This is a genomic window from Streptococcus ictaluri 707-05 (assembly GCF_000188015.2).
GTDB classification, from domain to species: domain Bacteria; phylum Bacillota; class Bacilli; order Lactobacillales; family Streptococcaceae; genus Streptococcus; species Streptococcus ictaluri.
Genome location: NZ_AEUX02000001.1, coordinates 230,687 through 288,357 on the forward strand (window position 1 = coordinate 230,687; position 57,671 = coordinate 288,357).

Here is a 57,671-nt window from a genome sequence, read left to right on the forward strand (position 1 = left end):
CAGTATTGGTCTACTTACATGGATGTTGGCAATCTATTTATGGATGATTTGAAAGGGCTCAATACTCTCTACGCTCACCAGGTAGATGAGAAGTATGAAAAGGCTTTTGTGGCTAAAGCAGAGTCTTTTAGGAAAGCGACCATGAATTTGCTGGGCTTTCAATTACAGGCTGTGGGCTATATGGATGCAGTCATGTATTTAGGAATAGGGGTATCAGGCTTCTTGGCAGTAAAGGCCTTGGCAAGTGGCCACTTATCCTATGCCAATCTGCTCTTTTTCATCCTTATTGCCACTGAGTTTTTCACTCCGATTCGTGAACAGGGTTATGGTATGCATTTGGTTATGATGAATACTAAAATGGCAGATCGTATTTTTGGCTTTCTAGATCGTGTTGAAGCTAGAAAGGACTCTAAGCAGAGCACTTTACCTGCTTTTGATCAGGTCAATATTCAAGAAGTTAGTTATTCTCATCAGGATAAGGGACTGTTAGAAGATATTTCTTTGACTTTGACAAAAGGTCAAATGACAGCTTTTGCAGGGATTTCCGGTCAAGGAAAAACAAGTTTAGCGCATTTATTACTGAAGACTTATAAGGCTCAAAAAGGGAGTATCCATTTGGGAGAGATGGCTATTGAGGACCTATCAAAGGAAGCCATTAGAGAACAAGTGCTTTATCTGTCTGACCAATCTAGTCTTTTAAATCGCTCTATATATGATAATTTACGCATGGCTAAAGACCTTTCTAAAAAAGACCTTTTAGCCTGGCTTGACAAGCATCAGCTCTTAACCTTTATTCATGATTTTGAAGAAGGAATTGACACCCTAGTCGGTGAAAATGGTAGTCGCTTATCACCGGGACAAAGACAACAAGTAATCTGTGCTAGAGCATTACTTAGTCAGCGCTCCCTTTACATTTTTGATGAAGTCACCTCAAGCTTAGACGCTGATAATGAGACCTTGATTTATGACATGATAAGATTATTAGCAGAACGTGCCATTGTTTTGGTGATTACCCATAAATTAAGACGATTAACAGACATGGACCAGATTCTCTTTTTAAGTTCTAAGCAAGTGGCTCAGGTTGGAACCTTTGAGGACTTATATCAAAGCCAGGAAGATTTTAAAGACTTGGTTGACACGCAAGACAGATTGGAGGCTAGTTTAAATGCTTGAAAAGACATACCAAACTCATGAGCTAGTTTGGCGATTGCTTGTGATGATGAAGAAACTCTTGCCTTGGATCAGCTTAGCGATCAGCTGTGCTGTATTAGGATTTTTGGTAACAATCACTATCCCAACAACCCTATCCGCTCTGGCCTTACAGGCTTTTGCTGGTAAACCCATTACGCTGACCTATTTATATGCCTTAATCGCATTGGCTTTTTTAAGAGGTATTTTTCGATATGGGGAACATTATTTTGGGCATTTTGTGGCTTTTCATAGTTTAGCCGTCTTTCGTCAATTGATTTTTAGCAAGTTACGTGCCTTGTCACCGGCACGATTAGATAGCCAAGATAGTGGTCACTTACTAAAAATGATTGGTGAGGACATCGAAGCCTTGGAAATCTTTTTTGCTCATACCATTGCCCCAGTTGGGACTGCTCTTTTCTCAGCCTCCTTGATTTTGACTTATTTTGGAAGCAGTAGTTGGCCCTTGGCGGCCCTAGCGGCCCTTACCTATGTTTTATTGGCAGTGATTATTCCAATAGCTTTTGCCAAAAAGCTAGAACCACTATTGAAAGAGCAAAATCACACGCGCCAAAGCTATGTGTCTCACTTTTTAGAAACGCTTAGAGCTGTCAGAGACTTATTGCAATTTCAGCAGATGGATCAAGAGCTTCAGTTCTTATCAAGTAAGAGTAAGGCAGTTAATGCCCTGGATCGCCAAGTCGCCAAGGCTCAGTGGTTACAAATGACGACCACCTTTTTAATCCTGGCTTTGTCTATTTTATCTTTTGCTCTCTTAGCCTTAGCTCAAATCAAAGAAGGACGGCTGGATTATGACAAAGGTCTCCTAGCTTTTGTGGCCTTTACGGCATCTTTTTCACCCTTTTTAGAATTAGGGCGCTTACCTTTAGGCTTCAAACGCGCGATGAATGCGGCTGCCAATATCTTTGCCTTATTAGATGAGGTAGTAGTTGAAGACCAGGGAGAAGCTGACTTAAGCTCTGTTGAAACGATTGCACTTGAAGCTGTGAGTTTTTCTTATCCAAAGAGCCATCAAGAGGTTTATCAGAACCTATCTATTGCTTTTAAAAACAAAGGGATTATTGGCATCAAAGGCCCATCGGGCTCAGGTAAATCCACCTTGGTGAAATTGCTGATGAAATGGTATAATTGGAGTTCAGGGGACATTTTTTTAAGTGGTCAAAATAGTAGAGAACTAAAGGCTACAAAATTGCAATCTCGCTTTGCTTACCTGCCACAAACACCCCAAATTTTCCAACAGACTTTGCGTGACAACTTGACCTTTGGACGAACAGATATCTCAGACCAAAAACTGCTAGATTTGGCAGATTCATGTGGTATGAAAGAGCGCTTGCTAGCTTGTGAAAAGGGTCTAGATACGCTGATTAGTCAGGTGGATATTTTTTCAGCCGGTGAAAAGCAGCGTTTAGAATTAATGCGCGCTTTATTGAAAGAGGCTGATGTTTATATCTTGGATGAGCCCACTTCTAATTTGGATTCTTTAAATGAGGCCTTGCTTATTAATCTCATCAAGGAGCACTGCAAAGGATTTGTTTTTCTGATTTCACACCGAACATCAACTCTAGCCTGCGCTGATCAGGTATTTGAGTTAGAAAATGGCATATTAAAAGAGGTAACCCCATATGAAACACTTAACAATTAAAGATTTGATGACAACTGGCGCATTTGCTGCTTTGTATTTTACCTGTGTTGGTTTAGGAACACTAATTGGTATTTTCTTTGATAAGTCTGGGAATATGCTTTATGCACCAGCCTTTGCCGCCCTATTAGCTGGAACAGTTTATTTTCTCTTAATGGCTAAATTACAAACTTTTGGTCCTATTACCTTACTAGGTTTGATGATGGGGATTTTCTTCTTTTTGACGGGACATTTTTTTGCAGCCTTACTTCCTGCAATTGTCTTTGGTCTTTTAGCTGATCTTGTAGCTGGGATTGGAAAATACAAATCAACCTTCGGGAACATGCTATCTTATCTGATTTTTGCTTTTGTGAATAGTGGTCCGATTCTGATGATGTGGTTTTTAAAGGACGCTTATATCAAGAGTCTTTTAGCGCGCGGTAAGGATATGGTGTATGTGAACCGTGTTATGTATGAGTTCACTTTTGGCCATGCCACATGGTTCATTGCAACTGTTCTTTTAGGAGCATTAGTTGGTGGTTTATTTGGTCAATATCTTTTGAAAAAACACTTTACTAAGACAGGAATCTTGTCATGACGCTTGATGTCCGTACCAAATTATGTCTGTTAATATTAGCCAATGCCTGCTTTTTCTTTCGTATTGAAGGCGGTTTATCTTATCTGGTTGTGGCTGTCTTTTTAGGTATTTTAGCGGCCTTAAGAAAGTACCAGTTAGCCCTTATTTTAGCGGCTAGTTACCTGGCCTTAGTTCTCTTAAGCTTATTAGGGCTTGATAGGATGCCTTATCATGCTTTTCGCTTAGTAGCTTTCGCAGCCTTAGCCGGTCAACTCATCTTCCCTTCTTTAGTGGCAGCCCTAATCTTAATTAAAACCACTACCGTTTATGAATTAGTACATGGTTTGCGAAAATGGCGGCTACCAGAAGTTATTTTATTAACCTTTGCGGTTATGATACGCTTTTTGCCTAGTATTAAAGAAGAAAGTCGTATTATTCAGCGTTCTTTAAAAGTCAGAGGCATTTTCATATCCAAGTGGCAAATACTGTCTCATCCGAGTCGTTATCTGGAATACCTATTGGTACCCTTGTTATTATCGTTGTTGAGAAACAGTCAGCAATTAACCATTGCCAGTTTGACTAAGGGACTAGCTATCCAAAAAGAGGCCAGTGAATGCTTCGTCTCAAACCTAACATGGAAAGATTGGGGGATACAGTTATGGGCTTTAATGACCATTCTTTACATGATGCTAGCCTAATCAGTGCTAAAGAACTACAGTTTACTTATCTTAATAGCCAAGCTCCTTCTTGTCAAATAGCGGATTGTCAGATTGAGGCCGGGCGTTTTATTGTGCTTTGTGGCAAATCAGGCTCAGGGAAGTCAAGCTTTTTGAAGTTGGTTAATGGTTTAATTCCTGATTATTATTCCGGCACTTTAAGAGGCAAACTACGAGTAGCTAATTATCAGGCAGGTCAAGAAAGTGTCGAAACTTTTTCGAATCAAGTGGCATCTGTTTTTCAAAACCCAGCTAGTCAGTTTTTCTACCGTGAGGTTAAGCATGAGCCGGTATTTCCTTGTGAAAATCAAGGTTTAGACCCTAAAGGCATTTTGGAAAGACTTGAGACTTTAGCCAATGACTTTCAGTTTCAAGACCTCTTAGAAGCGGACATGCACACCTTGTCTGGAGGCCAAAAGCAACGCGTCGCTATTGCGACAGCATTGATGCAAGGCAGCCCCATTATGGTCTTTGATGAACCAACTGCTAACCTGGATAAAAAAGGCATTGAAACAGTTAGAGCCTATTTAAAACAGCTGAAAGAGTCCGGAAAAACTATTGTGATTGCAGAGCATCGCTTGCATTACTTGCTGGATCTTGCAGATGACTTTTTCTATTTTGATAATGGCAGATTAGAAGCCACTTGGTCGCCAAAAGATATGCAGGCCTTGTCTAAGGAAGACCGTGAAAACTATGGTTTGCGGCGAATGGATAGCTGCCCTTTGTTTGAAAATCATAAAAAGGTTTTGTCTAGACAAGATTCACTTGCTGGTGGGCTATTTATCGACAAGTTAAAGATAAAAGCTGGAAGTAAGGATTTGCTATCGATTAGTGAGATGGGCTTTGAAAGAGGACAAATCACGGGTATTCTTGGAGCTAACGGTATCGGTAAATCGCAACTAGCAGCTTACTTGACAGGTGTTTTGGAAGACAAGGCATCAAGCATCTATCTAGACGGTAGCAAGCAAAGTGCTAAAGAACGCTTGGAAAAGACCAGTCTTGTCATGCAAGACGTGACCTTGCAATTATTTGCGGAGTCTGTGGCTAAAGAAATCAATTTAGGACATAAAGAAGCCCCTCAAACACAACAAGTGGTTAGTCAATTGTCCTTAGATGCCTTACTGAAGCGCCATCCAGCCAGTCTTTCGGGTGGTGAACAACAGCGTGTCATGATTGCGGCCGGCCTTTTATCTGATAAAGAAATCTTTATTTTTGATGAGCCAAGTAGTGGTTTGGACCTATTGCAAGTGAAGGCCCTAGCGGCTTTATTAAAAGAACTAAGACAAGAAGGAAAGGTAGTCATTCTTATTTCGCATGATGAGGAATTATTGGCAGAAACCTGTGACGCTTCTTATCAGTTGGAGCATTATCAGCTAACCCAAGCTTAGTTTAGGAAATTAACGAGCTTTTATCTGAAAATATGACTAAACTCTTGTATAATAGTTACAAGAGTTTTTTTGTGGAAAGGATAATAGAGATGAGATTAGAGGCACCCATTGCTGATTTGAAAGGGCTAGGACCCAAGTCGGCAGAGAAATTTCAAAAATTAGATATCTATCAGGTCAAAGATCTCTTGCTCTATTACCCTTTTCGTTATGAAGATTTCAAGAGCAAGTCAGTTTTTGAGTTGATGGATGGTGAAAAAGCTGTCATTACAGGTACCGTAGTGACACCGCCAAATGTGCAATATTACGGCTTTAAACGTAATCGTTTGAGTTTTAAACTCAAGCAAGGAGAGCTTGTCATTAGCGTCAGTTTCTTTAACCAACCTTACCTGCAAGACAAATTATCCTTAGATAGTCAAGTGGCTGTTTTTGGCAAATGGGATCAAAAAAAGGCAGCTTTAACGGGCATGAAGCTCTTGATGACTTTAGAAGATGAGCTGCAACCTGTTTATCATCTGGTCCAAGGCATTAGTCAATCTTCTTTATTGAAAGCCATTAAGTCAGCTTTTGATAGTGGGGCTCTTAACAGTTTGCCAGAGAATCTCCCTGATGCTTTGCTTCAAAAATACCGATTGATGCCAAGACAAGAGGCTGTGTATGCCATGCATTTCCCTAAAGATTTGAAAGACTATAAGTTAGCTTTACGTCGGATCAAGTTTGAAGAACTCTTTTATTTTCAAATGAGACTTCAGGTCTTAAAAGTTAATCGGAAGAAGTCTGATCAGGGAGTCCTTATTGCTTATGATGCTTCTCAGGTTGAAGCTAAGTTACAGAGCCTTCCTTTTGAGCTAACAGGAGCACAAAAGCTGTCTTTACAGGAGATCTTAGCGGACATGAGTTCAGAAGGTCACATGAATCGACTTTTACAAGGAGATGTGGGTTCTGGTAAGACAGTTGTCGCTGGGATGGCCATGTATGCTGCTTATACAGCAGGTTACCAGTCGGCCTTGATGGTTCCAACGGAAATTTTGGCTGAGCAGCATTACGACAGTCTTCACCAGCTTTTCCCAGATTTATCAATTGCGATTTTGACCTCAGGCATGAAAACAGCTGCTAAAAGAAGTGCCCTAGAAGCGATTGCGAGTGGCTCTGTTGATATGATTGTGGGAACACATGCTCTGATTCAAGGAGCTGTCCGCTACCATAAGCTAGGCTTAGTCATTACAGATGAGCAGCACCGTTTTGGGGTCAAGCAACGACGTGTTTTTCGAGAAAAAGGAGACAATCCTGACGTCTTAATGATGACTGCGACTCCCATTCCAAGGACTTTGGCTATTACGGCTTATGGTGAGATGGATGTGTCTATCATTAATGAATTGCCTGCAGGGCGTAAGCCAATTGTGACGCGGTGGGTCAAGCATAGCCAGTTTGAGACGGTTCTGACTTGGCTAAAAAAAGAACTGCAAGCAGGGGCACAAGTTTATGTCATTTCCCCTTTGATTGAAGAATCAGAGGCTTTGGATCTTAAAAATGCCGTGGCTTTAGAAGAAGAACTTACGGCTTATTTTAAGGGGCAAGCTAAGGTGGCTTTGATGCATGGTAAGATGAAAGCCGAAGATAAGGATGCTATTATGCAAGCCTTTAAAGCTAAAGAGATTGACCTTTTGGTATCTACAACCGTTATTGAAGTCGGAGTGAACGTTCCAAATGCCACAGTGATGCTGATTATGGATGCGGATCGATTTGGCTTGAGTCAATTACATCAGCTCAGAGGACGTGTGGGTCGTGGTCATAAGCAATCCTATGCTATCTTGGTAGCTGATCCTAAGACTGATTCAGGAAAAGAGCGTATGACGATAATGACAAAGACTAGTGATGGGTTTGTCCTAGCTGAAGCTGATTTGAAGATGCGGGGATCAGGTGATATCTTAGGGACACGTCAATCAGGACTTCCTGAATTTAAAACAGCTGATATTGTTGAAGATTATCCCATTTTAGAAGAGGCTAGACGGGTGGCCAGTTACATTGTTTCAGATCCTGATTGGGCACAAGACTCAGAATGGCAAAGGATTGTCAATCATCTTGAGCTGACAGAAGGCTTTGACTAGTTGACCGTTGAGGACAAGGAAAAACGGTATTAAAGGAGATAAACATGAAGCAACAAGCAATAGGACAAACAGATTTAATGGCTTCTTCCATTATTTTAGGTTGTATGCGAATGGCTGCATTAGACCATCAAGAAGCTAAAAAGTTACTAGCTAAGGTCTTGGATTTGGGCATTAATATGATTGACCATGCTGATATCTATGGCAAAGGCGAATCTGAAAGTCGTTACCAACAAGCGGCCAAAGAGCTTGGGGTAAGTCGTGATCAAGTGATCTTACAAAGCAAGTGTGGGATTCGCCAAGGATTTTTTGATTTTTCTAAAGACCATATTATAGCATCGGTCGAAGCAAGTTTAAGCCGTTTAGGGGCGGACTATTTAGACCTTTTATTGTTGCATCGCCCAGATGCCTTAGTGGAGCCAGAAGAAGTGGCTCAAGCTTTTGAACAGCTCAAAAAAGAAGGTAAGGTCAGACATTTTGGTTTAAGCAATCACAATCGCTTCCAGGTGGAACTGCTTCAATCCTATCTGGATGACCCATTAGTGGTTAATCAGATGCAATTGTCACCTGCTCATACACCCATGATTGATGCTGGTTTGAATGTTAACATGAAAACCGAGGCAGCTTTTGATAGGGATAATGGGATGATTGAGTATAGCCGTTTGAAAGGAATGACCCTACAAGCCTGGTCACCCTTTCAGATTGACTTAGCTAAAGGCCTTTTTGCAGGCCATCCTGATTACCAAGAATTAAACCAGACCATCTCTCGCTTAGCTAATCACTATGGGGTTTCTGATGAGGCAATTGTGATTGCTTGGATTCTACGGCATCCTGCTAAAATACAGATGGTCGTTGGTTCCATGAATCCTGAACGTTGGGAAAAAATGGTGAAAGCTGATCACATTACCTTATCTCGAGAAGAATGGTATGCTATCTATCGTAGCGCAGGAAACAGTCTACTGTAAAAAATATCCCTACTTACATATCATGCAAGTAGGGATATTTTTATCTCATTATCCTTCGATATAGGCTTTTAAATCGGCACCAGTTAGCCCTGCATTTAGAGCAATTAAGAGTTTGAGGCGAGCTTTGGAAGCATTTAATTCTTTAACAAACATGACGCCTAAATCTTGTAGCATGGCTCCTCCACCTTGGTAGCCATAAACTGGTTCGGCGATGCCGTTAAAACAACGAGAGACAAGGACAACAGGGATACCAGCAGTAACTAGTTTTTGAATTTCAGCGACTGCCATAGGAGGGACATTTCCAGCACCTAAAGCCTCTATGACTAATCCTTGGATGGTATCAGCAGTCAAGAGACTTAAGATACTCCCATCTCCCATACCAGCATAGGCTTTGATGATAGGGACGGTCCCTGCAACTGTTCGAATGTTGAAACGTACTCTTGGTTCGGCATTTTTAAAAAAGAGCAAATCATCTTTCATGATGACCCCGAGTGGTCCATGGGTAGGGGTTTGAAAGGTAGAAATATTTGTCGTGTGGGTTTTGGTCACATACTTGGCAGCATGGATTTCATCGTTCATAACGACCAATACCCCTTTGCCTTTAGCTTTATCGTGACTAGCCACTCTTAAGGCTGTTAGAAAGTTGTAGATACCGTCACTTCCAATCTCATTGGCTGATCGCATAGCCCCTGTGATGACAATTGGAACATCAAGAGGCAGGTCCATGGTATCTAAAAAATAGGCAGTCTCTTCTAAGGTGTCTGTTCCATGAGTGATGACAATACCATCGTAATGGTCAATTTCCTCTTGGATTTTGTGGTACAGAGCTAGTATATGATAAGGAGTGATGTGGGGACTTGGAAGATTTAAAAAATCCACAACGCTGAGGCGGATGTGGGTCAAATCAAGGCCAACTTGGTTCATAGGATTTATCTGATTGGGAAATACTTTGCCCGATTCATCTGATTGCATGGAGATGGTGCCACCGGTGTGCAAAACAAGGATTTCTTTCATTTAATTAGCATACTTCTTTCGATTTTGTGATATAATCTATTCTATCATAAATAGAAGTGAGAACAGAAGGTTTTGACCATAAAAGCAGTCTTTTTCGATATTGATGGGACTCTCCTCAATGATCGTAAAAACGTCCAAAAAACGACTCAAAAAGCGATTCAACAATTAAAAAAACAAGGTATCATGGTGGGTCTAGCAACTGGTCGTGGACCTGGTTTTGTGCAACCCTTTTTAGAAAATTTTGGCTTGGATTTTGCGGTCACTTATAATGGGCAATATATCTTAACCCGAGATAAGGTTCTTTATCAAAATCAATTGCCTAAATCTATGATTTATAAGATTATTCGTTATGCCAGTGAAAAGAAAAGAGAAGTCTCTTTAGGGACGGCTTCAGGACTTGCGGGCTCTCGAATTATTGATATGGGTACCAGTCAATTTGGACAGGTGGTTAGTAGCATTGTTCCTAAAAGCATGGTCAAAACAGTTGAAAGTAGTTTTAAGAATCTAATTCGTCGAGTCAAGCCTCAGAGCTTTGATAATTTAGTAACCATCATGAGAGAACCTATTTATCAAATTGTTCTGGTGGCTTCAGCTGCTGAGACAGCTAAGATTCAAGAGAAGTTTCCTCATATCAAGATTACTAGAAGTAGCCCCTATTCTCTTGACTTGATTTCTATGGGGCAATCCAAAATCAAGGGTATCGAACGCTTAGGTGAGATGTACGATTTTGACTTGTCCGAGGTCATGGCTTTTGGTGACTCAGATAATGATTTAGAAATGCTTGCAGGTGTAGGTGTTGGCGTTGCTATGGGAAATGCCGTTGATGGGGTCAAGCTTGGTGCCCATTTTACGACAGATTCAAACAATAATGATGGGATTTCCAAGGCTTTAGCCCACTACGGCTTGATTCACTTTGATGTGGAGAAAAGCTTTAAAAGTCGAGATGATAACTTTAACAAGGTTAAAGATTTCCATCGCTTGATGGATGGTGATACCATTGAGACACCAAGAAGTTATGCCTTGCAAGAAGCTAGCTATCGATCAGCTTTCAAAGTCGAAGAACTAGTTGAGTTTCTTTACGCTGCCAGTCGAGGGGATAAGAATCAATTTACCCAATCTTTGATGGATATGCACTCAGCGATTGATAAAGCAGCTAGCAAGATCCTCTCTAAAGAACATTCAGAGTCTCCCTTGGTTGGTCAAGTGGATGCCTTAACGGACTTGCTCTATTTCACTTATGGATCTTTTGTCTTGATGGGAGTGGATCCACAGCCGATTTTTGAGACAGTTCATGAAGCCAATATGGGAAAAATTTTTCCTGATGGCAAAGCTCATTTTGATCCGGTTACCCATAAAATTCAAAAACCTGATGATTGGGAAGAACGTTATGCTCCTGAATCAGCTATCAAAAAAGAATTAGATAAGCAATTGCAGAAATCACTGCTACGCTTAGAAAAATAACCTTGTCATTTGACAAGGTTATCAGATTGAAGACAAAGCCCTAGAAAAATGAATTTCTAGAGCTTTTTTGTTCGCTAAGAGTTATAATAAAGACAAGAATCTCTAGGAGGTCTCTCTATGTTCCACAAAGAAAATCCGAACTAAAATCGTAATCAAGTTGGCTTTTATAGCTTAGATGAGTTGGTCCCTAAAGACCATCTCTTACGTCAAATTGACCAAACCATTGATTTCTCATTTATTTATGACTTAGTTGAAGATAGTTATTGTGCTGATAATGGTCGTCCTAGTTTGGATCCCGTTATGTTGATTAAGATTCCTATGATTCAATGTCTGTTTGGCATTCGTTCTATGCGTCAAACTATCAAAGAAATTGAAGTCAATTTAGCTTACCGCTGGTTTCTTGGCTTGACTCTAGAAGATAAGGCGCCTCATTTCACAACATACGGCAAGAACTACAGCCGTCGTTTCCAAGATAAACAAGTCATTGAAGCCATCTTTTCTCATATTCTAGGTCTCTGCCTCAATGCTGGTTTGATTGATCCTACCGAAATCTTTGTGGATGGGACTCATATCAAGGCAGCTGCTAATCATTACAAATACATCAACCAGGAAGTTGAGGCACAAGCTAAATTTATGAGTGACCAATTGGAGAAGGAAATTGCCAAAGATAGGGAGAAACACGGAAAAAAGTCCTTAAGGCTCGCCAAAGAAAAAGAGCCCGCAAGTAAGAAAATGTCTACAACAGACCCTGATAGTGGTTGGTTTCATAAAGGAGAGCATAAATAAGTCTTCGCTTATAACGCTCAAGTTGCTTGTGATAAACATGGTTGGGCATTGGGGTATAGTATTCACGCTGGAGATGTCCATGATAGTCAGGCATTTCCTGAACTCTTTGACAAGATTAAAGCATTGAACTCTCATTATCTCATTGCTGATTCTGGTTATAAAACCCCAAGCATCGCTCATTACTTATTAACTCTAGGTGTCATACCAGTTTTTCCCTATACAAGACCTCATAGTAAAAAGGACCTGCTTCGGCCAAAAGAATTTATCTATGATGAGTATTATGATGTCTATCTTTGTCCAGAAAACCAACCTTTGCACTATTCAACGACTAATCGAGACGGTTACCGTGAGTATAAAAACGGTCCAGCTATTTGTCAGACTTGTGCTCTTTTATCAGTTTGTACCCAGTCGAAGAACCACCAAAAAGTCATCACACGTCATTTATGGAAAGATGACTTAGAAGTCTGCGAAGACATCCGACACCAACTAGGGATGAAAGAGCGTTATCAACAGCGTAAAGAGACTATTGAACGCTTGTTTGGGACAGCTAAAGAATACCATAACTTACGCTATACGAGATTAAAAGGAAAGTCCAAAATGGGGGCAACCCTTGGGCTTACTTTAGCGTGTTTAAATCTGAAAAAATACAGCAAATGGATGGCTGGAATAGCCTTATTTCTTTGCCTGAAAGTTGCCAAAATGAGGCAAATCATCATAATGATAGTAAAAGAAAAAGTCATTTATTGCTACTTTCCTTAGGTGCTGTCGGAGGTAGGTTAAACAGTCAGGGGAGTGACTGTTTAAGAAAAGCAAAGAATTCCATACCTAACTGTCGAGCCTAAGGTCTCGTCAGTTCTGAGTGTCTAAAATCTTGTTATTAAAGGGATTTTAGACACTTTCAGCACGGCGGAAGTAGCATCAACCAGCTCGCTATCGCTCGCAGAAATAGGATATTTAGTAAATCCCTTGCAAAGCTGCTTACCCTATTGGTAACAGGGACATGGGGTTTGTCTACAGCCTGAAATAACCTTGTCATTTGACAAGGTTATTTTGTGCTTTATAAGGTTTTGTTTTGGTCACGAACTACTAACAAATCAACTTTGGCATTACGTAAAATGTATTCAGAAGAAGAACCGATTAGCAAGCGTTCAAAAGTGTTGAGTCCGGTCGCTCCAACCATAATCAGATCAACTTTTTCGCGATCTGGAATATCGTGAGCGAGAAGGGTTTTAGGATTACCAAATTCAATGATTTGGGTGACATCAAGAAGTCCGGCAGCACGAGCTTGTTTTTCATAATCAGCTAGGACACCCTTAGCTTCTTCTTCTAGTTTTTCATAGATGTAAGTATCAAAGGTTGCTACACTTTGAAGAGCACGTGTGTCAATGACATGAGCTAAAAGTAAGGCTGCGCCGTTTCGAAGAGCCACATTGACCCCTTTGTTAAAGGCGAGTTCGGACTCATAAGACCCATCAATGGCGACGAGGATACGTTCATATTTTTGTGACATAAGATTGCCCTCCTTAACAGATTCAGTTGAAGCACTTCTTTTATGATAAGTCTATTATACTCCTTTTTTAAGAATTATGAAAGCGTTTTAATATCTTTTCTGAAATAAAATGACCACACGTCTTAGTATGGGAAAATTCTTTCTATTTTAAATTATTTGGTTTATAATATGGTTTACGAGGTAAAAATTGACTATGAAAATTATTGAAAAATCATCCAAGTTAGACCATGTGGCCTATGATATACGAGGTCCTGTTTTAGATGAAGCCAATCGCATGATTGCAAATGGCGAAAAGATTTTGCGACTGAATACTGGAAACCCCGCAGCCTTTGGATTTGAGGCGCCTGATGAAGTGATTCGTGATTTGATTATGAATGCACGTTCGAGTGAAGGTTATTCAGATAGTAAAGGTATTTTCTCGGCTCGTAAAGCCATCATGCAATATTGTCAGTTGAAAGGCTTTCCTGATGTTGATATTGAAGACATCTATCTCGGTAACGGCGTTTCGGAATTAATCTCTATGTCACTTCAGGCCCTCTTGGATAATGGGGATGAGGTCTTAGTTCCCATGCCTGATTATCCCTTGTGGACCGCTTGTGTCAGTCTAGGGGGAGGTCATGCGGTTCATTACATGTGTGATGAGGAGGCTGACTGGTACCCTGATATAGCAGATATCAAATCTAAAATTACAGATCGTACCAAGGCGATTGTGGTGATTAACCCTAATAACCCAACGGGTGCTCTTTATCCTAAAGAAATTTTGGAAGAAATTGTGGCCATTGCTCGGGAGCATGGGTTGATTATTTTCGCAGATGAAATTTATGATCGCTTGGTTATGGATGGCGGAGAGCATATTGCCATTGCCAGTCTTGCGCCAGATGTCTTTTGTGTGTCTATGAATGGTCTTTCCAAATCTCACCGCATTGCTGGTTTTCGTGTAGGTTGGATGGTTTTATCAGGACCAAAAGAACCTGTTAAGGGCTACATTGAAGGCTTAAACATGCTAGCTAATATGCGTCTTTGCTCAAATGTCTTGGCACAACAAGTGGTTCAGACCTCTCTAGGAGGACGTCAGTCTGTAGATGACTTGCTTTTGCCTGGTGGTCGCATCTTTGAGCAACGTAACTTTATTCATAAGGCCATTAACGATATTCCAGGATTATCAGCAGTAAAACCTAAGGCGGGACTCTATTTATTCCCTAAAATTGATCGCCAAATGTATCGCATTGATGATGATGAAGAATTTGTCTTGCAACTCTTGAAGCAAGAGAAAATTATGCTGGTCCATGGTCGTGGCTTTAACTGGAAGGATCCAGACCATTTCCGTATCGTTTATTTACCAACGGTTGAGGAATTGGAAGACATTCAAGAAAAAATCACACGTGTCCTTCAGCAGTACAAACGTTAATGTTTTACTCATTAAATGATTAAATGATTGAAATCTAGATTATTTTCTAGATTTTTTTGCTGAAATTATAGTGAAAAAGCTAGTAAAATTGGGAATTGTTGAAATAATAGACAATTTTCTGATAATTCCTTGCCAAGTCAATAAGCATTTGATATAATTGTAACGCAAATAAGTCAAAGGAAAAGGAAGACATGGCAAATTTATTAGAGAAAACGCGTAAAATAACATCTATCTTACAACGTTCTGTGGACAGTTTAGAAGCAGAATTACCATATAACACAATGGCTTCTCGTCTAGCAGATATTATTGATTGTAACGCATGTATCATCGATGGAGGTGGTACATTACTTGGATATGCTATGAAGTATAAAACCAACACGGATCGCGTGGAAGAGTTTTTTGAAGCCAAGCAATTTCCAGATAGCTATGTGAAAGCAGCAAGTCGTGTTTATGATACCGAAGCCAATCTTTCGGTAGAAAGTGAGCTGACTATTTTCCCTGTTGAATCAAAAGATGATTACCCTGACGGTTTGACAACAATCGCTCCTATCTATGGTGGAGGTATGCGCCTAGGTTCTTTGATTATCTGGCGTAATGATAATGAGTTTAGTGATGACGACCTCATCCTTGTTGAGATTTCAAGTACGGTTGAGGGTATTCAATTGCTTAACCTCCAAACAGAAAACTTAGAAGAAACCATTCGTAAACAAACAGCTGTCAATATGGCTATTAACACCCTTTCTTACTCAGAAATGAAAGCAGTAGCAGCTATTCTTGGTGAATTAGATGGCAATGAAGGCCGTCTAACGGCTTCTGTAATTGCAGACCGTATTGGAATTACTCGCTCGGTTATTGTGAATGCCCTTCGCAAGCTTGAGAGTGCAGGTATTATTGAAAGTCGTTCATTAGGGATGAAAGGAACTTACCTCAAAGTTATTAACGAAGGTATTTTTGATAAGCTTAAAGAATTTTAAGAGGACTTATAAGAGCATCTCCATTACTTGGAGATGTTTTTTTGAAGGAAAAGTAACTTTTTGCTACTCTCCTTAGGTGCTGTCGGACGGTAGCGATTTCCTAGAAGAATTCCATACCTAACTGTCGAGCCTAAGGTCTCGCCAGTTCCGAGTGTCTAAAATCTTGCTATTAAAAGGATTTTAGACACTTTCAGCACGGCGGAAGTAGCCTTAATAAGCTCGCTATCGCTCGCAGAAATAGGATATTTAATAAATCCCCAGCAAAGCTCCTCATCCTAGTGGTACGGGGACATGGGGTTTATCTACAGTTTGACATCTCCATTACTTGGAGATGTTTTTTGTGTTAGGGAAGTGTTTTTTAGCAAGAATCTATAAGAAGACAGATGTCTTGACACCTGAAAGTTTTATTGATAAAATTAATTAAATTCGGAGATAATTTAAAACTCTAGTCTAAAGGTAAAGGAATTGCTTGATGAAAGCCTTAATTTCAATTGATTACACCTATGATTTTGTCGCTGACCAAGGAAAGTTGACAGCGGGAAAACCAGCGCAAGCTATTTCAGAAAGTATAGCCAAAGTTACCAAAGAAGCCTACAAAGCTGGCTATTTTATTTTTTTTTTGCGATTGATTGCCATGATGAAGGGGATTCTTTTCATCCAGAGACAAAGCTTTTTCCAGCGCATAATATCAAAGGAACCAAAGGTCGAGATTTGTTTGGAGAACTGGCTTGTGTTTATCAAAACATTCAAAAGGATGAAAAGGTATTTTGGATGGATAAACGTCATTATTCTGCCTTTTCAGGAACTGATCTTGATATTCGCTTACGAGAACGTGGGGTTAAGACCCTTGTCTTGACTGGCGTTTTAACGGATATCTGTGTCCTGCATACTGCTATTGATGCTTATAATTTAGGGTATCATATCGAAATCATGACGAATGCCGTTGCTAGCCTTTCTGAGGAGAATCATCAATGGGCCTTGAACCATTTTAAAACTGTTCTGGGTGCCCGCTTAGTCACCGAATTGACAGACTAAAAAACAGAAATCGTTTGGATTTCTGTTTTTTGTTTGCGTAAAGCTTTACTTCTTGATAATGAGTTGAATGGCTTGGTTAATACGCTCTTCTTGAAGATTGGGATCCGCTTCAGGTTCTTCAATGACTTGGGTAATTTTTTGAGCAATGACCAAACCCATAGTGCTATTGATACTAGAGCGAATAGCTGTTAGTTGGGTCATGATATCAAAACATTCCTGATTTTCTTCAATCATTTTCTGGACCCCACGTAGCTGCCCTTCGGCTCTTTTTAAACGATTAATAATATCTTTTTTATCTTTTTTCATAGGTTACCTCATTTGTGCTGGCTTCATTATACTGAGCGAGCTCATCTTTGTCAAACGAAGTCAATCTTTCTTGTTGACAGTTGATAAGTCGCATGGTATTCTTTAGATACCCATAGGGGTATAAAAGAAAAAGGAAAACTGACTATGTTGAAACAATTATTAGCCTTGTTTGCTGCTAAGCAAGAGACTATCTCAACTCAAGAATTACAGGCATTAGTGAAAACGAAACAGATCCAACTTTTAGATGTTCGCAGTAAGACAGAATATCAGGCAGGACATATTAAGCAGGCTAGACATTTTCCGCTTAATCAGATAGAGACCTATAAAGGTCCAAAGGGAAATCCCCTTTATCTGATTTGCCAATCGGGCATGAGAAGTCAAAAAGCTAGCCGAATTTTAACCAAGTTAGGTTACCAGACTATTAATGTCAAAGGTGGGATGGCTGCTTGGACGGGTCCAGTCAGTCAGGCTAAATTTTAGGAGGATGATGACAATGACAAGAATTATGATTATCGGTGGAGTAGCTGGGGGAATGTCGGCTGCGACACGTTTGAGACGATTGATGGAAGATGCTCATATTATTGTAGTGGATAAAGGGCCGTATGTTTCTTTTGCCAATTGCGGGCTACCTTTTCACTTGTCTGGAGAGATTAGCAGTCGTGATAAGCTCTTGGTTCAAAGTGCAGAAGGCTTGACCAACCGATTTGGCTTAGATGTCCGTCCTGAAACGGAGGCGTTAGCGATTGATACTAAGAGCAAGCAAGTCACCCTAAAGCATGATGGCAAAGTCTATCAAGAAAGCTATGATCAGCTAATTCTATCACCAGGGGCTAAGCCTTTTGTTCCTAAAATGGAGGGATTAGCGCAGGCTAAAAATGTTTGTACTTTGCGTAATATTCCTGACTTAGATCGTATTATGGCAGCCTTAGCAGATAAGGATCAGGGGATGGCGACTGTCATTGGAGCAGGATTCATCGGGCTTGAAATGGCAGAGGCCTTGACAAAGAGAGGTTTTCAAGTTACTTTAGTGGAAAAAGCACCTCACGTGTTGCCCTTTAGATCAAGAAATGGCAAGTTTCATCCAAGAAGAATTGCGTCGCAATGGCGTTAAAGTTGTGACAGGACAGTCGGCCAAAGCTTTTGAAGATCAAGGAAAATGGATTATATTAGAGGATGGTAGTCGGCTTCAGTCTGATTTGACCATCTTATCGGTTGGTGTGGAGCCGGAAACTACTTTAGCTAAAGAAGCGGGATTGGAATTGGGACTAAGAGGTGGCATAGTCGTAGACCACAATTACCAAACCAGTCACAAAGACATTTATGCGGTGGGAGATGCGATTATCGTTAAGCAGGAATTAACTGGTCAAGATGCTTTGATTTCTTTAGCCAGCCCAGCTAACCGACAGGGGCGACAAGTGGCAGATGTGATTGCTGGTTTAGCAAGAAAAAACAGAGGTAGTATGGGTACAGCTATTGTTCGTGTCTTTGACTTAGCTGCTGCTTCAACTGGTCTGAGTGAGCGACTGGCTAAGCAGCATTTTGAGGACGTAGCTGTAGTTCATGTTCGTGGAAATGATCATGCCAGCTACTTTCCAGGTGCAAGTCCCATTACTCTAAAGCTGATTTTCAATTCAAAAACAGGTGCTCTTTATGGGGCACAAGCAGTTGGGGCTAAAGGGATTGATAAACGCATTGACGTCTTAGCAACAGCAATTAAAGCAGGCTTAACGGTTGCTGATTTACCAGAACTAGAGCTGACTTATGCCCCACCATTTGGATCTGCCAAAGACCCTGTCAATATGGTAGGCTATGCTGCCATGAATGTGATGGAAGGTCTTAGCCGTTCCATTCAATGGTATCAGCTTCAAGAGGAATTAGCTTCTGGTAAGGTCTTGTTAGATGTCAGAACAGCTCAAGAAGTGGCACAAGCTCCTTTGGAGGGAGCCCTAAGCATTCCCCTAGACGACTTAAGACAAAGAATGGGTGAGCTTGATCAGAGCAAATCTTACATTGTCAGTTGTTATAGTGGATTGAGATCTTATTTGGCAGAGCGACTCCTAAGACAGGCAGGATTTGATGTTATGAATTTAGATGGGGCTTATGCCCTATATCGCAGTGTTTATCCAGAAAGGTTTAACTAATATGAAGACGATTAAAATGGCAGCTTTTGAAAAGAGCTTTGAGAAAGAAAAGCTATCGATTATTGATGTGAGAGAAAGAGATGAGTATGTCTTAGGTCATGTTCCAGGTGCTATTAATATGCCCTTATCTACTTTTTTACAAGAGTATCAATCTTTGGATAGAGCGGTTAAGCATTATTTGATTTGTCAATCTGGAGCACGTTCAAGTCAAGCAGCAGTCTTCTTAAATGAAAAAGGCTATCAGGTTATCAATGTTGAAGGTGGAACCTCTGCTTGGACTAAAGAATTGGAAAAATAATTTTAGAAAGCTTGCTTTTAGCAGGCTTTTTTATATAGGATCAAAAAAATAATTAGTTGTCATTTATAGCTTGAAAGTTTTATTTTGACAGTATATAATATATCACATATAATATATAGTATATCACAATAAGAAAGTGGGTGATCTTATTCAACTTAGTAAAAGGCAAGAAGCCATTATTGCTATTGTGAAACAAGAAGAGCCGATTACTGGAGAGCACATTGCCGATTTGTTAGAGGTGACTAGAGCTGCCTTGCGCTCAGATTTAGTAGTTTTAACCATGTTGGGAATTTTGGATGCCAAACCTAAAGTGGGTTACTTCTATCAAGGACAAGGTATTCTTGGTCAGCAAGAGTCCTCTATTAGGGAAACGAAAGTCTCTGATGTGATGGGAATTCCTCTAACAGCTAAGCAAGATGATTCGGTTTATGATGTTATCGTGAGTATCTTTATGGAGGATAGTGGTGGAGTCTTTATTTTGGACCAAGATAATAATCTATGTGGGCTTGTCTCTCGAAAAGATTTACTCAAAGCGTCGCTTGGTGGTGGAGATTTGAGTAAAATGCCTATTGGAATGATCATGACACGTATGCCTAATCTGACAACAGTCATAGAAGATGATTCAGTACTCTACGCCGCTAATCAATTGGTGACAAAGGCTATTGATAGTTTACCAGTTGTGAGAGTGATGGAAGACAATCCGTCGAAAATGAAGGTGGTCGGTAAATTGTCCAAAACAATCATCACGCGCCTCTTTTTAGAATTGTAAGACGGGCAAAGGAGTTTGTATGCAAGATCAATTAACGATTTTTATTATCTCGGATTCCTTGGGTGAAACAGCTAGAGCACTTGCTAAAGCCTGTATTTACCAGTTTCCTAACCATGACAATTGGGAGTTTCGATGTTTTTCCTATATTAATAGTCCAGAGCTTTTAGACAAGGTTTTTGAAGAGGCTAGCCAACAAACCGCTTTTCTTATGTTTAGCTTAGTCAATGAAGAATTGGCTAGTTACGCGGAAATGCGTTTTCGAAAAGAGGGGTTTGCATATGTGGATTTATTGACCAATATGATTAAATCCATGGCTAACCCGTGGTGCTAGTTAATCTCAAAATACAATAAAAAGCCCAAAAGGACTATACTGTAAGTGCCTACACAAACAGGAGGTTAGTCCAAATGAGCCACTTACAGTATACAGCTAAATCCCATCACTTACAATGAAATATGCGTCAATTATCAAAAATTTGTTCTCAGTTTTATCAAGATTATTGTCCGGAAGACTTCAAACACCGTCGTAACGTCTGTCTGTCCAAAGTTTCAGACCAATCTCTTCTAGTTTTACTGCTATTACAAGCTGAACTAGGTATTAAATCACAACGTCACTTTTATAGGATTTGTCAGCTATTTCCCTGCGGTACATTACTAGAAAGAAGTCGCTTTAATAGGCGTGCAAGACAGTTGATTTGGCTGGTTCAAGTGATTCGTCAGGCAATGAACACTCAAATTTCTCCCAATACCATTGTTATTATAGACAGCTTTCCTTTGCCACTTTGTCAATCTATTCGTAACCACAGGTTCAGACTTTTCAATGGGATAGCTAATATTGGTTACACCGCCTCTAAACATATGTGGTTTTACGGTTTTAAGGTTCACATGCTAGTGACCTTATCAGGCTACATTCTGAATTATGTTGTCAGCCCAGCCTCTGTTCATGATATTAAGGCAGTTTACGAGTTGCTAGAAAGGTGTGAACAATCCGTCATTTTAGCAGACTTAGGTTACCTTAACCGTGAGCTGAAAGATGAGTTGAAGCAAAATGGCTATCACCTCTGGACTCCCTTGCGTCAAAATATGGAAGGGGCTAAACAGCATAATCATTGGAAACTAATGGCTATGAGACGAACCATTGAGACTAGATTTTCAGAACTTTGTTCCCTTTTTGATATGGAACGAACACTGGCTAGGGGCATGACAGGGCTGCAATTGAGGATTGAACAAATCATACTAGCTTACAATTTGAGATATTTTGAAATTAACTAGCACCATGGGTATGGCTAATATTTCAGGAGCTAAGCCCTTAGGGCAACCCGGTATGCTTCGCCAATTGGATAATCATTATTTCAAGCGAGTGGATGCCATTGAATTTGCCGTCAAATATGATGATGGCAAAGATCCTAGAGGTATTCTAAAAGCAGATTTGGTTATTTTAGGTGTCTCTAGAACTTCTAAAACACCACTCAGTATGTATTTAGCCGATAAGCAGCTAAAAGTTCTGAACATTCCACTGGTTCCTGAAATTCCAATTCCAAAGGAGCTAAAAGAAATTCCTAGTCAGAGGATTATTGGCTTAACCAATACTCCAGAAAAATTGAATTCCATTCGCAGTGAGCGCTTGAAAGCTTTAGGGGTTTCAGGAAGTGCGAATTATGCTAAGATGGATCGTATTTTAGAGGAACTGGACTATGCCGATCGCGTTATGAAGGAGCTAAGGTGTCCTGTGATTAATGTGGCTAACAAAGCTATTGAAGAAACAGCAGCGATTATTTTGGATATTCTAAAGACGAGCGGTGTTAGCATCGCTAAGGATTACGATATGTAGATTGGAGATAAATCATGACAAGACAGTGGGTTTATGCTTTTGACCAAGGCGACAAAGACATGCGTACTTTGCTAGGTGGTAAAGGCGCTAATTTAGCAGAGATGACAGCCATTGGTTTGCCTGTACCGCAGGGATTCACCATAACAACAGAAGCTTGTAACGCCTATTACAAGAATCAAAGGCAGTTGCCAGAGGCGGTTTTAGAACAACTGAATTATGCCTTGGCTAATTTGGAGAAAGCGCAAGGCAAGAGCTTAGGTAGTGACAGTAATCCTCTTTTAGTATCAGTGCGTTCAGGGGCTGTTTTCTCCATGCCAGGTATGATGGATACTATTTTGAATCTTGGTTTAAATGATCAGAGTGTTCTTGGTTTAGCAAAGGTCACTCAAAATAGCCGATTTGCTTATGATAGTTACCGACGCTTTATTCAAATGTTTTCGGACGTTGCTATGGAAATTCCAAAGTACAAATTTGAGGCGGTTTTAGATCGTATCAAGGAAGCAAAAGGTTATCAACTTGATACGGACTTAAGCACAGACGATTTGATGGCTATTGTGACAGAATATAAAGCTATTTACCAAAGTGAGCTAGGAAGAGCTTTTCCTCAAGACCCTAAGGAACAGTTGTTACTAGCTATTGAAGCTGTTTTTCGTTCTTGGAACAATCCTAGAGCAAAGGTTTATCGCCAGTTACATGATATCTCAGATCAGCTAGGGACAGCTGTTAATATTCAATCAATGGTCTTTGGGAATATGGGTGAAGACAGCGGAACAGGGGTTGCCTTCACTCGTCACCCAGCCACAGGAGACAACCAACTTTTTGGAGAATATTTGATTAATGCCTAAGGAGAAGATGTGGTAGCCGGTGTTCGGACACCTCAAAGCATCACTAAGCTTCAAGAAGATATGCCGAGCGTTTACCAAGAGCTAGTCAAAATTACTGACTTACTGGAAAAGCATTACCAGGATATGCAGGATGTAGAGTTTACAGTTGAAAAAGGAAAGCTCTACATGCTTCAAACACGTAGTGGTAAACGAACTGCCAAAGCTGCCATTAAGATAGCGGTTGATTTAGTAAAAGCGGGACTTATTAGTCAAGAAGAGGCAATCCAACGGATTGAACCAAGCCAGTTGGACCAGTTACTTCACCCTACTTTTTCACCTAAAGCTTTAGACAAATCCCCCGTCTTAGCTAAGGGATTACCAGCATCTCCTGGAGCAGCTTCAGGACGTGTTTACTTTAATGCTGAAGATGTGGTAGCGAATAGCAAAGGAGGGGCTCAAGCCATCCTAGTCAGACAAGAAACCTCTCCCGAAGATATTGAAGGCATGATTAGTGCAGTTGGTATTTTAACAGCAAGAGGTGGAATGACCTCACATGCTGCTGTGGTAGCACGAGGTATGGGAAAACCTTGTGTGGCAGGTTGTAGCCAACTTAGGGTGAATGAGTTGACCAAAACCATAGAGATTGGTGATTTAAGTATTAAAGAAGGAGATTACCTTTCTTTTGATGGGGCAACAGGTGCTGTCTATCTAGGGCAGTTGGAGATGACTGGTGCCCAAGCGGATACGGATTATCAAGAATTGATGACATGGGTAGATCAGAAACGTCAATTGATGGTTAGAGCTAATGCAGATAATCCAAGAGATGCCCAAAAAGCCATTGATTTTGGAGCTCAAGGTATTGGCCTGTGTCGTACAGAGCATATGTTCTTTGAGGAAGAGCGTATCCCTGCCGTGCGGAAAATGATTTTGGCTGATAATCTTGAAGATCGCATGGAGGCCTTGGCGCAATTATTGCCTTTCCAACGAGATGATTTTTACCAACTCTTTAAAGTCTTGGATGGTAAGTCTTGTAACATCCGTCTTTTAGATCCACCTTTACATGAGTTTTTACCTCATGAGGAACAAGCTGTTGAACAGTTAGCCAATCAACTATCGGTCACAGTCGCTGCTCTAAAAAGACGCATTAGTGATCTGGCTGAATTTAACCCCATGTTAGGACACAGGGGTTGTCGTTTAGCCCTCACCTATCCTGAAATTTATCAAATGCAAGTCAGAGCCATCAAGGGTGCTATAATGGCTCAAAAAGAAGGTTACAGGGTAGCTCCTGAAATCATGGTACCACTAGTGAGTACCGTTCATGAATTAAGATTCCTTCGACAGTTAATTGATGAGTGTGTCAAAGAAGAGCTAACTAAAGAAGGCATAAAGATGGCTTATAGCGTTGGAACAATGATTGAAACACCAAGAGCTTGTGTGACAGCTGATTAGATTGCCCAATACGCTGATTTCTTTAGTTTTGGTACCAATGATTTGACGCAGATGGGCTTTGGTTTTTCACGTGATGATGCTGGAAAATTCTTAGGAGAATATGTGGAGCAGGGGATTTTAGAAAGAGATCCGTTCCAAGTTCTAGATCAAAAGGGAATCGGTAAGTTGATTGCTATGGCTGTCTCTTTAGGGCGCTCCGTTAAGCCGGATTTGAAAGTTGGCATTTGCGGTGAGCACGGTGGTGAGCCATCTTCTATTGCCTTTTGCCAAGAAATCGGTCTAAATTACGTTTCTTGTTCGCCTTTTAGAGTGCCAGTCGCTAAACTTGCTGCAGCTCAAGCAGGATTAAAGTCCTTAGGGCACTTAGCCAAAAGAGATAAATAGCATAACAAAACTTCTTAATCCTACTAAAAGGGTTGGGAAGTTTTTTAGTCAGAGTCTACGTTTGAAAGGCAAAAGTATACTATGGCAAATAAGGTCAAGTGTGATATAATAACTAAGACTATGTAAAAATGATGCTAAAGAAGAGAGATCGCCTTAGAAGCTGACATAAAACGCTTAAGGAAGCCTCTTTGATTAGTATCTTGGATGGGAGAATTCATGAAAATTTCTGAAGAAGAAGTTCGCCATGTAGCGAATTTATCAAAATTATCATTTTCAGAAAGTGAGACAACTGAATTTGCAACGACATTATCAAAAATCGTTGATATGGTTGAATTGCTAAACGAAGTCGATACTGAAGGTGTTGCGGTGACTAGTACTATGGCGGACAAAAAGAATATAATGCGCGCAGATGTCGCAGAAAAAGGAACTGACCGTGAGCAACTCTTTAAAAATGTACCAGAAAAAGAAAATAACTTTATTAAAGTTCCTGCAATATTTGAGGATGGAGGAGATGCCTAATGTCTTTCAAAGATAAATCAATTGAAGAATTACGCCAACTCCTAGTCTCTAAGGAGATTTCTGCTTTAGAGTTAACACAGGCAACCCTCGAGGATATTAAAGCGCGTGAAGAAGCCGTTGGGTCTTTTATTACAGTCGCTGAAGAAGAAGCGCTTAAGCAAGCAAAGGCTATTGATGATAAAGGCATTGATGCGGATAATTTGATGGCAGGTATTCCTCTTGCAGTGAAAGACAATATCTCAACAAAGGGCATCTTAACCACAGCAGCCTCTAAAATGCTTTACAATTACCAACCTATTTTTGATGCGACTTCTGTTAGCAATGCTTACGCCAAAGACATGGTTGTGATTGGAAAGACCAATATGGATGAGTTTGCTATGGGAGGCTCAACAGAGACTTCTTACTATAAGAAAACAAAGAATGCTTGGGATCACAGTAAAGTACCTGGTGGGTCATCTGGTGGATCAGCTACTGCTGTTGCTTCAGGACAAGTGCGTCTCTCACTTGGTTCAGACACTGGTGGATCTATCCGCCAACCAGCAGCTTTTAATGGGGTTGTAGGATTGAAACCGACTTATGGTGCGGTTTCTCGTTTTGGATTGATTACCTTTGGAAGTTCCCTTGACCAAATTGGGCCGTTTGCGCCAACCGTTAAAGAAAACGCGCAACTCCTTAACGTAATTGCAAGCAGTGACAGCAAGGATTCTACATCAGCGCCTGTTACCATTGCTGATTACACCTCAAAAATTGGGCAAGAGATTAAAGGCATGAAAATCGCCCTTCCTAAAGAGTACTTAGGTCAAGGGATTGACCCAGAAATCAAAGAGACTGTCCTAAAAGCAGCTAAGCATTTTGAATCCCTAGGGGCTATTGTTGAGGAAGTTAGCCTTCCGCATAGTAAGTATGGAGTTGCTGTTTATTATATTATTGCTTCTTCTGAGGCTTCATCAAATCTTCAGCGCTTTGATGGTATCCGTTACGGTTTCCGCGCAGAGGACGCTAAAAATCTTGATGAGATTTATGTCAGTACCCGTAGCCAAGGATTTGGAGATGAAGTCAAACGTCGTATTATGCTTGGAACCTTTAGTTTGTCATCAGGTTATTATGATGCTTACTTTAAGAAAGCAGGGCAAGTTCGTACCTTAATTATCGACGATTTTAATAAGGTCTTTGCGGATTATGATTTGATTTTAGGGCCAACAACTCCAAAGGTTGCTTTTGGCCTTGATACCCTTAACCATGATCCAGTAGCCATGTATTTGGCGGACTTGTTGACCATTCCAGTCAACTTAGCAGGTCTACCAGGTATTTCTATTCCTGCTGGTTTTGTTGAAGGGTTACCAGTCGGTCTGCAATTGATTGGTCCTAAGTATAGTGAAGAAACGATCTATCAAGCAGCTGCAGCATTTGAAGCGACAACGGACTACCATAAACAACAACCACTCATTTTCGGAGGTGACAAGTAATGAATTTTGAAACCATTATTGGCTTGGAAGCCCATGTTGAGTTGAATACCAATTCTAAAATTTTCTCGCCCTCATCGGCTCATTTTGGAGAAGACCCAAATGCCAACACCAATGTCATTGATTGGTCTTTCCCTGGTGTTTTGCCAGTAATCAACAAAGGGGTTATTGATGCAGGGATTAAAGCTTCTCTTGCTTTAAATATGGATATCCACCAAGATATGCACTTTGACCGCAAGAACTATTTTTACCCAGATAATCCTAAAGCTTATCAGATTTCACAGTTTGATGAGCCAATCGGTTACAATGGTTGGATTGATATCCAACTGGAAGATGGTTCAACCAAAAAAATCCGTATTGAACGTGCTCATCTAGAAGAAGATGCTGGTAAAAATACTCACGGGACTGATGGCTACTCCTATGTTGACTTAAACCGTCAGGGTGTCCCACTTATCGAAATCGTATCAGAAGCAGATATGAGATCACCTGAAGAAGCCTATGCCTATTTAACCGCTCTTAAAGAGATTATCCAGTATACGGGTATTTCAGATATTAAGATGGAAGAAGGCTCAATGCGCGTGGATGCCAATATTTCTCTTCGCCCTTACGGTCAAGAACAATTTGGTACCAAGACAGAGTTGAAAAACTTAAACTCCTTTAGCAATGTGAAAAAAGGGCTTGAGTTTGAAGTAGAGCGTCAAGCTAAGATTCTTCGTTCTGGTGGTGTCATTCGTCAAGAAACCCGTCGTTATGATGAAGCCAATAAAGGCACAATCCTGATGCGTGTCAAAGAAGGGGCAGCTGACTACCGTTACTTCCCAGAACCAGATCTTCCACTTTTTGAAATCGATCAAGCCTGGATTGATGAGATGCGTGCTGAACTGCCTGAGTTTCCAAAAGATCGCCGTGCCCGTTACGTGGCTGAACTTGGACTTTCAGATTATGATGCGGGACAGTTGACAGCAACTAAGGTGCTTTCTGATTTCTTTGAAAAAGCAGTCGCTCTTGGTGGCGATGCCAAACAAGTGTCTAACTGGTTGCAAGGTGAGGTCGCTCAGTTCTTAAACGCCGAGCAAAAAACATTGGATACCATTGCTTTAACACCTGAAAACTTGGTGGAAATGATTGCCATTATTGCTGATGGCACCATTTCATCTAAGATTGCTAAGAAAGTCTTTGTTCACTTAGCTAAAAATGGTGGTTCAGCAAGAGAATATGTTGAAAAAGCGGGTCTTGTTCAAATTTCAGATCCTGAGGTATTGATTCCGATTATTCATCAGGTCTTTGCTGATAATGAAGCTGCCGTAGCCGATTTCAAATCAGGCAAACGTAATACTGACAAAGCCTTTACAGGTTTCCTTATGAAAGCGACTAAAGGACAAGCAAATCCACAAGTAGCTCAACAATTATTAGCACAAGAGTTACAAAAACTACTTGATTAAGTCGTTATTACAAAAAAGAGGATCTTCCTCTTTTTTTGTGTCTAAATACCAAAAAGGCATGTTCAAGGAAAGTCTTTCTATGCTAAAATAAAAGCAAGAATCATCTAGGGGGTGAAGAGTTGGTTAAAAAAGGAAGTCTTATGGTTCTCTTGGCAGGTATAGCTTGGGGAATTTCAGGTGTCTCGGGTCAGTATTTATTGCATCATGGAGTTTCGGTTAATCTTTTGACCAGCCTTCGGTTACTGATTTCAGGAGCCTTTTTGACTTTATTAGCCTATGGACGCCAACCGCAACAGTTTGCTGGGTTACTAAAAGATAAAACCTTTCTCAAAGCAGTTTTGGCTTACAGTATATTAGGCTTAAGTTTTAATCAATATGCTTATCTATTAGCTATTCAATATTCTAATGCTGGTACGACAACGGTCTTGCAGTATTTGTCTCCAGTCTTGGTTTTGGTCTATACGACGACAAAAGCCAAAGTAGCCCCAAGCTTTATGGAATTGATAGCCATTGCTTTAGCCATTTCAGGAACGGTGATTATGTCTTGTCATGGTGATTTGAGTCATTTAGCTATTAGTCCTAAGGGATTGTTTTGGGGCTTGCTATCAGCGGTAACTTATTCCTACTGTATTATTAAGCCTGCCAAGCTGATTGAAGAGATTGGCAGCCTACCAGTTATTGGGATAGCCATGTTGATGGGTGGTTTTTTATTTGCTTTAGTGACTCATAGCTGGACCTATTCTCTTGAGTTGACAGCTTCCAATGGTCTAGCTTTGTTTGGCATTATCGGTATCGGTACCTTATTTGCTTACACCGTCTTTTTAAAAGGGGCTTCCTTAATTGGTCCTGTAAAGGCTAGCTTGTTAGCTTCGGTAGAACCTGTAGCTTCTGTTATCTTTGCCATTTTATTAATGAAAGAAGTCTTTTACCCAATTGATTTGATGGGGATGGCCTTAATTCTTTTAGCAGTACTTCTTATCTCCTTTAGAGACCTTCTTCTTTATCAACGTGAAAAACAAGTCGCACGGCTTTTAAAGAGAAGTCGAAAGATAAGGTATTTTAGAGGGAAGAAAAGAAAGAGTATGCTATAATAATAAAAAATATAGAGGAGCTAAAAAATGATTTGGTCTATGATTGTAGGTGCCTTTATCGGTATGATTGCTGGTAAAATCACAGAAAAAGGACATGCTATGGGATGTTTTACAAAGATTGCGGCTGGCTTAATTGGCTCAGTTGTTGGGCAAAAATTATTTGGTGACTGGGGACCTCAGTTGGCGGATATGGCTATTTTTCCTTCTATTTTAGGGGCGGCAATTGTTATTGTTGTTGTTTCAGCTATTTTTGGACGACGTTCTTAATCACTAAGGAAATTGCTTGTTACATCAAGCAGTTTTTTTATTCTCAAGAGCCCTTTTTGCCAGAGCTATAGTTACATGATATAATATCACTAATAGGAAGAGACTTAGGAGGTTGTGATGACAAAGACAAGATTATATATTGCTAGACATGGTAAAACCATGTTTAATACCATTGGTCGTGCACAAGGTTGGAGTGATACTCCCTTAACCAAAAAAGGAGAGGAAGGCATTCGCGAATTAGGTCTTGGTTTAAAAGATGCTGCTATTCCTTTTAAAGCAGCCTTCTCAAGTGATTCTGGACGTACCATGCAAACCATGGAAATTATTTTGAGGGAATCTGAAAATGAATTTATCCCTTATACTCGTGACACACGCATTAGGGAGTGGTGTTTTGGCAGCTTAGATGGTGCCTACGATTCAGAACTCTTTTTAGGAGTCTTACCACGTACCAAAGCATTTGAAGGAAAAGATAACCTGCGTGATGTTCCTTATTCAGAATTAGCAGAAAGTATTGTTGAAGTGGATACAGCAAACTGGGCAGAGCCATGGGAGGTCTTGCGCAAACGTATTTATGATGGTTTTGAAGCTATCGCACTCTCTATTCAAAACTCAGGTGGGGGCAATGCCATTGTGGTCAGCCACGGAATGACCATCGGAACCTTCATGTGGTTGATTGATCCGGATAGAGAAAAACAATATATTGATAATGGAAGTGTGACAGTAGTTGATTTTGAAGACGGTCAGTTTACCATCAAAACCATTGGAGATATGAGCTATCGTTACCATGGTCGTGAAATAATTGAGTCAATGTTAGATGAAGAATAAAAGTATCAAACTATTATGGCAACTATTGGTTGTGGTTCTCTTTTTATCAGGTATTTATCTATTCGTAAAACCTGAAAAAGAAGTCCTACCCACTCCTCCAAAAAAAGAAAATGCCCTTGAAGTAGTTGCTAAACCAAAAGAGACGGCACTCACCTTACCAAAGGTTTCTCCGGATGATTGGCAATTGGTGTTGGTTAATCGAGAGCATATCAAAGAAGAAATGAGTCCGGAATTAATGGATGTCAATGGCATTTCGGTGGACAAAAGGATTGAACAGGCTGTAGCTGATTTTCTAGCAGCAGCACAGGCTATTGATCCCCAAGAGCATCTCATTTCTGGCTATCGTTCGGTGGCTTATCAAGAGGAGCTCTATCAGTCCTACCTAGCCCAAGAAATGGCCAATGACCCTAATTTGACACAAAAAGCAGCAGAGGCTCTTGTTCAAACCTATTCGCAACCAGCAGGAGCTAGCGAGCACCTGACAGGCTTAGCCATTGATATGAGTACAGTAGATAGCTTAAATGCCAGTGATCCTGTCGTTGCTAAAGAGGTTCAAAAGATGGCACCTCAATTTGGTTTTGTGCTAAGGTTTCCAGAAGGAAAAGAAGACATCACTGGAGTAGGTTATGAGGATTGGCATTATCGTTTTGTCGGAAAACGCTCTGCTAACTATATGACTCAGCATAAGCTCACTCTAGAAGAATACATCGCACAATTGAAGGAGAACCAATGAGACGTCGACTGAAGTTGCCCTATTTTTTAGTACTACTTGGAACTTTTTTTGCTTTACTCATATTGCCTTTGTTGCTTAATGCTGGCACCCCATCTGCTAAAGAAGAGATTAAAACGACCTATTCTAAGCAGGTTTTTGTCAACACCTTAGCTAAAGAAGTAAGACCTATAGCTAAGGCCTATGGAATTCGTCCTTCTCTAGTAATCGGTCAAGCACTTTTAGAAAGTCATTACGGCCAAACACTTTTATCAGCTAAATACAATAACCTTTTTGCAAGACAAGCTTCAGTGGGTCAAGTTTTTGTGACTTTAACAACGGACTCTCCTAAAGAGGGAAAGATGTCTTTTGCGGTTTATAGAGATAGAGAGGCATCTATTAGGGATTACTTAGCCTTATTAAGTGAAGGCAAAGCGATTGATAAACACCTATATCGGATTTTGGCAACTGAAAAAGGTTACAAAGTACCAGCTAAAGCTTTAGAGGATTATTTATATCCTGAAGAACTTGGCTATGCTAATAAACTGATTCGATTGATTGAATCAGAGCAACTCACCAAATACGATTAAGGAAATTAGCACTCTAAAAAAAGAGTGCTAATTTTTTGGGTTTTTTACTTGACATGTTGTTTTGAAGGAGTATAATGGAATTATGAATTAGCAGTCTTCAATATAGAGTGCTAAAAGAAAGGGAGTGATTGGTTTGTGATTACCGAACGTCAAAATGATATTTTAAATCTCATTGTGGAGTTATTTACACAGACTCATGAACCTGTAGGCTCTAAAGCTCTACAGTCCCTGATTGACTCAAGTAGTGCTACAATTCGTAATGACATGGCAAAACTTGAAAAGATGGGCTTGCTTGAAAAGGCTCATACTTCTAGTGGAAGGATGCCAAGTCCAGCAGGTTTTAAGTATTTTGTTGAGCATTCCCTTAATTTGGATAGTATTGACGAACAAGATGTCTATCAAATGGTTAAGGCTTTCGATTTTGAAGCTTTCAAACTTGAGGATATCTTACAAAAAGCCAGTCAGATATTATCAGATATTACTGGTTATACGGCTCTTATCTTAGATGTGGAACCAGCTAGACAAAAGCTTACAGCCTTTGATATTGTTCAGTTATCCAGTCATGACGCTTTATCTGTCTTGACATTAGATGAATCCAAGCCTGTCACGGTTCAATTTGCTATTCCTAAGAACTTTATGAACCATAATCTTTTGGTTTTGAAAAGTATTGTTGATGAGCGCCTCATGAATCGACATGTCATGGATGTGCACTACAAGCTTCGGACGGAAATTCCGCAAATTGTCCAGAAATACTTCACAATAACTGATAATGTCCTAGATTTATTTGATTATATTTTTGAAGGACTTTTCCAAGAGACCGTTTTTGTGTCAGGAAAAGTGGCAGCTTTAGACTATGCTGGTTTGGATACTTATCAATTTCTTGATAACCCACAAGCTTTAGCCCTAACGATCAGACAGAGTATTTCTGAAGATGACATGGCTATGGTGCAGGTGGCAGATAGTCAAGAAGAAGCCTTAGCTAATGTCACCTTGTTAACTTACAAGTTTCTCATTCCTTATCGCGGATTTGGCATGCTTAGCTTAATTGGTCCTATTGATATGGATTATCGTCGCTGTGTAAGTCTACTAAATGTAATTGGTCGTATCTTAGCAGTCAAGTTAAGAGATTACTACCGTTACCTTAATAGTAATCATTACGAGGTCAATTGAGCTCATATTTAAGAAAGAAAGTAAAGAAAGAGGTAAGAAGCCTTGTCAAAAAAACACAAAAAAGAAAATCTCAAAGAACAAGAAGAGGTTCAAGAAGATGTTCTTGAAAAAGAGACCGATTCAACAGAGCTAGAGCAAGAAACTAGTGACGTTACTCCTGAAAAGACAGATTTAGAATTAGCCACTGAACGTGCTGAAGAGTTTGAAAACAAATACTTGCGTGCACACGCAGAGATGCAAAATATTCAGCGTCGTGCCAATGAGGAACGCCAAAGCTTGCAACGTTATCGTTCACAAGACCTAGCTAAAAAAATCTTACCTAGTTTAGATAACTTGGAGCGTGCCTTAGCTGTTGAAAGCTTAACAGATGACGTTAAAAAAGGTTTGGAAATGGTTCAAGAGAGTCTTGTCCAAGCCCTTAAAGAAGAAGGCATTGAAGAAGTATCAGTTGAAAGCTTTGACCACAACCTTCACATGGCTGTTCAAACTCTGCCAGCAGATGAAGAACATCCAGCAGATTCTATTGCTCAGGTCTTCCAAAAAGGCTACAAACTCCATGAGCGTCTTTTAAGACCAGTCATGGTTGTTGTTTACAACTAGGATGCAAAGGACGTAAGCAATCTATGTGAAAATAGAAAATCCTGATTTTCTAAAGGTTTATCTTATTCACTAAGCTTTTGGTCCGTGCTCAACTCATTAATAAAAACACTAAATTAAACATGCGACCGCCAAGTCGTTAAACTAGACTCTAAATAAATTAATAAACGAACTTAAAATTTTGAAAGGAATTGAACGTTTTCAATCGTTGATGTTAAAAGCTTCGCTTTTCTTATCTCCAGATTGAAATAGTCCACTGGACTATTTCAACGTTCTTGGTATCTTATATTATGTCTAAAATTATTGGTATTGACTTAGGTACAACAAACTCAGCTGTTGCAGTACTTGAAGGTACTGAATCAAAAATTATCGCAAACCCAGAAGGAAATCGTACAACACCTTCAGTAGTATCATTTAAAAATGGTGAAATCATCGTTGGTGATGCTGCAAAACGTCAAGCAGTGACAAATCCAGAAACAATCATTTCTATTAAATCAAAAATGGGAACTTCTGAAAAAGTAGCTGCAAATGGTAAAGAGTACACACCACAAGAAATTTCAGCAATGATTCTTCAATACCTTAAAGGTTATGCGGAAGACTACCTTGGTGAAAAAGTAGAAAAAGCAGTTATTACTGTTCCTGCTTACTTTAATGATGCACAACGTCAAGCTACTAAAGATGCTGGTAAAATTGCTGGTCTTGAAGTAGAACGTATTGTCAACGAACCAACTGCTGCAGCCCTTGCTTATGGTCTTGACAAAACAGATAAAGAAGAAAAAATCTTAGTATTTGACCTTGGTGGCGGTACCTTTGACGTATCTATCCTTGAGTTAGGTGATGGGGTCTTTGATGTTTTGGCTACTGCTGGTGACAACAAACTTGGTGGTGACGACTTTGACCAAAAAATTATTGATTTTTTAGTGGCTGAATTCAAGAAAGAAAATGGCATTGATCTTTCTCAAGATAAGATGGCGCTTCAACGTTTGAAAGATGCAGCTGAAAAAGCTAAAAAAGATCTTTCAGGTGTGACACAAACACAAATTAGCTTACCATTTATCACAGCTGGAGCAGCAGGTCCTCTTCACTTAGAAATGAGCTTGTCTCGTGCTAAATTTGATGACCTTACTCGTGATTTGGTGGAACGCACTAAAACACCAGTTCGTCAAGCTCTTTCTGATGCTGGTTTGTCATTGTCAGAAATCGATGAAGTTATCCTAGTTGGTGGCTCAACTCGTATCCCAGCTGTTGTTGAAGCTGTGAAAGCAGAAACTGGTAAGGAACCAAATAAATCAGTTAACCCTGATGAAGTTGTAGCTATGGGTGCGGCTATTCAAGGTGGTGTTATCACTGGTGATGTTAAAGACGTTGTCTTACTTGACGTAACGCCATTATCACTTGGTATCGAAACTATGGGTGGTGTCTTTACTAAATTAATCGACCGTAATACGACTATCCCAACATCTAAATCACAAGTCTTCTCAACAGCGGCAGATAACCAACCAGCTGTTGACATTCATGTGCTTCAAGGTGAACGCCCTATGGCAGCAGATAACAAGACTCTTGGTCGCTTCCAATTGACTGATATCCCAGCTGCACCTCGTGGTATCCCTCAAATTGAAGTGACATTTGATATCGATAAAAACGGTATTGTTTCTGTTAAAGCTAAAGACCTTGGTACTCAAAAAGAACAACATATCGTTATTAAATCAAATGATGGTCTTTCTGAAGAAGAAATCGATCGTATGATGAAAGATGCTGAAGCTAACGCTGAAGCAGATGCTAAACGCAAAGAAGAAGTTGATCTTAAAAACGAAGTTGACCAAGCTATCTTCGCAACTGAAAAAACCATCAAAGAAACTGAAGGCAAAGGCTTCGACACTGAACGTGACGCTGCTCAATCAGCTCTTGATGACTTGAAAGCTGCACAAGAGTCAGGTAATCTTGAAGACATGAAAGCTAAACTTGAAGCATTAAATGAAAAAGCACAAGGATTAGCTGTTAAAATGTACGAACAAGCAGCTGCAGCTCAACAAGCAGCTCAAGGTGAAGAAGGTGCTCAATCAACAGATGCATCAGCAAATGATGATGTTGTGGATGGCGAATTCACGGAAAAATAAAACAGTCCTGTGGACTGTTTTATCCCTCGAGTCTAGAAATAAGAAGCGAGCGGCAAAAAGAGTTCTCTTCAACTATAGTAGGATTCCAAAAAGGCGGGGCGCCTCGCCCCGTCTGTTTTGGCTATCTGCAGCTCAACTCAAAAAGAAATCTTTCTATCATTATTGGATTTCTTGGCAACCATAATAAAAAGACTATCAATTCTTCTACATTAAATTGAAATAGTCTATATTATAGAGAGGAAATGAACCTGCCTTAATGACTTTGTCAAAGAAGGGAGGAAACTAAATATATGAATAATACTGAATTTTATGAACGTCTTGGGGTATCAAAAGATGCTTCAGCAGATGATATCAAAAAGGCATATCGTAGAATGTCAAAAAAGTACCATCCAGACATCAATAAAGAGGCTGGAGCGGAACAAAAGTATAAGGATGTCCAAGAAGCTTATGAAACCTTAAGTGATTCACAAAAGCGTGCTGCTTATGATCAATACGGTGCTGCTGGTGCTCAAGGCGGCTTTGGTGGCGGCGGCTTCGGCGGCTTTGATGGTGGCGGCTTCGGCGGCTTTGAAGATATTTTTTCAAGCTTCTTCGGTGGCGGAGGTGGTATGCGCAATCCGAATGCCCCACGTCAAGGAGATGATTTGCAGTACCGCGTTAACCTTTCTTTTGAAGAGGCTGTTTTTGGTGCTGAAAAAGAAGTTACCTATAACCGTGAATCCACTTGTAGTACATGTGCTGGATCTGGAGCGAAACCAGGTACAAGCCCTGTGACCTGTCGCAAATGTCATGGTTCAGGTGTGATTAATGTAGATACCCAAACACCTCTTGGTATGATGCGTCGTCAAGTTACCTGTGACGTCTGCCATGGAAGTGGCCAAGAAATCAAAGAACCATGTCAAACCTGTCACGGTACTGGTCATGAGAAAAAAGCACACAAGGTATCTGTTAAGATTCCAGCAGGGGTAGAAACAGGTCAACAAATTCGCTTGCAAGGTCAAGGAGAAGCAGGCTTTAATGGTGGGCCTTATGGTGACTTGTTTGTCATTTTAAATGTCTTACCAAGTAAACAATTTGAACGAAATGGCTCAACTATTTATTACAACATGAATATTTCTTTTGTTCAAGCCGCTCTTGGAGATACTGTTGATATTCCAACTGTTCACGGGGATGTTGAAATGGCAATTCCAGCAGGAACCCAGACTGGAAAAACATTCCGATTGAAAGGAAAAGGGGCTCCAAAATTAAGAGGTGGAGGTCAAGGTGACCAACACGTTACGATTAATATAGTTACCCCAACCAAACTGAATGATGCTCAAAAAGAGGCTCTCAGAGCTTTTGCCCAAGCTAGCGGAGATAAAACAGTTAACCCTAAGAAAAAAGGCTTCTTTGATAAAGTGAAAGATGCCTTAGAAGACATTTAAATAAAGAAGACAGAAAATAAGCAAAAGCTCTTAGAATTATTTTTCTAAGGGCTTTTTGCTGTCCATAGATTTGAGTCACTCACTTTGGAGATTCATAGACTCTAAATTCCATAAAAACCTAAACATTTTGTCTATAAATCACCTTTTAACTCTTGTTAAAAGTTAAATAATTAGGTATGGTTATTATTATAATTAAGTTTGGTTAAATTTAAACAAAAAGGAGTTTTTTGATGTCTCAAAATAAAGAAATTTACGGTATTCGTAAACGAAAAGTTTGCGGTGCTTGTTCAGTTCTATTGGCAACAGCTTGCTTTGCTATTTCAATGGGTGCTTCAGTTAGTGCGGATGAATGGGCAACGTCCAATCCAAGTGAATTAAAAGTAGTAGCGCAGGAAGTTGATTACACTGATGAGATCTTGGGCAATAGCCCAGATATTCTATCTGAAAGTCAATTATATCAGGGTTATCAAGAAGGTCTAGTATTTTCCAAAGCAGGAATTTCTGATACTATGATACCTCATGATGGTAGTGGAATTGTGATTGCAACTGTAGACTCAGGGGTTGATGAAACCCATAAAATCATGCGTTTGGATCCGACTGCTAAGATTAAGTTAGCCCCTCAAAGTGCTGAATTTTCGGATAAAATCCCCTTCCGTTATGATTTTTTAAGTGGAGATACCGATTTAGCTGATGACTCAACGGAACATGGCATGCATATTGTCGGTGTTTTGGTGGGTAATGAAGAAAATGGATTTAAAGGAATGGCACCTAATGCACAGCTTTTAGCATATCGAACATGGAGTGAGGATAGCCGTGAAGGGTTCCAAGAGGATTATCAATTCTATGCCATTGAAGATGCCTTGGCTAAAGGTGCAGATATTATTAGTTTAAGTATTGGGGAAGTTGGTAGTGGTCGACAGGATGATGTTTGGTATGACATTGTCAAAAAAGCAAAAGAAAAAGACGTCATCATCACTGCTGCTATGGGTAATTATGGAACGGCTGCTACAACTAATTCTTTTGATAAATTTGTTAATCAAGCCTACTCACTTACAGATGATTCTACTATTGTATCTTTAGCTGCAAACCCAGATGTGTTAGCTGTTGGATCATATTATGACACTTATATGAAATTACCTCACTTTAAAGCCTGGGGCATGTCATTTGCTTATGAGGACTTAAACTGGCATAACTATGATTTATTTAAACGCAAAGAACAAGAAGAAATTACCTTTAATGATGCCGTTCTTTATTGGAATAAGACGACAAATGATAATATTAAAGATAAAATTGTCTTAATTGATCGTAATCAAGAAAAAGTCTTTGACCAAGTTTTAGAAGTCATGAAAAAAGATCCTAAAGGCATTATCATGATTAATGCAGCAACTCCAACAACCCTTGGAAATTATGAATCAATTCCAGAAATAAGAAGTGCGACATTAGATGATCAAGGGGACTATTTTGAGCGTATTTGGGCTGTTAGTGTCTCGTACAAAGATGGACAACTCTTGAAAAAATTGATTAATCAAGCTAATCCCCAAGGTATAAGCTTCGATAAGAAGGTTCAGAGTACTCGTGTTTTTGATTATCCTGGTATTTCTGGCTTTAGTTCTTGGGGAGCTAGCCCAGATTTAGGCTTGAAGCCTGACCTAGTTGCCCCAGGTGAAAATATTTGGTCAACGGCAAATAAAGATGTCTTTTTCAATATGAGTGGTACCTCTATGGCATCGCCTTATGTGGCTGGGGCCAGCACGCAGCTGTTACCAAAAGAAAAAGCCCTTTTGCAAAAAGAAAAAGCTCTCTTAAGCCATAACCGTATCATTGATTTAAATAAAATTATCTTGCAAAACACTGCAGATATTCTCAAGGACCACACAGTTCCTGCGGGTCAGCCTCTTTTAGATTACTCCCCAAGACGTCAAGGTGCTGGAGCTCTTAATATTGATAAGGCACTAAAAACTAAAGTTTTAGTCACTTATGAAGATACCAAGGGAGCTGTTGACTTAAAAGCTTTCATTGATAAACAGAAAGAATTTACGGTTGTCTTAAAGAATTTCTCTGATAAGACTCAAGGTTTTGAGATTGATCCTGGTCAGGTTTTAGGCAAGGTACTTTACAAGCAAGAGCGTAAAATGGGAGATGAGTCCTTCACCATTGATAGTATCCACTCACGTATCATTTCTCAAGCTTCTGTGGGAATGGACAAAGTCCTACAGCTTGCTCCTCATAGTAGCTTATCAGTCATAGTTAAACTTGATTTAGGACAAGCTAAGTTAGGAGAATTTGTTGAAGGATTTATAAGATTTAAATCAACAGATAAGAGTCAGCCAGACCTCAACATTCCTTATATGGGATTCTATGGGGATTGGAATGCGGAAGCTATTGTTGACCCACCAGGTTGGGATCCAGCAAGTAAAACTAAAATGACTGGTTTGATGAAAGAATACCCAACAGGTCTAGACGTCTTTGATATCTTACCATGGGGTGTGGACTACGACGAATGGAAAGCAACTAAAGATAAAACCAAGTTGATCCCTAATCAAGCATTTAATGTCATGCAATCTCACGGTGGTAGTGACAAACATGCTAAAATGAGAATTAGACTTAACTTTATGCGTCATGCTCAAGACTATCAAGTTGATGTCGTGACTTCTCAAAACAAAGAAGCAGATACCATTTTGAGAACATTGAAAAAAAGTCACTATCCGGTTAAATACATGGAAAGTGCTTATCGAGAGTATCCAGATTGGTATTATAAAATTTATAATAATTATGATCCCGATTTAGAATGGGATGGTGGTCTATATGATCCTAAAACACATGAATCAGTTCAAATCAAAGATGGTAACTACTATATTCGTGTGAAGGCAAGACTCACCAGTCAGTCTCCTTGGCAATATACCTATATGCCATTTAAAGTGGATAATAAAGCACCAGAAATTAAGATTGACCACAAGTCTGAAACAGAAATTCAATTAAAAGTGACGGACGAAAATTTACATTATGTGGCAGTCGTCACCAAAGATAGTGAGCCTGTTAAACTTATCGCAGAAAAAGATGGCTTATACAAGGTGAACCTAGAAGACTATAAAGATAGAGAATTAAGAATTCTAGCCATTGACTATGGTGAAAACAAAGGGTTGATTGATATTAATGGTGAAGAAATGGATGTTAAAAGCCATGAAGCACTAAAATTCCTCCATGTCGATAAGAAAATCATTGCTGCTAATGGACATAAGAAATTAGTTAAAAAAGGTGGTCACTCGATCTTTGGGTTCGATTTGAGTTCTTCGGAGGCTTTAGATGACTCGGATGATGAAGATGAAGATCTTGATGATTTAGAGGAGGACGACGAAGAAGAAACTGAGTCTGGCCGACAATCATCAACTAAAAAGGATACTTCAACTCCATCGACTGAGAAAAATGATGAAGATGATTTAGAGGATGAAGAAGACCAAGAGACAACTTCAGAAGACGACGAACAAGTCTCTGATGACTCTGATAAGGATGACAATGATCCTAAGCATTTTGAATCTGGTGGAGATATTGCTGATTCAGAAAACAAGATGCCTGGACTTATAGAAGCAAATAGCTCAGAAGTCGTAAAAATTGAAGAAGATGAGAAAGGGAATCATTTCAGAATTTTTAAGCTGCATGTTCGACCTGGGCAAAGAGTAGTCGTTACAGCAACTAATGCCATGCATAATCTTAAAACTGGACAACCAATTACAGAATCACATTGGTCACAGACATATACCGATCAAACAGCTAAAGGCCAATGGGATCAAGACGTGAGAGTGCCAATATTTGAAGGAAGTAATACTATTAATGTGTCTGTCTTCTATGAAGGTAAGAAAATTTTTGCGCGTGGCTATGGTGTGAAATTGGATACCAAGATTCCAGACCTAAAGATTGATAACAAAAATATCGATTTTATTGCTGATTGGAAAACAGCCGATTCCGATGATGGCGATGAGGTTGTTGGAACTATCAGAACGCGCGATGGTATGGTCAATTTAGCTGGAACTATTGAAGATTTACAAGATGGCTGGTTCCTCTACATCAATGATAATATGGTTGATAATGTCGTTCATTTAGGTGAATTTGGGCAGCAATACCATAACAATAAGCGGAATTGGACATACTCACAACAAATGGCTCATAATGATTATGTCAAACTAAAAGTTGAAGATAATATGAAAAATGCCAAAGAATATATTTTTAAAGTGATTGTTGATCCAGAAATAAAAGACGAGTTACCTTTGTCTCTCCCAATGAAGAAATCAGAAAGTAAAAAAGTCAAGCTCTAAGCTAAAATCCAGTCAGAGTCAAAGTGAAGATGAACTCATATGAGATAACAAGCACAAAGACCAATTAACCTAACTTGATGTTAGGTCTTCTAAATTTGAACAAAAGTTTAAAGTTTACTATTGCTCTAATAGTAGAGAGCCTAGCCAATAGTAAACAGGTTCAAGTGAGTTTGCTTATCTCAAATATTATCGACAAGCCTAATCATGATAACTTAGATGCAACAAGGCTTATTAAAACGTTACCAAAAACTGGTGAAAGTGCTAGCACTTTTGGCTTTCCTGACAGGGTCTTACCTTTTTTACAGGCAAAAATAAGAGAGTGAAGTAAAACAAAAAGAGAATCATTTGATTCTCTTTTTTGAAACCTGAATTCTCTACAATCATAGGTTTAAATGAAAATCAAACCAAGGACTCAATAGTATTGGCAATAGTGAGAGTAGAGTTAAACATAGCAATAAGTAGTAACTTTTAATAGCTTCAAGAGCTTTAAGTTGTAGAATAAAGTAATAAGATAGAGCAAAGCTAGAGAATATGAAAATATATAAAATCAGAAGGGAGAGCATAAAGTTTGTCTCAAACGATAAAGAATAGCCTAACATCATTCCTAAAGGAAAACTCGCTAAAATGAGGAAAAAAGGAAGGATAAATAACCATTTACGATATAAAATAGAGACCAAAATACCAATAAGTCCAATAATAGGATTAATGCACAATGAAACGATAGTAAACAAATGGTTTGGGAATAGCCATTTAATATCCAAGTAAAAGCAGATGGTAAATAGTATAAATCCCAGATTCAGCAGGTAGGTTAGACTAATAGATAGTGATTTTTGTGACATCTTTTTCCCCCTTTCTTTTTAGTATAACAAAATAAAACGGTTTCATAAATATGGATATCGATTTTAACTTGTCAAAATCAAAAAACTATTGTATGATATTCTAGTAATTAATTTGATACTCAAATAATTTTATTATGAAACAACTTTACTTTCAAATGAAAAGAGGATAGCAATGACTTTCGAGAATATTACCTTTGTGATTGAAGATGATCTTGCCACTTTAACCTTGAATCGGCCGGAAGTGTCTAATGGGTTTAATATTCCTACTTGTCAGGAAATTCTAGCGGCTATTGAGATGGTGGCCAAAAATGATACCATTCGTTTTTTGCTTATTAAATCAGAAGGAAAGGTTTTCTCTGTTGGTGGTGATTTGGTCGAAATGCAAGCTGCTGTTGAAAGAGATGATGTTCAGTCTTTGGTCAGGATTGCAGAATTGGTTCAAGAGATTTCTTTTGCCATTAAGCAATTACCAAAGCCCGTTATTCTTTGTGCCGATGGAGCAGCTGCAGGAGCAGCCTTTAATATCGCTTTAGCGGTAGATTTTTGTATTGCTAGTAGACAGACTAAATTTATTCAGGCTTTTGTGAATGTTGGGTTAGCTCCAGATGCAGGAGGGCTCTTCTTGCTCACTCGTGCAGTTGGTCTCAATCGTGCAACCCATTTGGTTATGACAGGTGAAGGCGTTACAGCTGAAAAAGGACAAGAGTATGGCTTTGTTTATCGGGTTGCAGAATCAGATAAACTAGAAAAAACTTATCTTCAGTTGCTTAAACGATTACGAAGAGGTTCTTCCAATTCCTATGCAGGAATGAAATCCTTAGTATGGCAAAGTTTCTTTGCAGGTTGGGAAGACTATGCACGTCTAGAATTGCAAATTCAGGAAGAATTAGCCTTTAAAGAAGACTTTAAAGAAGGTGTCAGAGCTTATGGAGAAAGAAGACGTCCGAATTTCCAAGGCAAGTAATCTCTTTTAGCTTGCTAAATAGTTTGAACTCTGATATACTTTGATTATCAAACTACATTGCTTGGGAGGTGTTAACTTGGAATACAATGAGATTAATCAATACTTGGTCGGGATATTCAATAGAATTTTAGTGATTGAAGAAATGAGCTTAAAGTCCAGTCAATTTAGCGATGTGTCGCTAAAAGAAATGCACACTATTGAAATTATCGGAAAATATGATCAAGTGACCCCTAGCGATATTGCTAGAGAGTTAATGGTTACCTTAGGCACCGTCACAACAAGCTTAAACAAACTAGAGGCAAAAGGTTACATTGAAAGAAGGCGCTCTAGTTCAGATAGAAGGGTTGTCTACTTATCGCTAATCAAACGCGGACGCCTCTTAGACCGTTTGCATGCCAAATTCCATAAAAACATGGTAGGTCATGTGATTGCGGACATGAATGAAGAAGAGATGCAGGCACTTTTAAGAGGATTGAAAAACTTGCATCACTTTTTGGAGGATTTGATTTAATGGCTTTTTCAAAAATAAGTCAGTCTGCTCACTATGTTCCTAAACAGGTTGTTACAAATAAGGACTTATCACTTATTATGGAGACAAGTCATGACTGGATTGTCAGCCGTACAGGGATTGAGGAGCGTCACATTTCAGAAGATGAAATGACCAGTGATTTAGCCAGTAGAGTAGCTGAGCAATTGTTGAAAAAAGCCAATCTATCTGCGCAGTCAATTGATTTTATTATTGTTGCGACCATTACCCCAGACGCTAGCATGCCTTCAACAGCAGCACTTGTTCAGGAAAAGATCGGAGCTGACAGAGCCTTTGCTTTTGATATGGCAGCGGCCTGTAGCGGTTTTGTCTTTGCTCTTGCTATGGCAGATAAGTTGATTACTTCTGGTAGCTATCAAAGAGGAATGGTCATTGGAGCTGAGACCCTTTCAAAAATATTGGATTGGAAGGATCGCAACACAGCTGTCTTGTTTGGTGATGGTGCAGGAGGTGTATTGCTTGAGGCGAGTCAAGACCGCCACTTTCTTGCAGAATCTTTGCATACGGACGGTTCCAGAGCTAGTCATTTGACTTCTGGTCAGACGGGACTTAGTTCCCCTTATACTAAGGCAATTGAGGTCAATCCTTTTTTACAAATGGATGGACGGGCTATATTTGACTTTGCTATCCGTGATGTCTCTAAAAGTATTAAGGACATCATTGCTCAGTCAGATTTAGCAAAAGAAGACTTGGATTACTTGCTCTTACACCAAGCCAATCGTCGTATTTTGGATAAAATGGCTCGCAAAGTAGAGCTGCCAAGAGACAAGTTTTTGGAAAATATGATGCACTATGGAAACACTAGTGCAGCTAGCATTCCTATTCTCTTGTCAGAGGCTGTCCAAAGTGGACATATTCGATTAGACGCTAGTCAACATATCCTCCTCTCGGGATTCGGTGGAGGTTTGACATGGGGTAGTCTAATTGTTAAAATCTAGTTATATCAGGTGCCTAGCACATTTATAAAAATAAATTCATATTTTTTAAGGAGACATAAAAATGGCAGTATTTGAAAAAGTACAAGAAATCATCGTTGAAGAACTTGGTAAAGAAGCAGAAGAAGTGACCTTAGAGACAACTTTTGATGATCTAGATGCAGATTCACTTGATGTTTTCCAAGTTATCTCAGAAATCGAAGATGCTTTTGATATCCAAATTGAAACAGAAGAAGGCTTAAACACTGTAGGTGACCTTGTTGCTTACGTTGAAGAAAAAACAAAATAATAAGGCAAGGTTGTGCTAACTGAAGTGGTTATTATTTGCTGCTGATAGTTGCAGCATCCATTAATTAGGCCTTATTTCATTAGTCAAACCGTTGGGGTGAGATTAGAACTTCTTTTAAGATCTAGCTCGCTCTTTCTTCTTATTATAATAGTTTGATTATCAAATTATTCTCCTTATTGTTATAGAAGGTTATTATGAAAACACGTATTACAGAATTACTGGATATTGAGTATCCCATTTTTCAAGGAGGAATGGCTTGGGTAGCTGATGGCGATCTTGCTGGTGCTGTTTCAAATGCTGGGGGACTTGGTATCATAGGTGGTGGCAATGCGCCTAAAGAAGTGGTTAAAGCCAACATCGATCGCGTCAAAGCCATCACAGATAAACCCTTTGGTGTTAACATCATGTTACTATCACCATTTGCAGATGATATTGTTGACTTGGTGATTGAAGAAGGGGTCAAGGTCGTTACTACTGGTGCTGGAAATCCCGGGAAATACATGGATAGACTGCATGCAGCCGGCATAACGGTTATTCCAGTTATCCCTAGTGTGGCTTTAGCAAAGCGTATGGAAAAGCTTGGTGTGGATGCTGTTATTGCTGAGGGAATGGAAGCTGGTGGCCATATTGGTAAATTGACCACAATGACTTTAGTTAGACAAGTGGTGGATGCTGTTTCCATTCCTGTTATTGCAGCGGGTGGTATTGCAGATGGACGCGGAGCAGCAGCTGCCTTTATGCTGGGGGCACAAGCCGTTCAAGTAGGAACCCGCTTTGTTGTCGCTAAAGAATCTAATGCTCATCAAAATTTTAAGGATAAGATTTTAAAAGCAAAAGATATCGATACGGTGGTTTCGGCTCAAGTGGTAGGACATCCAGTACGTTCTATTAAAAATAAATTAACCTCAGCTTATGCCAAGGCCGAAAAAGAATATCTGACAGATCAAAAATCAGCAGCAGATATCGAAGAAATGGGTTCTGGCTCACTAAGAAATGCTGTTGTGGATGGTGATGTGGTCAATGGCTCTATTATGGCTGGTCAAATTGCTGGTCTAGTCAAAAAAGAAGAGAGCTGTGAGACTATTTTGAAAGATATTTATTATAGTGCTGCACAGGTCATTCAAGAAGAGGCTAGACATTGGGCTGCTGATTGGCCAAAAGTTAGCGAGTAAGAGAGTAAAGAGGTGAAAAAATGACCAAAACAGCCTTTTTATTTGCAGGACAAGGATCACAAAAGCCAGGAATGGCCAGAGATTTCTATGACCAATTTGCAGTAGCCAAAGAGGTATTTGAAGAAGCTAGCCAGCTTTTAGGATACGACTTGCGTCATATCATTGATCATGAAGCGGATCGTTTAAACCAAACGGTTTACACCCAACCAGCTGTCTTAACCACTTCAATTGCTATTTACCGTGTCTTAGAATCTTTGGGACAAAAAGCAGATATGGTAGCAGGTTTATCATTAGGAGAATACTCTGCCTTAGTGGCTTCAGGAGCTCTTGATTTTGCAGATGCCATTAAGCTTGTCGCTAAGCGTGGGCGATTTATGCAAGAAGCTGCTCCAGTAGGCTTTGGAAAAATGGTTGCGGTTCTTAATACGGACGCAGTCCTGATCGAAGAAGCTTGTGATAAAGCTTCTGACTTAGGAGTGGTTTCACCAGCTAATTATAATACACCAGGACAAATTGTCATTGGTGGGGAGAGTGAAGCAGTTAATGCTGCACTTGTGTATTTAAAGTCTAAAGGAAGCAAACACTTGATTCCTTTAAAGGTTTCTGGACCTTTTCATACTACCCTCCTTAAAGAAGCCAGCCAACGCTTAGCGAAAGAGCTTGAGCAAGTGACTTTCAAACCCTTTCAGATTCCTTTAGTAGGAAATACTGAAGCAGCTATCATGTCACAAGAAGCCATTCCAAGTTTGTTGGCGCGTCAAGTCATGGAACCTGTTCGTTTTTATGACTCTATTGATACCTTAAAAAATCTTGGCATGACAGAAGTCATTGAGATTGGGCCTGGTAATGTTTTGGCAGGCTTTATGAAGAAAATAGATAAACAAATCCCTTGTAGCACTATTGATGATGTTGATAGTCTGCAGCTTTATTTAGAAAAATAAAAGAGGAAAAATATGGAAATTAAAGGAAAAAATGTCTTTATTACAGGCTCAACTAGAGGAATTGGTTTAGCCATTGCTCATCAATTTGCGGCCTTGGGCGCTAACATCGTTTTGAATGGACGCTCAGCCATTTCAGAAGACTTGTTGTCAGAATTTGCAGATTATGGAGTGACAGTGGTTCCTATTTCAGGGGATGTGTCACAAGAGGCAGATGCCAAGCGTATGATTCAAGAAGCGACAGAAGCTCTCGGGTCAGTAGATATTTTGGTCAATAATGCTGGCATCACTAATGACAAATTACTTTTGAAAATGACAGAAGAAGACTTTGAACGTGTCTTAAAAATCAATCTGACAGGTGCTTTCAATATGACACAATCGGTCTTAAAAGCCATGATTAAAACTCGTCAAGGGGCGATTATTAACCTTGCTAGCGTAGTTGGACTAACAGGAAATGCTGGACAAGCTAACTACGCAGCTTCTAAAGCTGGTTTGATTGGTTTTACCAAATCAGTTGCTCGAGAAGTCGCAGCTCGCGGAGTTCGTGTCAATGCCGTAGCACCAGGTTTTATCGCTTCAGACATGACAGAGGTGCTTTCTGATAAAATGCAAGAACAGATTTTAGGCCAAATTCCCATGAAACGTATCGGAAAAGCTCAAGAAGTAGCTGAGTTGGTAGCTTTCCTAGCTGGCCAAGATTACATGACAGGACAAGTAATAGCCATTGACGGTGGCATGACAATGCAATAGAGACAAGAGGTATTCACATGACAGTTAATAGAGTTGTTGTAACAGGTTACGGTGTCACTTCACCAATCGGGCACAGCCCAGAGAGCTTTTGGTCGCATTTAAAAGAAGGCCATATTGGGATTGGTCCTATTACCAAATTTGATACTAGTGATTTTGCAGTTAAAAACGCAGCAGAAATTCAAGATTTTCCTTTTGACACCTATTTTGTCAAGAAAGATCTGAATCGCTATGACATGTATTCCTTATATGCCCTCTATGCTTCTTTAGAAGCTGTCAAAAATGCTAATTTAGATTTAGAGACTCTTGACTCAGACCGCTTTGGTGTTATTGTGGCTTCAGGAATTGGCGGCATTCAAGAAATTGAAGAACAGGTTATTCGTTTACACGAAAAAGGTCCAAAGCGTGTCAAACCGATGACACTACCAAAGGCCTTGCCCAATATGGCTGCTGGGAATGTAGCCATGAAGTTGAAGGCACATGGTGTCTGCAAATCTATTAACACTGCCTGTGCTTCTTCTAATGACGCTATTGGAGACGCCTTTAGAGCTATCAAGTTTGGCCTTCAAGATGTCATGATGGTAGGTGGAGCAGAAGCAGCTATTTCAAAATTTGCTATTGCGGGCTTCCAAAGCTTAACAGCTTTATCAACAACAGAAGATCCAAAGCGTAGTTCGATTCCTTTTGATAAAGATAGAAATGGATTTATCATGGGTGAAGGATCAGGAATGCTTCTTTTAGAAAGTCTAGAGCATGCCCAAAAACGTGGTGCTAATATTCTGGCGGAAATTGTCGGTTATGGAAATACCTGTGATGCTTACCATATGACTTCTCCTCACCCAGAAGGACTAGGCGCTCGTAAAGCTATTAAGTTAGCCCTAGAAGAAGCTGGAATTGAGGCTGATGCTGTAGATTATGTTAATGCCCATGGCACATCGACTCCGGCTAACGAAGCAGGTGAGAGTCAAGCGATTGTAGCAGTTCTTGGTAATGAGGTACCTGTTTCATCAACCAAGTCCTTTACCGGTCATTTATTAGGAGCAGCTGGCGCGGTTGAAGCTATTGCAACTATTGAAGCTATCCGTCATCAGTATATTCCAATGACAGCAGGGACAAAGGCTCTATCAGATGATATTGAAGCTAATGTCATTTTTGGACAAGGAAAAGAAGCTCAGTTAGATTGTGCTATTTCCAATACTTTTGGATTTGGTGGCCATAATGCTGTACTAGCTTTCAAACGTTGGGAGAATTAAATTGAATATTCAAGAAATCAAGGACCTGATGGCTCAGTTTGATGCCTCTAGTCTAAGAGAATTTTCAGTCAAAACGAGCGAAGGAGAGCTGACTTTTAGTAAAAATGAACAAACAGTAGCTCCCTTACCGCTAACAACAGAAAGGCATCATCCTAATCAAGCTCAAGCCCATTCTTCACAGGAAGCATTTATAGAAACTACACCTCAAGCCTCGACTCCAACTGAGGCAGCTCCAGCTCAAATCAGTGAGGGGGATTTGGTGGAAAGTCCTCTTGTGGGTGTTGCTTACTTAGCTTCTGGCCCTGATCAGCCTGCTTTTGTGTCTGTAGGTGATAGTGTTTCTAAGGGACAGACGCTGATGATTATTGAAGCTATGAAAGTAATGAATGAGGTGCCAGCTCCTTGTGATGGTGTCATCACAGAGATTTTGGTATCAAATGAAGATGTAATTGAATTTGGACAAGGATTGGTACGTATCAAGTGATGGATATTAGAGAGATACAAGAGGCTTTGCCACATCGCTATCCCATGTTGTTGGTTGATCGGGTTCTTGAGGTTTCAGAGGATCAGATTGTAGCGATCAAGAATGTAAGCATTAATGAACCTTTCTTTAATGGTCATTTTCCGCAATATCCTGTTATGCCTGGAGTCCTTATTATGGAGGCTCTTGCGCAAACAGCAGGTGTTTTGGAATTGGCAAAAGGTGAAAACAAGGGCAAATTAGTGTTTTATGCTGGTATGGACAAGGTTAAATTTAAAAAACAGGTTGTGCCAGGAGATCAATTGGTCATGACAGCTAAATTTGTCAAACGTCGTGGCACGATTGCTGTGGTTGAAGCCAAGGCAGAGGTTGATAGCAAATTAGCAGCAAGTGGCATATTGACCTTTGCTTTAGGGCAATAAAAGGGACAAAGTTCTGTGGAGGAAGAGAAATCTAATGTTTAAAAAAATCTTAATTGCCAATCGTGGTGAAATTGCAGTTCGTATCATTCGAGCTGCTCGTGAGTTAGGCATTTCCACAGTTGCTGTTTATTCTGAGGCAGATAAAGAGGCCCTTCATACCATCTTGGCCGATCAAGCGATTTGCATTGGTCCAGCACGTTCAAAAGATTCTTATCTCAATATGAACTCGGTCTTGTCTGCCGCTATGGTGACAGGAGCACAGGCTATTCATCCTGGATTTGGTTTTTTGAGTGAAAACTCTAAATTTGCGACCATGTGTCAGGAAATGAACCTCAAGTTTATCGGTCCTTCAGCAGCAGTTATGGATAAAATGGGTGATAAAATCAATGCCCGTTCTGAAATGATTAAAGCTGGTGTCCCGGTCATTCCAGGTTCAGACGGAGAAGTCTATAATGCCAAAGAAGCGTTAGAGATTGCTAATCGGATTGGCTATCCCGTTATGCTAAAAGCCTCTGCTGGTGGTGGGGGCAAAGGCATTCGAAAGGTAGAGTCAGCAACGGATTTAGAAAGTGCTTTTAATGCGGCTAGTCAAGAGGCACTTGGAGCCTTTGGCAATGGCGCCATGTACTTGGAAAAAGTGATTTATCCGGCTCGCCATATTGAAGTTCAAATCCTTGGTGATGCTCAAGGTAACATCATTCACCTTGGTGAGAGGGATTGTTCCTTGCAACGAAACAATCAAAAGGTATTAGAAGAAAGTCCCTCTATTGCGATTGGCTCTAGCTTGCGTGAAGAGATGGGACAGGCCGCTGTTCGAGCAGCCAAAGCTGTTGCTTATGAGAATGCTGGTACCATTGAATTTCTTTTGGATGAAAGCAGTGGACAATTCTACTTCATGGAAATGAACACACGTGTGCAAGTAGAGCATCCCGTCACCGAATTTGTAACAGGTGTGGACATTGTTAAAGAACAACTAAAGGTAGCTGTTGGTTTGCCTTTAGCTTATAAGCAAGAAGACATCACTATTACAGGTCACGCCATTGAATGTCGTATTAATGCGGAAAACCCTGCCTTTAACTTTGCCCCTAGCCCTGGTAAAATTACCGACCTATATTTGCCAAGTGGGGGTGTGGGGCTTCGAGTAGATTCTGCCGTTTACGGTGGTTATACAATCCCACCTTATTATGATAGTATGATTGCCAAGGTTATCGTACATGGTGACGATCGTTTTGATGCCTTGATGAAAATGCAACGAGCCCTATATGAGCTTGAAATTGAAGGTGTTGTGACCAATACCGATTTCCAATTAGACTTAATTGCAGATAAGCAGGTAATTGCAGGCGACTATGATACTTCCTTTTTAATGGAAAGTTTCTTGCCTTCTTATAATCAAGACTAGGAGTGCTTATGGCTTTATTTAGAAGAAAAGATAAATATATAAGAATTACTCCCAATAATGCAGTGAAAAGCCCTGCTAGCCAAAATGTCCCAGAAGTCCCAGATGAATTATTTGCCAAGTGCCCTGCTTGCAAACATATGATTTATCAGAAAGACTTGGGCCCTGCTAAGATTTGTCCAAATTGTTCCTATAATTTTCGCATCTCTGCCCAGGAGCGCTTAGCCTTAACCGTTGATGAGGGGAGTTTTCAAGAATTATTCACCACCATTGACAGTAAAAATCCCTTGAATTTTCCAGGTTATCCTGAAAAACTGGCTAAAACTAGAGAAGCTACTGGTTTACATGAAGCCGTCATGACTGGAAAAGCAAGTATTAAAGGGCAAGAAGTCGCTCTTGGTATTATGGATTCTCATTTTATCATGGCTAGTATGGGGACAGTAGTGGGTGAAAAAATTACCCGTCTCTTTGAATTGGCTATGGAAGAAAAATTACCAGTTGTCCTTTTTACAGCTTCTGGAGGTGCCAGAATGCAAGAAGGTATTATGAGCTTAATGCAAATGGCTAAAGTCTCTGCAGCTGTTAAAAGGCATTCTAATGCAGGTCTCTTTTACTTGACAGTCTTGACGGATCCAACGACAGGTGGTGTTACAGCTAGCTTTGCTATGCAAGGTGATATTATTTTAGCGGAGCCACAGTCACTGGTTGGATTTGCAGGACGACGCGTGATTGAAACCACGGTAAGAGAAAAGCTACCAGAAGGCTTCCAAAAAGCAGAGTTCCTACAAGAGCATGGTTTTGTGGATGCTATTGTCAAACGTACAGACTTGCCTGAAAGAATTGCTTTTCTACTAGCTTTTCATGGAGGTGGCAAATGACAGATGTGTCTAGAATTTTAAAAGAAGCGCGTGATCAAGGACGCTCAACTACCCTAGACTATGCGCGTTTTGTTTTTGATGACTTTATGGAACTACATGGTGATCGGCAATTTGCTGATGATGGGGCTATTGTGGGAGGTATTGCCTACCTTGAAAATCAGGCGGTTACCGTCATTGGTATTCAAAAGGGCAAGAATTTACAAGATAATCTAGCAAGAAACTTTGGACAACCCAATCCAGAAGGTTATCGTAAGGCCTTACGCTTGATGAAACAGGCTGAAAAATTTGGTCGTTCCGTCATTACCTTTATCAATACAGCAGGTGCTTATCCTGGCGTCGGTGCTGAAGAACGCGGGCAAGGTGAAGCGATTGCTCGAAATCTCATGGAGATGAGTGATTTAAAAGTTCCTATCATTGCTATTATTATAGGAGAAGGAGGCTCAGGCGGTGCTTTAGCTCTTGCTGTGGCTGATCAGGTTTGGATGCTAGAAAACACCATCTATGCTGTTCTCAGTCCAGAGGGCTTTGCCTCTATCTTATGGAAAGATGGTAGTCGAGCAGCTGAAGCGGCAGATTTAATGAAAATCACAGCAGCAGATCTTCTTGGTTTAGGGGTCATTGATCGTATCATTCCTGAACGTGGCTACTTTTCGAGTGAAATTATCGCCAACATGAAGACTCAGCTGATCTCGACCTTAGCTGATTTAAAGGCTAAGCCTCTAGACTCACTGTTAGCTGAGCGCTATCAACGCTTCCGAAACTATTAACAAAATCCTTACATGATTTGTATCTCAATAGCTTAGCCCCTTAAACTAAGTTATTGCGTTCATGTCATGTAAGGATTTTTTAGTTTAGAGAAGAAACCGACAAAAAACCATTGCTGCTTTATGCTAGCAATGGTTTCATTTTCTTAAGGGGCTGTAATGACTTCTTGTCCCCCCATGTATGGGCGAAGAACTTCTGGGATTGTAACAGAGCCATCTTCGTTTTGGTAATTTTCAAGGATAGCAGCAACGGTACGACCAACAGCAAGGCCTGAACCATTGAGGGTGTGAAGTAATTTCACCTTGCCATCAGCTTCGTCACGGTAACGGATTTGAGCACGACGCGCTTGGAAATCTTCTGTATTTGAACATGAAGAAATTTCACGGTAGGTATCTTGAGCTGGAATCCAAACTTCTAAGTCATAGGTTTTGGCAGCTGAGAAGCCCATATCTCCTGTACATAATGTAATAACACGGTATGGCAAGTTAAGTTTTTGGAGAATGTTTTCAGCATTAGCTGTCATTTTTTCCAATTCTTCATATGATTCCTCAGGTTTTGCAAATTTAACCATTTCTACTTTGTGGAATTGGTGCAGACGAATCAAACCACGTGTGTCACGCCCTGCAGAACCTGCTTCTGAACGGAATGATGGACTCATGGCAGTGAAGTAAATTGGCAAGTCTTTACCTTCCAAGATTTCCCCACGATAGTAGTTAGTCAAAGGAATTTCAGCTGTTGGAATGAGAACGAAGTTAGTGTCTTTTAATTCAAAGGTATCTTCTTTGAATTTTGGATATTGTCCTGTACCAAACATAGAATCATGATTGACCATGTAAGGGGTGATGATTTCTTGGTAGCCTTCTTTGATATGTTCATCTAACATGAAGTTATAAAGTGCACGTTCAAGGCGTGCTCCTAGGTTTTTATAGAATAAGAAACGTGCACCAGTTACTTTAGCTCCGCGTTCCCAATCTAGAATATCTAGGTTTTCTCCAAGGTCCCAGTGAGGTTTAGCTTCAAAATCAAATTGACGTGGAGTTCCCCAACGACGCACTTCAACGTTTTCGTCTTCATCAGCTCCTACTGGTACAGAATCGTGTGGTGTATTTGGTAAGACAGTAATAATGTCTGTCACTTGTTGGTCAATGTCAGCTAATTCTGCATCAATGCCTTTAATTTGGGTTGATAGAGCTTGCATTTCTGCGATTTGTTCAGAAGCATCTTCTTTGTTGCGTTTAGCTTGGGCAATGGCAACAGATGATGTGTTACGCTCAGCCTTTAATTCTTCAGTTTTGACTAGCAAAGCGCGACGTTTTTCATCTAGACTTTTAAGCTTGTTGAGTACCTCTTCAGAAACTCTACGATTGTTTAGTTTAGCTGCAACGGCTTCAAAATCGTTACGAATGCGTTTAAGATCTAACATAAGACTCTCCTTTAAAATAAGATAATGACTGGTTGGGTGAAGATGATTGGAAAATCATTTCACGCAAGAATAGAAAAAAGCACAGATTATGATTCTGCTGGAGCGCTTTAGCGCGGTTCCATCCAGCTTCACATCTGTGCACTTAATTAGTTATGAGATTAAAACACGGTAGAATTTCATACAAGCTCTCTATCTGTTCGCAGCAACCACAGACTTTCTGAAAGAAAGGATTATATTACTTATCCGATAGCACTATTATAACAGAAATGGTGAAAAAGTAAACTTAAAATAAGAAAATTCAACTCAAAGATAGCCAAATTAGTTAATGGGTAAAGCAACTTATGGTAAACTAGTCTTATGTTAGAAACAGATAAATGTTTAAAAAGACGACATCACTATGGTTTGGACTTATTGCGTATTATTTCCATGTTTATGATTGTGATTACGCATGTCTTGGGAAAGGATGGCCTAAGGTCTTCTGTAGAAGGACAAACCGACGCCTATTTTATTATGACTTGGTCTATCCAGGTACTTGTTTATGGAGCCGTTAATTGTTACGCTTTGATTAGTGGTTATGTGGGGATAGGATCGACCTACAAGTATTCTAAGCTGGTCAGTATCTGGGTTCAGGTATTTTTCTATAGTTTTAGCATCACTCTTTTGTTTGCTCTATTTGGTTTTTCAGTTACCTTGGAAAATTGGAGGCAGGCCTTCTTTCCCATTGTCAGTGGTAATTATTGGTATATTACAGCTTACTTTGCTTTGCTCATTTTCATGCCAATCATTAATGCCGGTATCCTAGCCTTATCTGATAGGCAACTAAAACATATTGTTATTCTTTTGTTCACTGTTTTTTCACTCTTACCGGCTTTGATGAATAACAGTGTGGCAGAATTTTCCCTTAGTAAGGGCTTTGAAATGACTTGGCTACTGATTCTTTATATTATTGGAGCCTACTTAAAGCGAATTGACTTATCTTATTTCAAGAGTCGCTATTTACTGATGGTTTATGCCTTATCCTTGTGTGTGACCTATGCCATGAAATTTATGGTTGGCAATATCTGGTACTGGTATGTATCACCTAGTTTGACATTAGGAGCCATTGCCTTGTTTATTCTTTTTGCCAAATGGTCCATTAATCCTAAGAGTCTCTTAGCTTATCTGATTTTATTAGTATCGCCAACGACATTGGGCATTTATCTGGGGTATTTGCATCCTCTTTTAGTAAAATTTGTGATCCGAGATTTTGCAGAACCTTTTGTAAACACACCAATCTTAATTTATCCCTTATTGATTTTTGGCGTCAGTAGTCTGATTTATCTCTTAGCTTTTTTAGTGGAGAAAGGGCGGATGACACTGTTTCATTATTTAGGTTTTCACCGTTTCTTAGCTTGGGTAGATATTAAAGTCCCTTTTGCAGATAAAAAAAACTGAGTTAATCTCAGTTTTTTTGTTTTTTTCGCAGTAGTTTTGCCATGATGGTTTGGATAAGGGTTGGTAATTTAACCACTTTATCATTACCGATATGTTGACGTGTGATTTTTAAAATAGTACCAGTATCTTTGGAAGCAAATAAGAATTTACCTTGATCGGTGAAGATTTCAAAATGGCGACTCACTTTTTTACCACGGACATTGGCACCAATGTGATTGATAGCACTCCATGGGATTTGGATATAGTCGTTAACATTTTTATCATTGTAAAATTCAAGCGCCTTATCACCTAGGAGCAGGCTGCCTACTTTACCACCAAGTCCTAAGTAAGAAACGACCTTGGTTTGATATTGGACATTTGTGTTTAAGGATTGAGCCATTAGACTTCCTTTCAGAATTTACTTTCTTGCTTATTATAGCATAAAAAGAAAAGCCTGGGAAATGCTCCCAGACGTTAGTTTTCTTATTACATGATACCTGCAAGGTGAGCAAGGATACCAAAGGCAAACAAAGCAATGATGATTGCGATTGGAGATACTTTTTTCTTCAATAACCACATGCAAAGGAATGTAAGAAGTAGTCCTGCTAAACCAGGGATAAGAGAATCCAATTGCCCTTGAAGGGTTTGAGATTGGATTTTATCAAGACTCATACCACCCATAGCTTGGCCAAGGATAGATTTGAGTTCAGCACCTTTAACAGCGCCTTCTGGGAAGACAACGTATGCTCCTTCAGATAACTGTCTACCTGGAAGGTCAACCGTAAAGTTGATAGATACCCAACGTTGTACAAGGACAGCAAGGATAAACATACCAAGGATTGAAGCTCCTTTAGTGATATCTTGAAGGATACCACCTGACATGTCTTTAGTAATTTCAGAACCAGCTTTATAACCAAATTCTTGAGTGTACCATAAGAATGACATACGGATAAGGTTCCATCCAATGAAGAATAGAAGTGGACCGACGATGTTACCAGTTGATGCTAAAGATGCACCAAGAGCACCAAGGATAGGACGAACAGTAAACCAGAATACTGGATCTCCGATACCAGCAAGAGGTCCCATCATACCAATTTTAACCCCTTGGATAGCTTTGTCATCGATTGGAGTTCCGTTAGCTTTTTCTTCTTCAAGGGCTAAAGTAACACCGATGATTGGAGCAGCTACGTATGGGTGAGTGTTGAAGAATTCCATGTGACGCTCAAGAGCAGCAGCACGTTCTTCTTTAGTAGCATACAATTTTTTAAGAGCTGGGATAAGTGCATATACCCAACCCATGTTTTGCATACGTTCGTAGTTCCAAGAACCTTGTAAGAATTGTGAACGCCACCAAACACGTTGACGGTCAGCTTTTGTTAATTTAATTTGTTCAGTCATTTGTCATACCCCTTTCTAGTAGTCTTCTAGGATATCGCCGATAGGATCAGCAGAACCAACTGAGCTACCGTTGCCACCTTTTTTAGAAAGGTTTAGGTAGATGAAGGCAATAGCAACACCGATAACACCCATAGCGATAAGTGTTAAGTTAGAAAGGGCAGCAAGTGCAAAACCAAGTGCGAAGAATGGCCATACTTCACGAGTAGCCATCATGTTGATAACCATTGCGTAACCTACGGCAACGACCATAGCACCACCGATTTGCATACCTTCGTTCAACCAGTTTGGCATAGAGTTCAATACAGATTGAACAACTGAAGTTGGTACAGCTACAAGAAGTGCAGCTGGGATAGCGATACGAAGACCTTGTAAAAGAAGTGCTGCAAAGTGAAGGCGTTCAACAGCAGCGAAGTTTCCTTCAAGGGCAGCTTTGTCACCACCATGTACAAGGGCAGTTGACAAAGTACGAACGATCATTGTAAGGAAAAGACCTGCAACAGCAAGTGGAATCGCTGTTGAGTAAGC

49 protein-coding genes and 6 pseudogenes (2 of these 55 running past the window's edge) are annotated in these 57,671 nt (G+C 39.9%); 48 read left to right on the plus strand and 7 right to left on the minus strand.

Annotated elements, in window-relative coordinates:
* The 7 genes from STRIC_RS01075 to STRIC_RS01105 form a co-directional block, all read left to right on the plus strand.
* Positions 1-1,173: the 3' portion of an ABC transporter ATP-binding protein/permease gene (locus STRIC_RS01075; RefSeq protein ID WP_008087395.1), read on the plus strand. Its footprint begins 591 nt before the window's first position; the window shows 1,173 of its 1,764 coding nt (coding positions 592-1,764); the start codon falls outside the window, past its left edge; its stop codon occupies positions 1,171-1,173.
* On the plus strand, positions 1,166-2,851 hold the full coding sequence (locus STRIC_RS01080; protein ID WP_008087279.1) for an amino acid ABC transporter ATP-binding/permease protein: 1,686 nt from the start codon (positions 1,166-1,168) through the stop codon (positions 2,849-2,851). Before STRIC_RS01075 ends, STRIC_RS01080 begins: the two co-directional genes overlap by 8 nt.
* The gene (locus STRIC_RS01085; RefSeq protein WP_008086912.1) at positions 2,832-3,425 is read left to right on the plus strand and encodes an MptD family putative ECF transporter S component; all 594 of its coding nucleotides are present in this window, start codon (positions 2,832-2,834) and stop codon (positions 3,423-3,425) included. The genes STRIC_RS01080 and STRIC_RS01085 overlap by 20 nt, the downstream gene beginning before the upstream one ends.
* Positions 3,422-4,102, plus strand: coding sequence for an energy-coupling factor transporter transmembrane component T (locus STRIC_RS01090; RefSeq protein ID WP_008087003.1), 681 nt, complete (start codon positions 3,422-3,424; stop codon positions 4,100-4,102). Before STRIC_RS01085 ends, STRIC_RS01090 begins: the two co-directional genes overlap by 4 nt.
* The gene (locus tag STRIC_RS01095; RefSeq protein ID WP_200857359.1) at positions 4,039-5,508 is read left to right on the plus strand and encodes an ABC transporter ATP-binding protein; all 1,470 of its coding nucleotides are present in this window, start codon (positions 4,039-4,041) and stop codon (positions 5,506-5,508) included. The genes STRIC_RS01090 and STRIC_RS01095 overlap by 64 nt, the downstream gene beginning before the upstream one ends.
* Positions 5,509-5,597: 89 nt before the next feature.
* Entirely contained in the window at positions 5,598-7,613 is a 2,016-nt protein-coding gene (recG, locus tag STRIC_RS01100) for an ATP-dependent DNA helicase RecG (protein WP_008087230.1), read from the plus strand.
* A gap of 44 nt (positions 7,614-7,657) precedes the next feature.
* On the plus strand, positions 7,658-8,575 hold the full coding sequence (locus tag STRIC_RS01105) for an aldo/keto reductase (protein ID WP_008087144.1): 918 nt from the start codon (positions 7,658-7,660) through the stop codon (positions 8,573-8,575).
* A 48-nt stretch (positions 8,576-8,623) separates the two neighbouring features.
* Here STRIC_RS01105 and STRIC_RS01110 read toward each other — a convergent pair whose 3' ends face one another.
* Complete coding sequence (locus STRIC_RS01110; protein WP_008087365.1) at positions 8,624-9,589, minus strand: asparaginase; 966 nt, start codon at positions 9,587-9,589, stop codon at positions 8,624-8,626.
* A 72-nt stretch (positions 9,590-9,661) separates the two neighbouring features.
* Here STRIC_RS01110 and STRIC_RS01115 point away from each other — a divergent pair, with 72 nt between their 5' ends.
* Positions 9,662-11,050, plus strand: coding sequence for a Cof-type HAD-IIB family hydrolase (locus STRIC_RS01115; protein WP_008087288.1), 1,389 nt, complete (start codon positions 9,662-9,664; stop codon positions 11,048-11,050).
* Between the two features lie 117 nt (positions 11,051-11,167).
* A pseudogene (locus STRIC_RS01120) lies at positions 11,168-12,595 on the plus strand (IS1182 family transposase).
* 298 nt (positions 12,596-12,893) lie between these two features.
* Here STRIC_RS01120 and STRIC_RS01125 read toward each other — a convergent pair.
* Positions 12,894-13,346, minus strand: coding sequence for a universal stress protein (locus tag STRIC_RS01125; RefSeq protein WP_008086979.1), 453 nt, complete (start codon positions 13,344-13,346; stop codon positions 12,894-12,896).
* A 193-nt stretch (positions 13,347-13,539) separates the two neighbouring features.
* Between STRIC_RS01125 and STRIC_RS01130 the strand changes: the two genes are divergently transcribed.
* From STRIC_RS01130 to STRIC_RS01140, 3 genes and pseudogenes are all read left to right on the plus strand, one after another.
* Positions 13,540-14,754, plus strand: a complete 1,215-nt coding sequence (locus tag STRIC_RS01130; protein WP_008087103.1) for a pyridoxal phosphate-dependent aminotransferase — start codon at positions 13,540-13,542, stop codon at positions 14,752-14,754.
* Positions 14,755-14,945: 191 nt separating this feature from the next.
* On the plus strand, positions 14,946-15,728 hold the full coding sequence (codY, locus tag STRIC_RS01135) for a GTP-sensing pleiotropic transcriptional regulator CodY (RefSeq protein WP_008086954.1): 783 nt from the start codon (positions 14,946-14,948) through the stop codon (positions 15,726-15,728).
* Positions 15,729-16,197: 469 nt separating this feature from the next.
* A pseudogene (locus tag STRIC_RS01140) lies at positions 16,198-16,763 on the plus strand (cysteine hydrolase family protein).
* A gap of 45 nt (positions 16,764-16,808) precedes the next feature.
* Here the strand turns inward: STRIC_RS01140 and STRIC_RS01145 are convergent.
* Positions 16,809-17,069 (minus strand): metal-sensitive transcriptional regulator, encoded by a 261-nt coding sequence (locus STRIC_RS01145; RefSeq protein WP_008087189.1) that lies wholly within the window; start codon positions 17,067-17,069, stop codon positions 16,809-16,811.
* A 144-nt stretch (positions 17,070-17,213) separates the two neighbouring features.
* Here STRIC_RS01145 and STRIC_RS01150 point away from each other — a divergent pair, with 144 nt between their 5' ends.
* The 35 genes and pseudogenes from STRIC_RS01150 (at position 17,214) to STRIC_RS01325 (ending at position 52,914) form a co-directional block, all read left to right on the plus strand.
* Positions 17,214-17,549 carry a rhodanese-like domain-containing protein gene (locus tag STRIC_RS01150; RefSeq protein ID WP_008087329.1) on the plus strand — a complete coding sequence of 112 codons (336 nt, stop codon included), beginning with the start codon at positions 17,214-17,216 and terminating at the stop codon, positions 17,547-17,549.
* A 13-nt stretch (positions 17,550-17,562) separates the two neighbouring features.
* A pseudogene (locus tag STRIC_RS01155) lies at positions 17,563-19,210 on the plus strand (FAD-dependent oxidoreductase).
* 1 nt (position 19,211) lies between these two features.
* Positions 19,212-19,508 carry a rhodanese-like domain-containing protein gene (locus STRIC_RS01160; RefSeq protein ID WP_040831723.1) on the plus strand — a complete coding sequence of 99 codons (297 nt, stop codon included), beginning with the start codon at positions 19,212-19,214 and terminating at the stop codon, positions 19,506-19,508.
* A 136-nt stretch (positions 19,509-19,644) separates the two neighbouring features.
* Entirely contained in the window at positions 19,645-20,277 is a 633-nt protein-coding gene (locus STRIC_RS01165; protein WP_008087315.1) for a helix-turn-helix transcriptional regulator, read from the plus strand.
* A 19-nt stretch (positions 20,278-20,296) separates the two neighbouring features.
* Positions 20,297-20,593 (plus strand): annotated as a pseudogene (locus STRIC_RS01170) (kinase/pyrophosphorylase); the annotation flags it as partial.
* Between the two features lie 137 nt (positions 20,594-20,730).
* Positions 20,731-21,546, plus strand: a complete 816-nt coding sequence (locus STRIC_RS01175; RefSeq protein ID WP_008087225.1) for an IS982 family transposase — start codon at positions 20,731-20,733, stop codon at positions 21,544-21,546.
* Positions 21,547-21,553: 7 nt separating this feature from the next.
* A pseudogene (locus STRIC_RS01180) lies at positions 21,554-22,105 on the plus strand (pyruvate, water dikinase regulatory protein); the annotation flags it as partial.
* Between the two features lie 14 nt (positions 22,106-22,119).
* A pseudogene (gene ppdK, locus STRIC_RS01185) lies at positions 22,120-24,762 on the plus strand (pyruvate, phosphate dikinase).
* A 216-nt stretch (positions 24,763-24,978) separates the two neighbouring features.
* Positions 24,979-25,281, plus strand: a complete 303-nt coding sequence (gene gatC / locus STRIC_RS01190; RefSeq protein WP_008086915.1) for an Asp-tRNA(Asn)/Glu-tRNA(Gln) amidotransferase subunit GatC — start codon at positions 24,979-24,981, stop codon at positions 25,279-25,281.
* The gene (gene gatA, locus STRIC_RS01195; protein WP_008087048.1) at positions 25,281-26,747 is read left to right on the plus strand and encodes an Asp-tRNA(Asn)/Glu-tRNA(Gln) amidotransferase subunit GatA; all 1,467 of its coding nucleotides are present in this window, start codon (positions 25,281-25,283) and stop codon (positions 26,745-26,747) included. Before gatC ends, gatA begins: the two co-directional genes overlap by 1 nt.
* Complete coding sequence (gatB, locus tag STRIC_RS01200; RefSeq protein ID WP_008087156.1) at positions 26,747-28,186, plus strand: Asp-tRNA(Asn)/Glu-tRNA(Gln) amidotransferase subunit GatB; 1,440 nt, start codon at positions 26,747-26,749, stop codon at positions 28,184-28,186. The genes gatA and gatB overlap by 1 nt, the downstream gene beginning before the upstream one ends.
* A gap of 140 nt (positions 28,187-28,326) precedes the next feature.
* A complete protein-coding gene (locus tag STRIC_RS01205; RefSeq protein ID WP_050897373.1) occupies positions 28,327-29,277 on the plus strand; it encodes a DMT family transporter in 951 nt (316 codons plus the stop codon).
* A gap of 27 nt (positions 29,278-29,304) precedes the next feature.
* Positions 29,305-29,544 carry a GlsB/YeaQ/YmgE family stress response membrane protein gene (locus STRIC_RS01210; RefSeq protein WP_008086996.1) on the plus strand — a complete coding sequence of 80 codons (240 nt, stop codon included), beginning with the start codon at positions 29,305-29,307 and terminating at the stop codon, positions 29,542-29,544.
* A 117-nt stretch (positions 29,545-29,661) separates the two neighbouring features.
* Positions 29,662-30,369, plus strand: a complete 708-nt coding sequence (locus STRIC_RS01215) for a histidine phosphatase family protein (protein WP_008087058.1) — start codon at positions 29,662-29,664, stop codon at positions 30,367-30,369.
* Positions 30,359-31,102 (plus strand): M15 family metallopeptidase, encoded by a 744-nt coding sequence (locus STRIC_RS01220; RefSeq protein WP_040831725.1) that lies wholly within the window; start codon positions 30,359-30,361, stop codon positions 31,100-31,102. The genes STRIC_RS01215 and STRIC_RS01220 overlap by 11 nt, the downstream gene beginning before the upstream one ends.
* Positions 31,099-31,668, plus strand: coding sequence for a glycoside hydrolase family 73 protein (locus STRIC_RS01225; protein WP_008087204.1), 570 nt, complete (start codon positions 31,099-31,101; stop codon positions 31,666-31,668). The genes STRIC_RS01220 and STRIC_RS01225 overlap by 4 nt, the downstream gene beginning before the upstream one ends.
* 135 nt (positions 31,669-31,803) lie before the next feature.
* On the plus strand, positions 31,804-32,838 hold the full coding sequence (gene hrcA / locus STRIC_RS01230; RefSeq protein WP_008087366.1) for a heat-inducible transcriptional repressor HrcA: 1,035 nt from the start codon (positions 31,804-31,806) through the stop codon (positions 32,836-32,838).
* A gap of 42 nt (positions 32,839-32,880) precedes the next feature.
* Entirely contained in the window at positions 32,881-33,438 is a 558-nt protein-coding gene (gene grpE / locus STRIC_RS01235; protein ID WP_008087015.1) for a nucleotide exchange factor GrpE, read from the plus strand.
* A gap of 287 nt (positions 33,439-33,725) precedes the next feature.
* A complete protein-coding gene (gene dnaK, locus STRIC_RS01240; RefSeq protein WP_008087132.1) occupies positions 33,726-35,552 on the plus strand; it encodes a molecular chaperone DnaK in 1,827 nt (608 codons plus the stop codon).
* Positions 35,553-35,842: 290 nt separating this feature from the next.
* Positions 35,843-36,976, plus strand: a complete 1,134-nt coding sequence (gene dnaJ / locus STRIC_RS01245; protein WP_008087244.1) for a molecular chaperone DnaJ — start codon at positions 35,843-35,845, stop codon at positions 36,974-36,976.
* 230 nt (positions 36,977-37,206) lie between these two features.
* The gene (locus tag STRIC_RS01250; protein ID WP_008087050.1) at positions 37,207-41,286 is read left to right on the plus strand and encodes a S8 family serine peptidase; all 4,080 of its coding nucleotides are present in this window, start codon (positions 37,207-37,209) and stop codon (positions 41,284-41,286) included.
* Between the two features lie 95 nt (positions 41,287-41,381).
* A complete protein-coding gene (locus STRIC_RS01255) occupies positions 41,382-41,609 on the plus strand; it encodes a hypothetical protein (protein ID WP_156033565.1) in 228 nt (75 codons plus the stop codon).
* Between the two features lie 688 nt (positions 41,610-42,297).
* Positions 42,298-43,089 (plus strand): enoyl-CoA hydratase, encoded by a 792-nt coding sequence (locus tag STRIC_RS01265; RefSeq protein ID WP_008087145.1) that lies wholly within the window; start codon positions 42,298-42,300, stop codon positions 43,087-43,089.
* Between the two features lie 76 nt (positions 43,090-43,165).
* On the plus strand, positions 43,166-43,600 hold the full coding sequence (gene fabT / locus STRIC_RS01270) for a fatty acid biosynthesis transcriptional regulator FabT (RefSeq protein ID WP_008087178.1): 435 nt from the start codon (positions 43,166-43,168) through the stop codon (positions 43,598-43,600).
* Positions 43,600-44,574 (plus strand): beta-ketoacyl-ACP synthase III, encoded by a 975-nt coding sequence (locus STRIC_RS01275; RefSeq protein WP_008087289.1) that lies wholly within the window; start codon positions 43,600-43,602, stop codon positions 44,572-44,574. The genes fabT and STRIC_RS01275 overlap by 1 nt, the downstream gene beginning before the upstream one ends.
* A gap of 61 nt (positions 44,575-44,635) precedes the next feature.
* Positions 44,636-44,860, plus strand: a complete 225-nt coding sequence (locus tag STRIC_RS01280; RefSeq protein WP_008086972.1) for an acyl carrier protein — start codon at positions 44,636-44,638, stop codon at positions 44,858-44,860.
* Between the two features lie 194 nt (positions 44,861-45,054).
* Positions 45,055-46,032 carry an enoyl-[acyl-carrier-protein] reductase FabK gene (gene fabK / locus STRIC_RS01285; protein WP_008087063.1) on the plus strand — a complete coding sequence of 326 codons (978 nt, stop codon included), beginning with the start codon at positions 45,055-45,057 and terminating at the stop codon, positions 46,030-46,032.
* Between the two features lie 20 nt (positions 46,033-46,052).
* Positions 46,053-46,973, plus strand: a complete 921-nt coding sequence (fabD, locus tag STRIC_RS01290; RefSeq protein ID WP_008087372.1) for an ACP S-malonyltransferase — start codon at positions 46,053-46,055, stop codon at positions 46,971-46,973.
* Positions 46,974-46,985: 12 nt separating this feature from the next.
* Entirely contained in the window at positions 46,986-47,720 is a 735-nt protein-coding gene (gene fabG, locus STRIC_RS01295) for a 3-oxoacyl-[acyl-carrier-protein] reductase (protein ID WP_008086937.1), read from the plus strand.
* Positions 47,721-47,737: 17 nt separating this feature from the next.
* The gene (fabF, locus tag STRIC_RS01300; protein WP_008087059.1) at positions 47,738-48,970 is read left to right on the plus strand and encodes a beta-ketoacyl-ACP synthase II; all 1,233 of its coding nucleotides are present in this window, start codon (positions 47,738-47,740) and stop codon (positions 48,968-48,970) included.
* 1 nt (position 48,971) lies between these two features.
* A complete protein-coding gene (gene accB / locus STRIC_RS01305) occupies positions 48,972-49,454 on the plus strand; it encodes an acetyl-CoA carboxylase biotin carboxyl carrier protein (RefSeq protein WP_008087142.1) in 483 nt (160 codons plus the stop codon).
* A complete protein-coding gene (fabZ, locus tag STRIC_RS01310) occupies positions 49,451-49,873 on the plus strand; it encodes a 3-hydroxyacyl-ACP dehydratase FabZ (protein ID WP_008087322.1) in 423 nt (140 codons plus the stop codon). Before accB ends, fabZ begins: the two co-directional genes overlap by 4 nt.
* Positions 49,874-49,907: 34 nt before the next feature.
* Complete coding sequence (locus tag STRIC_RS01315) at positions 49,908-51,272, plus strand: acetyl-CoA carboxylase biotin carboxylase subunit (RefSeq protein WP_008087020.1); 1,365 nt, start codon at positions 49,908-49,910, stop codon at positions 51,270-51,272.
* A gap of 8 nt (positions 51,273-51,280) precedes the next feature.
* Complete coding sequence (gene accD / locus STRIC_RS01320) at positions 51,281-52,147, plus strand: acetyl-CoA carboxylase, carboxyltransferase subunit beta (protein WP_008087130.1); 867 nt, start codon at positions 51,281-51,283, stop codon at positions 52,145-52,147.
* The gene (locus STRIC_RS01325) at positions 52,144-52,914 is read left to right on the plus strand and encodes an acetyl-CoA carboxylase carboxyl transferase subunit alpha (protein WP_008087180.1); all 771 of its coding nucleotides are present in this window, start codon (positions 52,144-52,146) and stop codon (positions 52,912-52,914) included. Before accD ends, STRIC_RS01325 begins: the two co-directional genes overlap by 4 nt.
* Before the next feature lie 143 nt (positions 52,915-53,057).
* On the opposite strand, the gene serS is transcribed toward STRIC_RS01325, so the two are convergent.
* Positions 53,058-54,335 carry a serine--tRNA ligase gene (gene serS, locus STRIC_RS01330; RefSeq protein WP_008087376.1) on the minus strand — a complete coding sequence of 426 codons (1,278 nt, stop codon included), beginning with the start codon at positions 54,333-54,335 and terminating at the stop codon, positions 53,058-53,060.
* Positions 54,336-54,692: 357 nt separating this feature from the next.
* Here serS and STRIC_RS01335 point away from each other — a divergent pair, with 357 nt between their 5' ends.
* Positions 54,693-55,769, plus strand: coding sequence for an acyltransferase (locus STRIC_RS01335; RefSeq protein ID WP_008087226.1), 1,077 nt, complete (start codon positions 54,693-54,695; stop codon positions 55,767-55,769).
* 7 nt (positions 55,770-55,776) lie between these two features.
* Here STRIC_RS01335 and STRIC_RS01340 read toward each other — a convergent pair whose 3' ends face one another.
* From STRIC_RS01340 to STRIC_RS01350, 3 genes are all read right to left on the minus strand, one after another.
* Entirely contained in the window at positions 55,777-56,148 is a 372-nt protein-coding gene (locus tag STRIC_RS01340) for a DUF956 family protein (RefSeq protein WP_008087380.1), read from the minus strand.
* An 86-nt stretch (positions 56,149-56,234) separates the two neighbouring features.
* Positions 56,235-57,146 carry a PTS system mannose/fructose/sorbose family transporter subunit IID gene (locus STRIC_RS01345; RefSeq protein WP_008087344.1) on the minus strand — a complete coding sequence of 304 codons (912 nt, stop codon included), beginning with the start codon at positions 57,144-57,146 and terminating at the stop codon, positions 56,235-56,237.
* A gap of 15 nt (positions 57,147-57,161) precedes the next feature.
* A protein-coding gene (locus STRIC_RS01350; protein ID WP_008087261.1) for a PTS mannose/fructose/sorbose transporter subunit IIC crosses the window boundary here: on the minus strand, positions 57,162-57,671 show its 3' portion. It continues 297 nt past the right edge of the window; 510 of the gene's 807 nt are visible here — the last part of the coding sequence; the start codon falls outside the window, past its right edge — the gene reads right to left on this strand; it ends in the stop codon at positions 57,162-57,164.

Excerpts from the sequence above, each read along its gene's own strand:
- STRIC_RS01110 (WP_008087365.1), bottom strand. The coding sequence starts at position 9,589 with ATGAAAGAAATCCTTGTTTTGCACACCGGTGGCACCATCTCCATGCAA.
- STRIC_RS01080 (WP_008087279.1), top strand. The coding sequence starts at position 1,166 with ATGCTTGAAAAGACATACCAAACTCATGAGCTAGTTTGGCGATTGCTT.
- STRIC_RS01090 (WP_008087003.1), top strand. The coding sequence starts at position 3,422 with ATGACGCTTGATGTCCGTACCAAATTATGTCTGTTAATATTAGCCAAT.
- STRIC_RS01150 (WP_008087329.1), top strand. The coding sequence starts at position 17,214 with ATGTTGAAACAATTATTAGCCTTGTTTGCTGCTAAGCAAGAGACTATC.
- STRIC_RS01215 (WP_008087058.1), top strand. The coding sequence starts at position 29,662 with ATGACAAAGACAAGATTATATATTGCTAGACATGGTAAAACCATGTTT.
- fabD (WP_008087372.1), top strand. The coding sequence starts at position 46,053 with ATGACCAAAACAGCCTTTTTATTTGCAGGACAAGGATCACAAAAGCCA.
- fabF (WP_008087059.1), top strand. The coding sequence starts at position 47,738 with ATGACAGTTAATAGAGTTGTTGTAACAGGTTACGGTGTCACTTCACCA.
- STRIC_RS01125 (WP_008086979.1), bottom strand. The coding sequence starts at position 13,346 with ATGTCACAAAAATATGAACGTATCCTCGTCGCCATTGATGGGTCTTAT.
- STRIC_RS01335 (WP_008087226.1), top strand. The coding sequence starts at position 54,693 with ATGTTAGAAACAGATAAATGTTTAAAAAGACGACATCACTATGGTTTG.
- STRIC_RS01175 (WP_008087225.1), top strand. The coding sequence starts at position 20,731 with ATGCGTCAATTATCAAAAATTTGTTCTCAGTTTTATCAAGATTATTGT.
- dnaJ (WP_008087244.1), top strand. The coding sequence starts at position 35,843 with ATGAATAATACTGAATTTTATGAACGTCTTGGGGTATCAAAAGATGCT.
- gatC (WP_008086915.1), top strand. The coding sequence starts at position 24,979 with ATGAAAATTTCTGAAGAAGAAGTTCGCCATGTAGCGAATTTATCAAAA.
- gatB (WP_008087156.1), top strand. The coding sequence starts at position 26,747 with ATGAATTTTGAAACCATTATTGGCTTGGAAGCCCATGTTGAGTTGAAT.
- recG (WP_008087230.1), top strand. The coding sequence starts at position 5,598 with ATGAGATTAGAGGCACCCATTGCTGATTTGAAAGGGCTAGGACCCAAG.
- gatA (WP_008087048.1), top strand. The coding sequence starts at position 25,281 with ATGTCTTTCAAAGATAAATCAATTGAAGAATTACGCCAACTCCTAGTC.
- STRIC_RS01160 (WP_040831723.1), top strand. The coding sequence starts at position 19,212 with ATGAAGACGATTAAAATGGCAGCTTTTGAAAAGAGCTTTGAGAAAGAA.
- STRIC_RS01085 (WP_008086912.1), top strand. The coding sequence starts at position 2,832 with ATGAAACACTTAACAATTAAAGATTTGATGACAACTGGCGCATTTGCT.
- STRIC_RS01210 (WP_008086996.1), top strand. The coding sequence starts at position 29,305 with ATGATTTGGTCTATGATTGTAGGTGCCTTTATCGGTATGATTGCTGGT.
- STRIC_RS01130 (WP_008087103.1), top strand. The coding sequence starts at position 13,540 with ATGAAAATTATTGAAAAATCATCCAAGTTAGACCATGTGGCCTATGAT.
- STRIC_RS01220 (WP_040831725.1), top strand. The coding sequence starts at position 30,359 with ATGAAGAATAAAAGTATCAAACTATTATGGCAACTATTGGTTGTGGTT.
- STRIC_RS01315 (WP_008087020.1), top strand. The coding sequence starts at position 49,908 with ATGTTTAAAAAAATCTTAATTGCCAATCGTGGTGAAATTGCAGTTCGT.
- STRIC_RS01325 (WP_008087180.1), top strand. The coding sequence starts at position 52,144 with ATGACAGATGTGTCTAGAATTTTAAAAGAAGCGCGTGATCAAGGACGC.
- STRIC_RS01095 (WP_200857359.1), top strand. The coding sequence starts at position 4,039 with ATGGAAAGATTGGGGGATACAGTTATGGGCTTTAATGACCATTCTTTA.
- STRIC_RS01340 (WP_008087380.1), bottom strand. The coding sequence starts at position 56,148 with ATGGCTCAATCCTTAAACACAAATGTCCAATATCAAACCAAGGTCGTT.
- STRIC_RS01205 (WP_050897373.1), top strand. The coding sequence starts at position 28,327 with ATGGTTCTCTTGGCAGGTATAGCTTGGGGAATTTCAGGTGTCTCGGGT.
- STRIC_RS01345 (WP_008087344.1), bottom strand. The coding sequence starts at position 57,146 with ATGACTGAACAAATTAAATTAACAAAAGCTGACCGTCAACGTGTTTGG.
- STRIC_RS01145 (WP_008087189.1), bottom strand. The coding sequence starts at position 17,069 with ATGAAAAAAGATAAAAAAGATATTATTAATCGTTTAAAAAGAGCCGAA.
- fabK (WP_008087063.1), top strand. The coding sequence starts at position 45,055 with ATGAAAACACGTATTACAGAATTACTGGATATTGAGTATCCCATTTTT.
- codY (WP_008086954.1), top strand. The coding sequence starts at position 14,946 with ATGGCAAATTTATTAGAGAAAACGCGTAAAATAACATCTATCTTACAA.
- STRIC_RS01225 (WP_008087204.1), top strand. The coding sequence starts at position 31,099 with ATGAGACGTCGACTGAAGTTGCCCTATTTTTTAGTACTACTTGGAACT.
- STRIC_RS01280 (WP_008086972.1), top strand. The coding sequence starts at position 44,636 with ATGGCAGTATTTGAAAAAGTACAAGAAATCATCGTTGAAGAACTTGGT.
- STRIC_RS01265 (WP_008087145.1), top strand. The coding sequence starts at position 42,298 with ATGACTTTCGAGAATATTACCTTTGTGATTGAAGATGATCTTGCCACT.
- fabG (WP_008086937.1), top strand. The coding sequence starts at position 46,986 with ATGGAAATTAAAGGAAAAAATGTCTTTATTACAGGCTCAACTAGAGGA.
- STRIC_RS01105 (WP_008087144.1), top strand. The coding sequence starts at position 7,658 with ATGAAGCAACAAGCAATAGGACAAACAGATTTAATGGCTTCTTCCATT.
- STRIC_RS01275 (WP_008087289.1), top strand. The coding sequence starts at position 43,600 with ATGGCTTTTTCAAAAATAAGTCAGTCTGCTCACTATGTTCCTAAACAG.
- serS (WP_008087376.1), bottom strand. The coding sequence starts at position 54,335 with ATGTTAGATCTTAAACGCATTCGTAACGATTTTGAAGCCGTTGCAGCT.
- accD (WP_008087130.1), top strand. The coding sequence starts at position 51,281 with ATGGCTTTATTTAGAAGAAAAGATAAATATATAAGAATTACTCCCAAT.
- STRIC_RS01250 (WP_008087050.1), top strand. The coding sequence starts at position 37,207 with ATGTCTCAAAATAAAGAAATTTACGGTATTCGTAAACGAAAAGTTTGC.
- dnaK (WP_008087132.1), top strand. The coding sequence starts at position 33,726 with ATGTCTAAAATTATTGGTATTGACTTAGGTACAACAAACTCAGCTGTT.